We start from the raw sequence: 55,061 nt of genomic DNA on the forward strand, positions 1-55,061 counted from the left end.
GATCCTCGGCCACTGCCGCGAGGTACTGCCGCCCGGCGGCCGCGTCCTGATCGTGGAGCCGGTGCTTCCGGAGGTCGTCGGTACCGGAGCCGCTGCGCACGCCGCGGACGGCGGGATCACCTACCTCAGCGACCTCAACATGCTGGTGAACCTGGGCGGGAGGGAACGTACCCGCACGGACTTCGAGGAGGTGTGCCACCGTGCGGGACTGTCCGTCGTGTCGGTGACCCCGCTGGTGGAGGCGGCCCCCTACTACCTGATCGAGACCATGGCCGCCTGACGGCGAGCAGGCAACGGCGGCCTCCCGGGGCGGGGTGGTGACGAGTCGGCCACCCTGGGGTGACAACGGCCGAACCGGCGAGGGCCGCAGAGGCCGACGCCGGTTCGGCCGCTGGGTCGATCAGCAGACCGCACAGCACGTGGTGGACTACGCCGTTGCCGGCAACAAGCCCGGCGGCTACCACCTGTCCACCGCCTACTCCGTCTGATGCAGGAGCATCCCTTGCACGACTCAGCCCTCACTCCCGACGACCTGACGTTCGACTTCGGCATCACCGGCTTGGGCGGCTCCTTCCACGGCGACTGGATTCTGGACGCCGAAAGCGAGCAGCAGCACATCGCAACGATGACGGGCCATACCGAGCACGGGATCGTGAGCCAGTTGCTGCTGATCGAGGACGTGCTACGGCTGAGGGATTCGGCACTGACCGACGCCGAGATCGCCACCCTCTGGGAGCTCACGAACAGCAACGCCCTCGATGGCAGTCCGTCGATCAAGGGCCGGGAGCGTCTATGGCTCGATGAGGTCCTGGCGGTGGTCGTGCCTGTCATGAAGCGGTTCGGTGCGCCGAGGTCCTCCTGGACATCGATCGCTCCCTGCCTGCCACATCACGATCACCAGGCTCTTGTCGGTGAGGTCAAGGCCGTACCCGATCTCGTACGTCCGCACCAGCACGCCGGCGTCACGCTGCCCGAGGCACGAGCGGCGGTGAACCGGTGTGCCGACATGGTGTGCCCCGAGCTCGCCTTCCGTTTCGCACTCCATGCGCTCACGGCCTTCCGCTCGCCGATCTCGCCACGAGTGTTCGACCGGCTAGGGAACCTGGGATCCCGGTTCGGCTACGGGGAGTACGTCGTCGGGCGCATCGACTATCTGGTGGATTAGAGGCGCGCGGTACGTTCCGATCAGGTATCACGATCTAGCCGTATCCGACGTCGAGTCATCGCGGTCGCCCGGACATCCCGAGGCCGTAAGCGCGGGCAAGTATCCCTACGGTGGCGGCCATGGCCTGGCGGAGTTCGGCCGGTGCGACGACCTCGACGTCTCCTCCGAGCCTCAACAGCTCGCCGCAGGCGTGCTCGGTGCCCTCGATCGGGATGACCGCCTCGACCCATCCGTCGTCGCCGACGGCGGTCGCGGTGGAGTCGACGGCCCGCACCACCTCCGGGGGGACGTTGTCGGGCAGGCGCCGGCGGCCCCGGGGAGACAGGCGGACGGTGGCTGTGCCGGTGTAGCGGCGGGCCTGGAAGTCGTCGAGGTACGAGGCCCAGTACGCGCCCAGGTCGAAGTCCCGCGGCCGGTCGAACCGCTCGTCGCCCAGCGCCGCCTCGAGGATGTGGGTGACGCGGTAGGTCGCGGCCCCCTTCTCCGTAGCAGCCACGAGGTACCAGGTACCGGACTTGAGCACCAGGCCGTAGGGGTGGAGGCGGCGATCCACCTCCTGCGGGGCGCGCCAGCGGCGGTAACGAACGTGCACCGCGCGCCTGTTGAGCACGGCGTCGACCAACAAGGGGAGGTACGGCGTCTGTTCGGGTTCCCGGTACCAGCCGGGGGCGTCCAGGTGGAACAGCGCCGCGGCCCGTGCCGCCTCCTCGCGCAATCCGGCCGGCAGCGCGGCCAGGAGCTTCAACCGGGCTGCCGACATCTCGGCCGTGAATCCGAGGTCGGCGGCCGGCCCGGGCAGTCCGGCGAAGAACAGTGCCCGCGCCTCGCCCTCGCTCATCCCGGTGAGGCGGGTGCGGTAGCCATCGAGCAGCCGGTAGCCGCCCCCGCGGCCGGGCTCCGCGTAGACCGGCACCCCTGCGGCCTGCAGGCGCGCCACGTCACGGTAGGCGGTGCGCACGGACACGTTGAGCTCGTCGGCGATTCCCTGCGCGGACACACGGCCCCGCGATTGCAGCAACAGCAGCAGCGAAAGCAGTCGACTGGCAGACATGCGCCGCATTCTCCTCGGAAACCCTGACAGCACCTGTCACACGGCCTCCCTACCGTCGACCCGTACCCCCGGCCCCCGCCGAACAGGAGCCTTGCCGTGCCACCCACCGAACTCGTCGGCCCGCCCGCCGTGATCGAGCTTCGCCAGTACACGCTGCGTCCCCACCGGCGCGACGATCTCATCGAGCTGTTCGACCGGGAGCTCCTGGAAACCCAGGAAGACGTGGGGATGAGTGTGCTCGGTCAGTTCCGGGACCTGGACGATCCGAACCGCTTCGTCTGGTTGCGCGGCTTCCGGGACATGGCGGCGCGCCATCGCGCGCTCACGGACTTCTACGGTGGACCCGTCTGGGCCGAGCACGGTCCGCGGGCGAACGACACCATGATCGATTCCGACGATGTCCTCCTCCTGCGCCCGGCGTCGGCCGGGAGCGGCTTCCCCGGCTCGGTTGCCAGGCGGCCCCCGGTCGGCGCTCCCGCGCCGGACCGGTTCGTGTCCGCCACCGTGTGGTCCTTCCCTCCCGGGCGGCAGGACGGCGTCGAGCGGATCCGGGACCGGCTCCTCCCCGTCCTCCAGGAGACGGGGCCCGCGCCGCTCGCCTTCTTGACCACCGAACCGGCGCACAACACCTTCGCCAGGCTGCCGGTCCGCACCGGCGAGAACGTCGCCGCGATCTTCACCTCGTACCCCGATGAGAGTGCGCACCGTCGGCACCTCGCCGCCGTGGAAGCCCATCCTCTCGCCCAGGACGAGGCCCTGCCGGGTATCGAACGGGAACAGACAGCGGCGCCCCGGATACTGCGGCTCAGGCCCACCGGTCGCTCGCTGCTCTGACACCGCTCCGGCGCCTTGCGAGCCCCTCGATACACACCCACTCACCACCTCCTCCCGGCGTCGGCAAGCCCCGCTAGGGGCGAGCGCACCGTCGCCCACGAGAGTGCATGTACGGGTCCGCAGGGCGCGCCCGGCAGCTCCGCACGTGGCGGGCTGCGGGCCTACCAGGCGGTTCCTACACTTGAGGGGTGAACGTCGATGCGACGGGCGCCATCCACGCGGGCACGGCGGAAGTCGACTACCGGGCACTGTTCTCCGTCACTCCGAGTCCATGCCTGGTGCTGACCCGCGATCTGGTGATCGCGGACGTGAACGAGGCGTTCTGCCAGACCACCGGCCACGCGGGCCAGGACCTGGTCGGCAGGTTGTTCTTCGACGCCTTTCCCGGCCGGCCCGGCGACGACACGGCGCAGAGCGTGGCCGCCGCCTTGAGGCGTGCGGTCGAATCCGGCCGACGCCAGACCATGGCCGTGCTGCACTACGAAATCCCCGACCCCGATCGCCCCGGGCACGTCCACGACCGCTGGTGGTCGCCCATCCACACCCCGGTCACGGGACCCGACGGCGAGGTGGCCTGGGTCCTCACCCGCATCGAAGACGTCACCGAGTTCGTACGCGCACGCCACAGCGTCCACCGGGCGCACGACTCCATGAGCCCGCTCGAACAGGAGATGGAAGCGGAGCTCTACGCCCGCGCCAAAGAACTCCAGCGGTTGAACGACGAACTGCGCGAAGCACACGCCAAGGAACGCAAAGTCGCCCTCACCCTCCAGGAGGCGATGCTGCACTCCCCGGACCTGGCCCGTCACAGCAACGTGGCCGTCCGTTACCTGCCCGCCGTCGGCTCCCTGAACATCTGCGGCGACTGGTACGACACCGTCGACCTCCCCGAAGACCGCTTCAGCGTCGCCGTCGGCGACGTCGTCGGCCACGGCCTGGACGCCGCCACCGTCATGGGGATGCTCCGCAGCGCCCTGTCGGCCGCCAGCCGCACCGTCACCTCCCCCGCCCACGCCCTGGAAGTACTGGGCATGTACGCCCGGGCGGTGGAAGGAGCCCTGGCCACCACCGCCGTCAGCGTGCTGATCGACAGCCGCTCCCGCCTGATCGTCTACAGCAGCGCCGGCCATCTGCCGCCCGTGCTCCTCCACATCGACGGCACCCACGAATTCCTCGACCGGGCGACCGACCCGCCCCTGGGCGCCCGGCCCGAGCACGTCCCCCGCCCGCAGGCCAGCACCGCCTACCGCCCCGGCGACACCCTCGTGCTCTACACCGACGGGCTCGTCGAACGCCGCGACGAAGACATCGACGCCAGCCTGGCCCGCCTCACCGACGCCCTCGTCCCCCACCGCGAACTCAGCTCAGCCGACCTCGCCGACACCCTGCTCGATCACCTCGACGTCGCCCACGGCGCCCGCGACGACATCGCCCTCCTCATCGTCCGCCTCTGACTCCCGCCTCCAGGCGGGATCGCCGCACCTCCCCGGTCACGTCGCGACCCCGGCGTAGTCGGCGGTGTACGCCGGGACGGGTGAGGAGCGGGGTCGGGCCGGCGGAGGCTACCGTGTCCTCCCTCACAGGGGGGACGACGGTGTGACCAGAGGCAGGTGGGCGCCGTCTGGAAGGGCATGAACGACCTGACCGATGAAGAGATCGTCCGTGCGGTGCGCGGCATCGTCGCCCTGGAGGCTTCGCGCGACGCGTTGGCCGCCCGGGTGACAGCGCTACGCACCGCCACGGCCGCCGAGGACCTGGCCGAACGCGACCGCTGCGGCAACGCCATGGCCGACGCCGACGCCCGGATCCTGCTGGAGTCCATCGAGGTGCTCGACCGGCTCGGTATGGCGGCCGCGGCCATGGCCTGCTCGCACGTCGCCCAGGAAGAGGGCATCCTGCCGGCTTCCTGACTCCGCGCGGACGGCGAGGCCGCCCACGAGCCACGCGGTCGGTCGGGCCGCCTGTCTTCAGGTGTGCAGGCGGCCATCCGCCATCACCAGCCGGACGCGCCGGAGCGCCTGGAGATCGCGCAGCGGATCCCCTTCCACGACCAGGATGTCGGCACGCAGGCCGGGGAGGATCCGGCCCGTGACCTCGCGCAGCCCGAGAGCGTCCGCCGCCTCGCAGGTGGCCAGGTCGACGATCTCCGCCGGCGTGTATCCCAGGTAGGCGAAGAACTTCAGACTGGACACGAAATCGTCGAAGACAGCCCGGCTCACGCCCGCGTCCGTGCCGGTGAGCAGTCGCACCCCGCGCTCGCGCATCCGGCGGATCCCGCCGAACATCTCCTCCGCGCGCTCGGCACCGAAACGCTCGGCGAAGCCGCGCCAGTCGGGGCTCGCCGCCGGACAGACGCGGATGCCCCGGGCGGCGATCTCGTCGACGACGTCATCGAGGAGCCGGAACCCGTCCCGATCGATCCACGTGCAGTGCTCGATCGTGCTCACCCCGGCCGCCACCGCCGCGACGATGCCCTCGGTGCCGTGCGCGTGCGCTGCCACCGGCAGCCCGGCGCGCGCCGCCTCCTCCACGACGACCCGCAGCTCTGCGGCCGTGAACTGGGGTGCCCAGATCGGCGGACCACCCCGGGTGATCCCGCCGCCGGTGGCCATCACCTTGACCAGGTCGACGCCCCGCTCCACGTTACGGCGGACCAGTTCCCGAATGGCGTCCTCGCCGGAGACCTCCCCACCCATGAACCAGCAGTGTCCGCCCGGTCCCGTCAGCGGGGTGCCGGCCGCCAGGACGCGGGGACCGGGCAGCCGGCCGGCCGCGACGGCGTCACGGAACGCGGTCACCAGTCCGTTGCGGTCCCCCAGGTCACGCACGGTGGTGACGCCCGCGTCCAGCAGGCCGAGCGCCCGCTGTGCGATGCCTTTGGCCACGCTCGCGTCGTCCGCCTCGCACAGCGCGGTGACCGGGTCGGGCCCCGCGTCCAGGGCGAGGTGGACATGCGCGTCCACGAGCCCCGGCAGCAGCGTGCCGTCCGGGTGATGGTGGCGGGCGACGCCCGCGGGGGCGCGGTTCTCCACCTCGCTGCGCGGCCCGACGTCCGTGATGACGCCGCCACGGACCAGCACCGCGCCGTCCGCCAGCAGGCGGCCGTGCGGCCCGGTCACCACGCGCCCGGCCGAGATCAGGGTGTCCATCGATACTCCTCGTTCAAGAATGCGCGGCCAAGGCTCGGGAGAGCCGGGTCAACTGCCGTACGTCGTCTTCCAGTCCGCCGCCCCCCTCGGGCAGGGCGACCGGGACCGCCTGCGACGGCGCGTCCTCACCCGAGGCGTACGCCCGCAGCGCAGTCCTCAGATGGCGCGCCGCGACCTCGGGCGAAAGGGGCGCTTCGGCGTCGGCCGTGGCCGCCTCCAGCGCCAGGTAGGGACTGATCCGTACGAGACCGTCACGGCACTCGATGACACGCCGGTAGTAGCGCCGGTGGACGCTCCGCGGACTCGGCAAGCCCCAGCGGCGACCGACCCGCGGGCGTTCGAGCGCGTCCTGCGGGAACGCGGTGTGCAGCGCCGTCCACAGGGGGGCCAGCTCGCGGTAGACGCGCCCGTGGTGCCACCACAAGCGGATACTGGCCCAGCGCGTCACGAGCCCGGGATACACCACGCCGGCCACGAACAGCGGGATCGCCAGGTCCAGCAGGAGCTTCGCCCCCATGATCACCGGTTGGGGAACGGCCCCGCCGAGCAGCCGTACGAGCGTGAGGCACTCCCGTACCGCCGAGGCCAGCACTATGCCGGTCAGGGCGGCCGCCACCATCCACAACCCGGTCACCAGCGGTCGGCTCGCCAGCCTGGCGTACCGCACCGTCCAGAACAGCGCCATGGCCAGGGCGTACGTGAGATAGGCGCCTGCCGAGATGTAGAAGACGGCGACTCCGGGCACCCGCATGTCCGCCGTGGCGTACGTATGGCTCCGTTCGACGTGCGGCGTCATGGCCATGGCCACGCAGACGGTCACCGCGGTCAACGCGAACGGCACCGCTTCCCCTCGCACCCGCGCCCGAGCGGCCGCCGGGTCCGACGCCGAATGGATGAAGAAGCACCCCAGGAAGTACACGGTGCCGAGCAGACAGAGGTTCTGCAACAACTTGGCGATGCCGTCCCCGGTGAAGCCGTCGACGAGCCGGACACCGGCGGGGAGACCGAACGGGAAGGAGAGTCCCGCGCACAGCAGGCAGAGGAACACCGCGCGCAGCAGACGGTCGGACGGATCACGCAGCACCTGCCGCCCCGTCCACAGCAGCGAGCCGTACAGGACGACGGCGAGCACCAGGGACAGCACGGTCACAACCACCCCTGGCGGTCCGCCAGCGCCGTGTGCACCCGGCGGGCCGACACGTCACCGGGCGCGCGGGGCGTGACCCGGTCGAGTACGGAGGCCCACTCGAGGATGATGGTGGCGACGAGTTCGGCCTCCCGCTCCCGGTCCTCGGTGTAGGAGGTACGTCTCAGCGCACGGTTGATCACCTCGGCCGAGAGGTCCGGCAACAGCTCCTGCCAGACGGCGTCGTCCGCCTCGTCCCCTCGGTGGTCCGCCAGGATGTGCCCGACCTCGTGCAGGATGATGTGGTCCTGGTGCGCCTTGCTGGTTTCCCTCTGGTGGAAGATGTAGTCCGCGTGGGGGCCCGCGATCCACAGCCCGTACGGGCCGGGGACAGGCAGGGGGTACGGGACCAGCCGGATCGGCCGCCCCCGGTGCTCACCGAGGAGCCGGCACAGCTCGGCGACCCGGAGGGGCGGGGTGATGCCCAGTTCTCTGAGGATGTTCCGGCATCGCCTGCGTAACGTGCGTTCGTTCACGAGCTGACTCCGCTGGTGGATATCCCCGTTCCGGGATGCCATTCAACGGTGCCCGACCGTCATGATCCAGGACGGTTTCGGTCATCGTCCTGGCCGGTCCCGCACTGCTCCCGCACTGCGCTTGCTCCAGGCGGTATCCGCGCTCCAGCCGGCCATCACCTGTTTGCCGTGCTTCTGCGTCTACCGACCCGCTCGCATGGCCGTCGGCTTCACTCACCGCCGTGAGAGGCCTCGTGCAGCCGGGCCTGCCCGGCGAGGGCCGGTGTTCGTGTGTGCGACGATCACAGGATGCGGCGGCAATGAGGCTGATGATCTTTTCCCGAGAGGAGTCAGGTGGAGGACGACGAGATACGCTCGCACTTCGACGGCCGTGCCCGAGTCGAGCTGCTGCCCGGCCAGTTCACCGCCGCGAGGCAGCGCCGGGCCGACGACATAGCCCACGCGCTCGGCTACCGGCTGCTCACCGTCCACAACGTCTGGCCCAGCGGTGTCCGGCTCGTCTACGAGCGCGACGACGCGCCCCAGGCACGCCGCCGCAGGGAGCTGACCATCGCCCGGCTACGCGCTGGTGGCCCGCTGTTGTCGGACATCGAGCCGCCCCCGCCACCACCGCCGGGCCCGCCGCCTCCGGCACCCACCGGGCCTCCCCGGCAGCCGCGCCGCCCGCCCACGGAGCCCCCGCCGCCCCCTGCCAGCGCGCCACCAGCGGGGCCCCGGATTCCGCCACGGCCTCCCTTCCCGCCTCCCCCGCCTCCACCTCCACCCCCGAACGCCCCAGCCGCCTGACGGACTTGTCCCGTGCCGACGTGATGCCCCGCGTGGCTCGCCCACGCGGCTGCGACAACGCAGCTGCGAGCGGCACGGGATGCCGGAGCGACGACGAAGGTGACGGTCCTACGACGCCGCCCCGACGTCCGCCTGCCTCGGATTGGGGTTCTTGGCAGCGGTCTCGGGCAGCAGATCCCCGGACAGCGTCACGGGCACGACGCGGCTGCGTGCGCCCTCCGAGCCGTACATCAGGGTCCTGCCGTCGAGGGTGAACGTGACGGACTCACCCTGGCGTTGCAGCGGTACGGCGGGCCGGCCGATCTCGGTGGGCCGGCCGTCGCGCCAGCGGTAGGCGCGGGCTTCGAAGTAGCCGCGTACGACGAGCCGGGTGCCGTCGGGCGAGAAGGCGCCGTCGGTGGCCCAGACGTTGATGTCGGCGACGCGCTGGAAGGTATTGACGCCGGAGGGCGAAAGAGCGGTGGGCGACTCGTAGAGTGCGCCCTTGCCGGACCTCTTCTTGCTGACGATGTAGGCCCGCCCGGTCTTCGGGTGGACCATCAGCGATTCGGCGTCGCGGGGCCCGTCCTCGTAGCGCACGGTGTAGCGGACGGCGGGGAGGGTGGCGTCCTTGAGCTGCGTGGGCTCGGGGAAGCGGTAGATCCACACCTCTGACCAGCCGCTGCGATTGTCCCCGATGTCGCCGAGGTAGAGGTTGCCGTCGGGCCCGAGCGAGACGGCTTCGACGTCGCGCGGGTCGACCCCGGCAAGGGTGAGGGTGGCGACCGTCCGCCCGGTGCGGCTGTCGACGGCGTACACGTGGGCGCCGTCACCGCTGTCGTTGTGCGTCCAGTAGACACCGGGATGCAAACGGCTGGCGGCGAGACCGCTGGACTCCTTGATGCGGGGGTCCTCGATGGTGAACGCGGAGGGCGCTCGTTCCTCGGCGCCGGCGGGGGGCGACCGTGGCCATGGCGGCACACAGAGCGGCGGCGAGCACGGTCGTGATGCGTCGACTGATCATGCCCGGTGAACGATCGAGTACCGGCCCTGTCACACGGTCAGCGCCCCGGCCCGGTCTGGATCAAGATCGATTGTCAGTGGTGGGTGAGAGGATCTGAGCATCACGTCGGAAGAGGGGGAACATTCATGTCGGGACGTCAGAACTACATCAATCACGTTGCTCTTGTGCTGGATGCCAGTTCGTCCATGTCACACCTGAGCCGTAAGGTCATCGAGGTCGCCGACCAGCAAATCGCCTATCTGGCGCGCCGGTCGGAGGAGTTGGACCAGGAAACCCGCGTCACCGTGTACGTCTTCGCGGGAGAGGTGGAGTGCGTCATATACGACAAGGACGTGCTGCGCATGCCGTCCTTGAAGCAGTTGTACCGGGTCGGTGGAATGACGGCGCTGCTGGCGGCCACGCTGAAGTCACAGAGTGAGCTCGCGCAGACGGCGCAGCTGTACGGGGACCACAGCTTCCTGACGTTCGTCCTGACCGACGGTCAGGAGAACGCGAGTCATCGGTGCCCGGATGCCTTTTCCCGTGATCAGGGGGAGTTGGTGCAGGCCGTGGCCAAGATGATCGAGACCCAGGAGGACAACTGGACGCTCGCCGTGCTCGTGCCGGACCAGATGGGCAAGCGCGAGGCCATGCAGTACGGGTTCCCCAAGGACAACATCGCCATCTGGGACGCCACGAGCACACAGGGTCTGGAGGAGGCCGGGCAGGTCATCCAGGAGGCCACCGAGAAGTTCATGGTGGGCCGCACCAAGGGCATCCGGGGATCGCGGGCGGTGTTCTCCACCGGCGCGGACGCGGTCAACAAGGACACCATCAAGGCAGCCGGTCTCACGCCGGTGGATCCGTCCCAGTACCAGCTCATTCCGGTGACCCGCGCGGCGGCCATCCGGGAGTGGGTCACCGAAAACGGGCACACCTACCGCACCGGAGGTGCTTTCTACCAGCTGAGCAAGACGGAAAAGATCCAGGCCCGAAAGCAGATCGCGGTGCTGGAGAAGAAGACGGACCGCGTGTACACGGGGCCGGAAGCGCGAGCCCTGCTCGGCCTGCCGGACATGGAAGTGCGCATCAAGCCGGACCACAACGACGACTTCACGATATTCGTGCAGAGCACGAGCGTGAATCGGAAGCTTGTGCCGAACACGCGGCTTCTGCTCATGAACTGATATCGCGAAATCGCACCCGTCAGCCCAAGCCGGCTCCCGTTCGCGGTGTGCGCGCGCTTTATACCCGGTCCATCGGTGTCAGGAAAGCCGAACAGCTGCTCGCCGTCTTCCGCGCCACACAGTCCTGTCGACCGGCAGGACTAGCTTCCGGCGCGGGTCAGTTCGCACCTCCCCTCCGCGCAGGAGCGGCGTAGCCGGCCGGCCGAGACCGTCTCCACGAGGCCGATCGCCCAGCACATCGGGCAGCCGCGCAGCGCGACCAGGCCGGCCGGGGCGAGCAGGAGGCTCGCCGGGCCGGCGACCGGAAGCAGGGCCAGGGACGCGGCGAGCGCGCCGAAGCCGACGGCGCCGCGGGCCAGATGGCGCGGGACGGTGGCGCTCGCGAAGCCCCTGCGCGCCGGTGCGTCACGCGCGCCGGCGGCACCGGGGGTGGCGTGAGGTGTCGTCGTGGTCGGATCAGGTGCCATGGTCGGTGCCCTTCGTTCCGGCCGGTTCGTCGCGCAGTGCTTCCCTTACCGCCGAACGGGCGCGGTGGAGGCGGGATTTCATCGCGGCGGTGCTGAGCCCGAGCCGGTCGGCGACGGTGCGGCCGGGCAGGCCCTGGATGTCCCGCATGACCAGCACCTGCCGCTGGTCGTCGGGCAGGGCCGCCACGGCGGCGGCGACGCGTTCGGCCTCCAGACGCAGCAGGACGTCCTCCTCGGCGGAGCGTGCCGTGTCGCCGGACGCGTCGGACCGGCCCGGCGTGCCGAGCCCGCCCGGCACGTCGGCCCCTTTGCGAGGGAGCAGGGCACGGGTACGCCGCAGGCACTCGTTGCGGACGATCCGGAACATCCACGACGCCAGCGCCCCGGAGGCGCGCAGCATGCCGATCTTGCGGTAGAGGATGATCAGCGCTTCCTGGGCGGCGTCCTCCGCGTCTTGGGGTGTGGCGCACAGCGAGTGCGCGAACCGGTGCACGTGCGGGTAGGAGCCGTACACCAGCGCGGTGAGCGCCTCGGCGTCGCCGCGTTGCGCCGCGGCGACCAGGGTCGCGCCGGGCCAGGTGGGGTCAGCCACGCTGACGCCTCCGGCGGCGCAGCAGTGCGGCGGTGCACGCGCACAGCAGCAGCACGGCGGCCGCGGCGGCGATGACGGCGGTGGTCATGGGGTCCTCCTGGTAGGGGTGCGCGGCGGACACGGTCGTCCGCACACTTATGAGAGGCGCGACGGGCGCGGAAGGATTCACGCTGTCCGCACTCCGGTGGTGCAGGACCCTCCGCGCGTGCGAGTCCCCCGGGCGGTGGCGGGCGGACGAGGGCCCGGTCATCGTCCGTTCGCCCACTCCTCCGCCCGTTCCTCACCGGGTGGCGGCACCGGTCGTCGGCCTGTCCCGCCGTCGACGTCGGGCGCCGGTGGTGTACGAAGTCCTTCGTGAACGAACAGATTCCGGCCGCGAGCATCCGCGTCTTCATAGCCCTCGCACCGCCCGACGACGCCAAGGAGGAACTGGCGCAGGCGATGCGTCCCGCCTACGACGCCTATCCGCGCCTGCGGTGGAACCGCATCGAGGACTGGCACATCACCCTGGCGTTCCTCGGTGAGCTGCCGAGGTCCGCCGTCTCGCTCCTGCAGCCGCCCCTCGCGGAACTGGCGGCCCGGCACCGGCCCCTGCACCTGGCCCTGCGCGGCAGCGGACACTTCGACGAGCGTGTGCTGTGGAGCGGAATCGGCGGCGACCTCGAAGGTCTGCGACTGCTCGCCGGCGAGGTGCGGACGCTGGTCAAGGAGCACGGTGTCGCCTTCGCCGACCGGCCGCTGAACCCGCACCTGACCCTCGCCCGGGCCCGCCGCGACGACACCTCCAGCGTGGTGCAGGCCGCCGCGGGGCTCTCCGCGTTCACCGGCCGTACATGGCGGGCCGAGCGGCTGCACCTGGTCGGCAGCAACTACGGCCGCGGCCCGGGCCCGATCCAGTACCGCGACGTCGACTCCTGGCTCTTCAGCGGCAGGTAAGGAAAGCGGACCGATTCTGTCCGCTACGGATGTCAGGGTGGCCCTCTGTACCGAGACGAAGCCGTCGAGACGAAGCCATGACGAACGGAGCGACCCCGATGAGCCGCCACATCCAGATCACGTTCGACGCCCGCGACCCGCGGGCGCTGTCATCCTTCTGGCGCGACGCGCTGGGCTACGTTTACCCGGGCCCGCCCGGGGCCGACCTGCCCGAGGGCGCCGACCCGCTGGCCGCGTGGGACGACTTCCTCGCGCGGATCGGCGTACCGGAGGAGGAGCGCACCACGCGGTCGGCCCTCGAGGACCCGGACGGGCATGGCCCGCGGCTGTTCTTCCAGCAGGTCCCCGAGGGCAAGATCGCCAAGAACCGCGTGCACCTCGACGTCCGTGCGGCTCCGGGACTGCAGGGGGAGGAGCGGATGGCGGCGCTGGAGGCCGAATGCGACCGGCTCGTCGCGCTCGGAGCGACGCGCGTACGTCGCTTCGAGCCCGCTCCCCCGATGAGCGCGGGGTTCATCGTGATGACCGACCCCGAGGGCAACGAGTTCTGCCTGGACTGACCCGGGCATCGGCCGAGCCCATCAGGCCCGGCCGTCACGCCCCGCCGTCACGCTGGCCCTGCGGGAAGGCGGCCAGCACGCCTTCCCCTTCGTGCCACACGATGAGCCATCCGGCCGCCTCCACCGCCGAGGAAACCGAGGTGAGCCAGGCCGGGGCCGCGCGAACGTGTGGGCGCCTGCGGCTGCGGCTGCGGCTGCGGCTGCCAGGAGGCGACCGGTCCATGGCCTGGGTGCGGGGCCGTGGGACCGTAGGTGACCGGCTGCCCCGGCGGTCCGTACCCCGGCGCCGGCGAGAACCCGGAGGGCGAGGGACCGGCAGCCGCGGGCGCGGCGGGTGCGGACTGCGGTACGGAGCGCGGCGCCGGTTGGGGCGCCGGCTGGGGGCCGCCCCGCATGCCGAGCTCCGCCTTCCCCAAGCAGCTTCACCGCACCGAGGGCGATCAGCACGACCGCACCGCCGACAACCGGGAGTTGCCGTTCGCGCCCCAGCCGACGCCCTCGAACAGCAGTCGGCCGGCCGCCGAGCACGAGGAGCACCAGCAGCCCGTTGAGGTAGGCCGCGAGCGTGGCGGCGCTGCGCGCGCTCGCCAGGTAGGCGACGGGCGAGCGCCACGCGTCGGGGGTGAGCTCGCGCAGGCTTCGCCGCAGACGCGACACCCGGAGGAAGGCACCGCCTCCGATGGCGAGGGCGAGCAGCCCGCCCAGCGCCGCGACGAACCCGGACGGTCGCTGGGTGAGACCGAAGTGCAGCCCACCGGCGGTGAACGGGACCCCGGCGAAGAGCGTCAGAACGAGCAACCGGGTGGTGTTCTGTATGCGGCTCATCAGCCGCCGCGTCTCCGCCTCGGCGGGCGGCACCTCGTGGGACGGCGGCTGGCGCGGCATCGGTGCGGCGCCCTGCTGACCATGCGGCAGGCCGGACTGCAGGGAATCCCCCGTTCTGTACGGTCTCGACGGTCGGCGCGGCGGCGATCGCGCCGGCGCGCCGCCGAGCATGCTATGCCGTCCCCTGCCTGGCGGAATCCACCGCGGGACCAGCCACTTTGCTCACCGGCCGCCGTGGCAGCCGCCCCCCGGCGCGCGCTGTGCGCCGCCGCCTCCGCGGAGAACGGTACGGAGGTCGATGACGCGGTATCCCCGGGCGTTGAACGCGTCGAGGATGAGCGGCAGGGCCTGGGCGTCGATCACCTCGCCGCCGCCGTCGCGGGCGCCGACGTGCATCTGCAGGATGGCTCCCGGGCGCAGGGCGTCCAGCGCTCTGCGCACCGCGCGGTCCACGGTCATGCCGCCCTCGGTGCCCTTCCATCCGTTGGTGTCGGTGGTGAACTCCACGTCCGCGAGCCCGAGTGCGTTGACCTCCTCGATGTGAGCGGGGCTGGTCTCGCTGTAGGGGAAGCGGAAGAACGGCGTGCGGGCCGCTCCCGCGCCGGCCGCGCGCAGGGCCCGGTCCGCCGCGAGGACCTCGCGGACTCTGCCGGCCACCGTCAGGTCCTTGAAGTAGGGGTGGCTGTAGGAGTGGTTGCCCAGGCCATGCCCGGCGGCCGCGATCCGCCGGACCACCTGGGGGTTGCGGTCGGCGAACTCGCCCGTGAGGAAGAACGCGGCAGGCGTCCGGCGGCGGGCCAGGTCGTCGAGGACGCGGTCCAGGCCGGCGTCGTTCCACGCCGCGTTGAACGTCACCGCGACGGCCCTCTCGCAGGTGCGGATCACGCGGTTCTCCGAACCGAACAAGGACCGCAGGCCCTCCTCGTCGTCGCCCACGGCCGCCGCAAGGCGGGGAGACCCCGTCCGGGCAAGCGCGCCCGCGGCCGAAGCCGAAGCCGGGGCAGGGGCCGCGGCCGGCGGGGCAGCGCCGTACGAGACGGCGAACAGGGCGGCTGCTGCCACGAGCAGGCGGCGGGACAGGTAACCGTGTGCGGTGAACAGACCACGCGTCGTCATACCGGCCTCATCGGCCGGCCGTTGCCCGCTCTTGAGCGCGGACGGCCCCTGTCGCGTACGACAGCGTGTCGCGTACGTCTGTACGTACACCGCCTTCCGAAGCGTGTCGGCGGCCATCTCTCCGATACGACTTGTACGCGCGAGCGGGTGATACGCGGGCCGTTGTGCTGCGGTGCGGAAGCCCGCCCTTCTACGAATCGGCGTGATGAAGCACACCGCCGCCTCCCCGTTGGGAAGACCATGAACAAGCATGTCGCCGCCGCCCTCGCCGCAGCCGCCCTCGCGATTCTGGCCGCCGCCGGCTACGTCACCCACCGGCACGTCACCGCTCCCTCCGCGCGGAGCGAGACCGTCACCGTCCACGCCCCCGAAAGCGCCCGGAGGGTCGCCGGCAGCGCCGACGACGTCTTCCACGCCACCGTCGTCCGCCACGCCGGGCGGCGTACCATCGCCGAGATCCCCTCGGACCTGTACGAGGTGCGCGTCGGGCACGTCTTCAAGGGCGGGGTGCGCGGCACGATCACGCTGACACAGCCCGCGGACAAACCACGCCTGGCCATCGGCGGGAAGTACGTCTTCGCCACCGCGTCGTGGCACGACGCGAGCGACGAGCACGCCGTTCTGGCGGACGCCCGCCCCGCCCCGGCAGCCGACCTCGGCGCGCCCGTGCGGGGAGCGGGTGGCGGCTCGGCGCCGACCGTCGCCGAGTACTGGCGGGACGCGGTCGATCACCAGATCGGCGCCGCCCGCTCGTCGTGACAGGGGCCGGCGGCCCGCCGCTGCGGGTCAGCCGAGCTGGTCCTCAGGGTGCGCCTGGGTCTTCAGCGTCCAGTACTCGCCCAAGCAGCCGGTCGGCAGCGGCGGGAAGCGGTGGCCCTTCACGTCCGTACTCCAGTGGTGCTCGCCGCCGCAGTCGCACTCGTAGATCCCGCTGGCCGGCACGATCTCGCCGGGGTGCCACGACGTCTTCTCCTCGCCCATGCACCCAGGTCTACGACGCCGGCCGCGAGGCCGCCACCCGGGCGTCCGAACGGCCCTGGGGGCCGGGTCGGCGGCCGTGCGGTGAGATCTCCCCCGCCGGCCTGGTGGCGGAGCGGCGGTCAGTTCAGGTTCTTCTCCAGGGCGGAGACGTACCGGTGCATGAGGTGGTCCCGAACTCCGTCGCTCGCCGGTGCGAGGAGGTCGGCGGTCGCGCCCTTGACGCGGTCGGTCAGGATGCCGAGCACCGGCATGGAGGTGCGGATCCTGCCGTGGGAGTCGATGTAGCGCAGCGTGTCGACATGGGTGTACGCGGGCTCCGGGGGGAGCTGCGGGACGATGTCGTTGTTGTTGACGAAGCGGTGCAGCCGGTCCTTGAAGCCCTTGTTGCAGGCGGCTGCGAGCAGCCGGTCGCAGGTGCGGGGCTGGCCGTAGGTGTAGATGCCGTCGGCCTGGAGGCGTGGCTCATCCAGGTACATGCGGCAGCCGGCGAGCATCGCGAGGGCGCCGCCGAGGCTGTGTCCGGTGAACCAGACGGTCTGGTCGCCGTCGCGGAGTTCGGCGAGGGCGTCCCTGACGGCGGGGAAGACGGAGTCGAGGGCCTCGCCGAAGCCGTAGTGGATGTAGCCGGTGCCTGCGGGGCCGGGCCAGGGCGGGGTGGTGGCGTCGGAGAGCCAGTCGCGGATCTGCGCGGGCTCGGTGCCCCGGAACCCGGTGATGATCATGTGGTCGCTGGCCATCGTGTACGCCTGGGTGTCCTGGAGGGGGAACGGCGGCGTGAACCGGGTGTGGTGGTGGCGTACCTCGTCGAAGCCCCACTCGCGGGCCTTGCGTGCGATGGTCGCCTCGTCCTTGTACGCCAGGTCGGCGGCCTGGGCCATCCAGTAGGCGAGCTGAACGCTGTAGCCCCTGGCGTGGTGGTCGATGGTGGAGGGCACGGTCATGGCGGGTTCCTTCGTGTCGCGGCGTCGCCCGAGAGGGGCGGAAGGCACAGGGTCCGTATCCCCGTCGGCCGCGGCCGAGCCCTGTGCCCCCTGCCGTTGTTCACCCGAAAGGCCTTCGCCCCCCTCCGGGCCCTCCCCCAGCCGTCACGCCGTGAGGTCCCGCACCCGGCGCGCTATCGGGCCGAACAGGTCGGCGATGGTGGCCAGGGCGGCGTTGTGGAGGGCCTCGGCGGGCAGGGCGGTGCCGTCTGGGGCGGGCAACGCGCGGGTGGCGGTGGCCTCGGCGACGACGGTGGGACGGTAGCCGAGGTTGAAGGCGCCCTGTGCGGTGAAGGTGACGCACATGTGGGTCATGAATCCGGCCAGCACCAGTTCCGGACCCGCGCCGAGCTCGCCCAGCGTCTTCTCCAGCTCGGTGTCGTGGAAGGCGTTCGGGACCCGCTTGACCACCACCGGCTCCCCCTCGACCGGGGCGACTTCGGGGCTGATGGCGCCGATCTCGGCGCGGATGTCGTACGGGGTGCCCTCGCCGCCGTCGTTGACGACGTGCACCACGCGCGCGCCCTGCGCCCGGGCGGCGGACAGCAGCCGCGCGGCGGCGGCCAGGGCCTCCTCGGCTCCCTCCAGGGCCATGACGCCGGTGCGGTAGGTGTTCTGGAAGTCGATCAAGACGAGGGTGGCGTCGGCGAGGTTCGGCAGCTCGTTGTGCAGACCGATCACGTCGCGCAGTGTCGCGGACACGGGCGTGGGCGTGGGCATGGTGGTCTTCCTCTCGAAGGGGGGTGAAGCCGGGCCGGTACTGATCCGGGCCGGGCTGTCGGCCCGTCAGGCCGTGGTCGTACGGAACCGGCGCCGGTACGCGGCGGGGCTCGTGGCGATCTGCCGCCGGAAGGCGCGGTGGAGGGTCTCCACCGAGCGGAGCCCGGTGGCCCGGGCGATCTCCTCCAGGGGCTGGTCGGTGGTTTCCAGCAGGCGGCGGGCGGCCTCCGCCCGCAGGGCCTCGACGTACGCGGCGGGGGTCGTCCCGGTCTCCTGGGTGAAGACGCGGGCGAAGTGACGCTCGCTCAGGCACATGCGGGCCGCCAGCGCGGCCGCCGACAGGTCCGCGGTGAGGTGGTCGGCGACGTACAGGCGCAGCTCGTCGATGTCCCTGCGGGACGCCGGCGGCCGGCTGATCGGAACGCTGAACTGGCTCTGGCCGCCCTGTCGTTTGAGGTACACCACCAGGTGCCGGGCGACCGCGAGCGCGAGGTCCTCGCCGTGGTCCTCCGCGACCAGGGCGAGCGCCAGGTCCAGGCAGGCGCTGATGCCCGCCCCGGTCCACACCCGGCCGGAGCGGATGAAGATCGGGTCGGGGTCGACGGTGACCCGGGGGTGGTCGGCGGCGAGCCGGTCGGCCGTGGACCAGTGGGTGGTCGCGGCCTTGCCGTCCAGCAGGCCGGCCGCCGCCAGCAGGTGCGCACCCACGCACACGGAGGCGATCCGCCGCGCGTGGGGAGCGGTGTCCCTGATCCAGTCCACGACGTGGCGGTCGATCCGGGGCCGGGGGCCGTCGGCGTGCGCCTCGACCGCGCCGGGGACGAGGAGCGTGTCCACCGCGGCGCCGACGTCGGCGAAGCCGATGTCGGTGACGAGGCGTACGCCCGCCGCAGTGGCGACCGCCTCCCCGGCCTGGCCGGGCCCGGCCAGGCGCACTTGGTAGCGGGCGCGGCCGCGCGACTCCCGGTTGGCCAGCGTGAAGACCTCGGCCGGCCCGGTGACGTCGAGGAGGTCGACGTCGGGGAAGACCGCGATCACGACGCGGTGACTGATCTTGGACATGTCCACATCGTCGGCGCCAGGCCGGTACGGCCGCAATGACGAGCTTGTGTCACATCCGGACGCCCCCCGAGGCGGGCGGGAGGGCCGTCTACGGCTCCCTCACAGGGACTCGACTGATCCCGCTCGGCCCGGGCCGGACCCGCTCGGCACCGACCGGTCCCGACCGGTTCCGACCGGTTCCGACCGGTTCCGGTCGCCCGCCCGGGACTGGGACCGGGGCCGGGCGACCGGGACGCGGCGCGTGTGTCAGGGGCGCGGGCCGACGGTGCGGTGGCCCTCGCGCACGACGATGGCCAGCGCCGGGCAGGAGTCGGCCGCGTCCAGGGCGCGTTCGTCGGGAGCGAGGAGCTCCTCGCAGACCGGCTCCGCCCGCTCGCCCTCCAGGCGGAACAGGTCCGGGGCCAGGCCCGCGCACATGCCGGAACCCATGCACTGGTCCTGGGCCACCTCCAGGGTCCAGGTCACCGCGGTCACCACCCCACCGGCATCACGCGCGGCCCGCGGACCAGCATCTCGTTCTTCCAGGCGACATCACCCGCGAGGTGGATCCGGGGGAAGCGGGTGATCAGCGCCTGGAGCGCCTCCTGGAGTTCGAGGCGGGCCAGCGGCGCGCCCAGGCAGTGGTGGACGCCGTGGCCGAAGCCGAGGTGCTGCACCCCGGTGCGGGTGACGTCCAGCCGGCCCGGCGCGTCGAACTTGAGCGCGTCGCGGTTGGCCGCGCCGACCGCCACCAGCACCGGCTCCCCCGCGCGTACCAGGGTGCCGCCCACCTCGATGTCCTCCTTGGCGTAGCGGGGGAACGCCGCCGCGCTGCCGAGGGGGACGAAGCGCAGCAGTTCCTCGACCGCGCCCGCGATGAGCTCCGGCCGCTCGCGGAGCAGCTGGAGCTGGTCGGGGTGTTCGAGGAGCGCGTAGAGGAAGTTCGGGATCTGGCTGGCCGTGGTCTCGTGGCCGGCCACGAGGATGCCGACGCACAGGTCGACCAGTTCCAGCTCGGTGAGCCGGTCCCCGGTGTCGCGGGCCTCGATCAGCCCCGTCATCAGGTCGGGGCGGGGCCTGACGCGGTGGTCCTCGATCAACGCGGCCATGTAGGCGCGCAGGTCCTCGCGGTGGCGCAGGAACTCCTCGGCGGTCAGCGAGCTCGTGGACAGGGCCGCGTCGCTCCACACCCGGAACTTGGGCCGGTCCTCCTCCGGGACGCCCAGCATCCGGCAGATCACGGCGACCGGGATGGGCAGCGCGTACGACTCGACGAGGTCGGCGGGCGGTCCGGCGGCCTCCATCTCGTCGAGGAAACCGTGCGCCAGGTCCCGTACCTGCGGGCGCAGCTTCTCCACCTGGTGGACCGTGAAGGCCTTCGCCACCAGCGTGCGCAGCCGGGTGTGCTCGGGCGGGTCCATGCTGAGGATGCCGGCGTCCTGCCGCCCCTGGGACTGGCGGGGCTCGTCGTGCTGCAGTGCGTCCGCCCGGCTGAAGCGCCGGTCTCCGAGGACCAGGCGGGCGTCGGCGTACCGGGTGGCCAGCCAGGCGGGCTCGCCGTAAGCCATCCGTACGCGTAACAGGCCGGGGCGTTCGAGCGCCTCGGTGTACGCCTCGGCCAGGCCGAGCCCTTCGGGTTCGTTGAACGGGTAGACGAGCGGGGCCTGCTCGTCAGTGGTCGTCATCGGGGGTGACCTCCCTGGTGTAAGCAGCTGCTTACGAACCTATGGTGGGGCGGTTGGACAGTCAACGGCGCCCGGGGCGAGGGGCCTTGGACGATGCGCCGGACGAGGGAGGGGTGGCGGAAAATGGCGGTTGCGAAGGCTGTGGGGGAGGCGGTGGGTAAGCCTGCGGCGGAGGCCCGGCCGGCGGTCGACGGGGCGGGGGCGGAGCCTGCGCAGACGGGCACGACGACCCGGGAACGGTTGCTCACGGCCGCGTCGGCCCTGTTCGCCGAGCGGGGTTACGACCGGGCGACGGTACGGGACATCGCCGCCCGCGCGGGGGTCAATCAGGCGCTGCTGTTCCGCCATTTCGGCTCGAAGCAGGCCCTCTTCGGTGAGGTGGTCACGCAGGGCGGGCACGAGCAGCTGCGCAGCACGCCGCCGGAGCGGTTGGTCGAGGTCGTGTTGCGGAGCCTGCTGCATCCCACCTCCGAGGGCGGGCACGCGGGGACGGACCGGTCGCTGGAGACCCTGCTGCGTTCGGTGGGCGGCGACGACGAGGTGGGGGCGGTGGTGACCGCGCTGGGTGACGAGTACGCCCGCGCCCTGGCCACCCTCAGCACCGCGGACGACCGGGGGCTTCGCGCCGATCTCGCGCTGTCGTGGCTCCTGGGCATCGGCCTGATGCGGGTGGTGGTCGGCAGGCAGCCCCTGGCCGACGCCGACGCCGACGACGTGTGCCGTCTCGTCGGGGGCGCCTTGGGCCACCTGCTGGAGGGGCTGCCCGCGCCGGCCGGGCGCGGTGGCGCCGACGAGTCGTTCACCGGTGAGACCGCGCGGTGACATGTGCCGGCCACGGTGGGGGGACACGGTCCGGGATACTCGCGGATCATCCGGACATCAGCGGGCCCCGCTGCGGCTTCCCGCGAGGTCAGGGCCGTAATCTGGTCCCATGACTCCTGCCCAGACGTTGACGCCCCGTGAAGCCTTCGAGGTGCTGCTGGCCGGCAACAAGCGATTCGTCGCTGGTTCGCCGGAGCATCCCAACCAGGACGCCGCCCGCCGGGCCGAGACCGCGCCGGCCCAGTACCCGTTCGCCGTGCTGTTCGGCTGCTCAGACTCCCGGCTGGCCGCCGAGATCGTCTTCGACCGCGGACTCGGCGATCTCTTCGTCGTACGGACCGCCGGTCACGTGGTCGGATCCGAAGTGCTGGGGAGCATCGAGTACGCGGTCAGCGTGCTCGGCAGCCCCTTGGTCGTGGTCCTCGGCCATGACGCCTGCGGCGCGGTCGCGGCCACCCGCGCGGCCGTCGAGGAGGGCACGGCCGTCGGCGGGTACGTGCGGGACGTGATCGAGAGGGTGACTCCCAGCGTGCTGGCTGCCCGCGCCGCCGGGCACACCGAGGACGCGGACTTCATCACCGGGCACATCCGGCACACCGTCGATCTGCTGCTGGACCGCTCCAAGGTCCTGGCCGAGGCCGTCGCGGGCGGCCGGGCCGCCGTCGTGGGCCTGTCCTACCGGCTCGCCGACGGCACGGCCCATCTGATCACCACCCGAGGCCTCGACCCGGAAACCGCCTCCGTCTCCTGACCTCCTGGCCCCTGCCCCCTGACCTCCTGGCCGCCGGCCCCTCTCCGCGGGTCGGCGGCCCATTCGTCGTGTTCACGGGCCCGATGGCCGATCGCAAGGGCTACCGCGCCGGTCGGCGGTGTTCCCGCTCGAAGGTCAGGAGCAGGTCGGCCGCGACGCTCACCGCGATCGTGGCGGGTTCCTTGCCGGTGATCCCGGTGATGCCGATCGGGGTTCTGATCCGGTCGATGGTGGCGGCGTCGTGGCCGCCCTCGGTGGCCAGACGGTGCCGGAACCGCGTCCACTTGGCGGCCGAGCCGATCAGTCCGATCGAGCCGAGACCGGTGGTACGCAGGGCGGCGTCGCACAGCGCCGCGTCCTCGGCGTGATCGTGCGTCATGATCAGGACGTGGGTGCCGGGCGCCAGCTCGCCGAGCACCTCCTCCGGTAGCAGCGGTGTGTGGTGCACGTGGACCTGCGCCACCGCGTCCGCGAGCACGCCGAGCCGTTCGTCGGTGAGCATGCCGGAGCGGGTGTCCACCAGGTGCAGGTCGAGGTCGTGGCGCGCCAGGATGCGGGCCAGCTCCAGCCCGACGTGCCCGACGCCGAAGACCGCCACCGCGGGGACCACCGGCAGCGGTTCGAGCAGGACGGTGACGGCGCCGCCGCAGCACTGCACGCCGTGCCGGCTGGTCACCTTGTCGTTGAGGGCGAACTCCATGAGCTCCGGCTCCGCGTCGGGCGTGGCGATCAGCTCGCGGGCCCGGTCGATCGCGACCGCCTCGATGTTGCCGCCGCCGATCGAACCCCAGGTGTCGGTCCGTCCCACGACGAGTTTGGCGCCGGCCTTGCGGGGTGCGTGGCCGCGCACGGTCGCGACGGTCACGAGCACGCCGGACTCCCGGCGGGCTCGCAACCGCGCGACCGCGGACACCCAGGTCATGTCAGGCATTGCTGAGAGCGGTCGCGTGGGCCGGGGCCTCGCCGCCCTTGCCGCCACCGCGGGCCGCTTCGATCGCCCAGTACACGGCCTCCGGTGTCGCCGGGGAGGCCAGTTCCACGCTGACCCCGTCGGGCCCGAACGCCGCGGCGGCCTGCCGCAACGCCTCACGCACCGAGAAGGCCAGCATGAGCGGGGGCTCCCCCACCGCCTTGGACCCGTACACCGCGCCCTCTTCGGTGGCGTTCTCGAGCAGCGTGACGTGGAACTCCTCGGGCATCTCCGAGAAGCTCGGCAGCTTGTACGTGCTCGCCGCCTGCGTCAGCAGCCGCCCGCGGTTCGGTCCGTCGCCGGTGTCCCAGCGCATGTCCTCGAGCGTCAGCCAGCCCGCGCCCTGCACGAAACCGCCCTCGACCTGGCCGATGTCGATCATCGGAGAGAGGCTGTCGCCCACGTCGTGCACGATGTCCACCCGCCGGATGCGGTACGCGCCGGTGAAGCCGTCCACCTCCACCTCGGTCGCGGCGGCGCCGTGGGCGAAGTACTTGAACGGCGAGCCCCGGAAGGTCTTGGCGTCCCAGTGCAGGCCCTCGGTCCGGTAGAAGCCGGCCGCCGACAGCTGGACGCGCTGGAAGTACGCGGTGCGCACCAGGTCGTCCCAGGCCAACTCCTTGTCGCTGCCGAGCGCCCGTGCGACGCCCTGGACGATGCGTACGTCCGAGGCGTTCGCCCCCAGCTGGGTGGCGGCCACCTGGAGCAGGCGCTCGCGCAGCTGCTCGCAGGCGTTCTTCACCGCCGCGCCGTTGAGGTCCGCTCCGGCGCTGGCGGCGGTGGCGGAGGTGTTGGGCACCTTGTCGGTACGGGTGGGTGCCAGCCGCACCTTGTGCAGCGGGATGCCGAGCGAGGTCGCGGCGACCTGCAGCATCTTGGTGTGCAGGCCCTGGCCCATCTCGGTGCCGCCGTGGTTGATCAGGACGGAGCCGTCCTTGTAGATCAGCACCAGCGCGCCGCCCTGGTTGAAGGCGGTCAGGTTGAACGAGATGCCGAACTTCAGGCCGGTGATCGCGAGCGCCCGCTTGGTGTGCGGGTGCGCGGCGTTGAAGGCCGCGATCTCGCGCCGGCGGTCGGCGATACCGGCGTTCTCCTTCACCTGCCGCCAGACGGCGGAGATCCGTTCGGGGCGGGTGACCGGCTGTCCGTACGGCGTCGTCTGGCCCTGCCCCGGCCGGTAGAAGTTGCGCTCGCGCAGCTCCGTCGGGTCCAGGCCGAGCAGCGGCGCGCACCGGCCCATGATGTCCTCGATCACCAGCATGCCCTGGGGGCCGCCGAAGCCGCGGAAGGCGGTGTTGGAGACCTTGTTGGTCTTGGCGATGCGACCGGCGACGCGGGCGTTGGGGATCCAGTACGTGTTGTCGATGTGGCACAGCGCGCGGGCCACCACCGGCTCGGACAGGTCCAGGCTCCAGCCGCCGTCCGCGGTCAGGGTGGCGTCCAGGGCCTGGATGCGGCCGTCGGCGTCGAAGCCGATCCGCCACGTGGCGTGGAACCCGTGCCGCTTGCCGGACATGGTCAGGTCCTGGGTGCGGTTGAGCCGCAGCCGCACCGGGCGGCCGGTCAGCTTGGCGCCGAGCGCGGCGACGGCCGCGAAGCCGTGCGGCTGCATCTCCTTGCCGCCGAAGCCGCCGCCCATGCGCAGGCACTGCACGGTCACCTCGTGGCTGTGCAGGCCGAGGACGTGCGCGACGATCTCCTGCGTCTCGGACGGGTGCTGGGTGCTGCTCTGGACGACCATCTGCCCGGCCTCGTCGACATGGGCGAGCGCCGCGTGCGTCTCGAGGTAGAAGTGCTCCTGCTCGGAGAACTGGAACTCGCCGGTGAAGACGTGCGCGGAGTCGGCGAAGCCGGCGTCCACGTCGCCCGTCACCATCATGGGCCGGGCGCCGTGGAAGCTGCCCGCCTCGATGGCGTCCCGCAGCGTGACGATGGAGGGCAGTTCGTCGAGCTCCACCTCGACGGCCGCCGCACCGAGCCGGGCCGCCTCCAGGGTTTCGCCGAGCACCCAGGCCACGGCGTGGCCGTGGAACATGACCTCGTCGGGGAAGAGCGGTTCGTCGTGCTTCATTCCGGCGTCGTTGACGCCGGGCACGTCGGCACCGGTGAGCACGCGGACCACACCGGGCACGGCGAGTGCGGGTTCGGTGCGCAGCGCGGTGATCCTGCCGTGGGCCTTCATGACCTGGACCGGGTAGGCGTGCAGCACGTCCTTGGTGCGGTGGACCAGGTCGTCGGTGTAGAGCGCGGCGCCGGTGACGTGCAGGTGGGCGCTCTCGTGCGGCATCGACACGCCGACGGCGGGGTTTTCGGGACGCTCGGACAACTGGCTCATGACGACACCGCCTCGGTGGTTTGCGCGTACAGCTTCCGCAGGCTCTGGCCGAGCATCGCGGAGCGATATCCGGCGCTGGCGCGGTGATCGTCCATCGGCGTGCCCTGGGCCCGCAGCACCTGGGCCGCGGCCTCGACGGTCTCCGCCGCCCACGGCTCGCCCTCCAGGGCCGCCTCGGTGGCGAGGGCGCGGATCGGGGTGGCGGCCACGCCGCCCAGGCCGATGCGTGCCGTGCGGACGACGCCGTCCTGGATGTCGAGCGCGAAGGCGACGGCCACGCTGGAGATGTCGTCGAAACGCCGCTTGGCGATCTTGTGGAAGGCGACGACCGGCGAGAGCGGCAGCGGGACGCGTACCGCGCGGATCAGCTCATCGGGACGGCGAACGCTCTGCCGGTAGCCGGTGAAGTAGTCGGAGAGGGGGACCTCGCGCTCTCCGTCGGCGTCGGCGAGCACCACCGACGCATCCAGCGCGAGCAGCACCGGCGGGCTGTCGCCGATCGGGGAGCCGGTACCCAGGTTGCCGCCGAGGGTCGCGCTGTTGCGGATGAGCCGGGAGGCGAACTGCGGGAACAGTTCCGCCAGCAGCGGGACGCTGCCGTCGAGGCGGCGTTCGATCTCGGTGAGCGTCAGCGCCGCCCCGATCTCGATGTGGCCGGCTTCGAAGCGCAGCTCCCGCAGTTCGGGCAGCCGGTCGATGGCGACCACGCAACTCGCCCGGCGGGAGCGGATGTTCACCTCCACGCCCCAGTCGGTGGATCCGGCCACCACCACCGCGTCGGGCCGCTCGCGCAGCAGCCGCAGCGCTTCGGCCAGGGTGCCGGGCCGCAGGAACGTGCTGTCGCCCTGGGCGTACGCGGTGGCGACCGGTGCGGGCGGGGACTGCTCGCGGCGCTGGGCCAGCGGGTCGTCCTCGGCGGGCTCACCGACGGCGAACGCGGCGTCGCGGATCGGGCGGTAACCGGTGCAGCGGCACAGGTTTCCGCTCAGTGCGTGCAGGTCGAAGCCGTTCGGCCCGTGCTCGGGGTCGGTGTCGGTCTCGGTGTCGGTGTCGGTGTCGGTGTCGGCCGGTTCGGCGTGCGCACAGCGGCCGGGCCGGTAGTACTCGGCGGCCATGCTGCAGATGAAGCCCGGTGTGCAGTAACCGCACTGGGAACCGCCGCGGACCGCCATCTCCTCCTGCACCGGGTGCAGCACGGCGGGCTCGCCGGCTTCGCCGGTGGTGGCGAGACCCTCGGAGGTGACGATCTCCTGACCGTCGAGGGCCGCGACCGGGACGAGGCAGGCGTTGACCGCCACCCAGTCGGTGGGCTTGTCCGTCCCGGGACGGGCCACCAGGACGGAACAGGCACCGCATTCCCCCTCGGCGCAGCCCTCCTTCGTGCCGGTGAGACCGCGCTCGCGCAGGAAATCCAGCACCGTGGTGTGGGGTGCTGCCGGGGAAATCGGTGCTTCTTTCCCATTGACCGTGATCCGCGCCGCTACCATGGCACGTCCTCATTTCCGGGCGCGGTCGATCTGATGGTCCAAGTCGCCATGTGAAAGCCTTCTATTTCGGTGGCGCAGCTCAAGAACCCGCGCAAACCGGCACGTAACGACGTGCCGCAGGCGGTGAAGGAAACCAAAAGGATGGCAAGATACCGGGCCCGCGTGGGGGCAGACCGGAAAAGGGCTGCTTAGCAGCCGTGTGCTACACGACCCGGAACCCAGGCGGCCTGGTGGGCGAGGCGATGCAGGTCGGAGAAGATTGACATCCGACTTCGCCTCCTTTCCAGCGCTCACGGGTCGGTGCGCTGAAATTACGTCCCCGCACGTCCATCGGTCAAGCTCCGGGTGGGCTCTGCTGACCTGACAGGCCGTCAGCGGTGCGGTTGGCGCCCCTGTTACCCGAGTTGGCCGAAATGAGCTTCAGACTGGGGGGCCGGCAGCGAGCCCGCAGCACCGGCTCGCCGGGACGGGTTCGCGGACTTACCAGGCCAGATCGAGGCATGGCGGTCAGTCCGCCCCCGCTTCCCGCCACCACGGGGCCACGGCGCCCGAGTGGCTGAAAATCGATATCGAATCGCAGGTTTGGAAGGCGTTTCGCGTGCTCGGGCCTGGCAAGCAGGCAGGGCATGAACAGTCCCCATGATCCAGTCCCCGCGCACGACACGTACGCCCCTTATGGCCCGGACGGACATACCCGGCGCCACCGGGACGGCACCGGAGCCGACCGCGCCGCGTTGGTCATCCACACGATCGCGGACGTAGCCGCGACCTTCCTCGGCCTGTGGATCCTGCTGTATCTCCTGGAGGCGAACCAGGGGAACTCCTTCGTCGGCTTCGTGCACGACGTGGCGGGCTGGCTCGCCGGCTGGTCCCAGGACATCTTCACCATGGAGAGCGAGATTCTGCGGGTGATCCTGCATTACGGTCTGCCCGCCGCGATCTACCTTCTGATCGGCCATGGGATAGCTGCACGGGTACGCCGCCTCTGACCGGATTCGCCCCGAGTCGGCTCGGTACGGAGCCGGGGCCCGCGGAAGCGCAGAAGGAGAATGCCGCGGGCCTCGGTGAATCTTCACAGCAGCATGACAAGGACTGCGCACCGCCTTCAGGGAACGCGGTTAGCGTTACGGCCGCCCAAGCCGCGTCCCCTGGCGGCGCAGTCAGCACGGAAAGATCGCGGATGGACTACTGCACCTCATGCCGCCGGATTCTCAACGGGGCACTCGTGTGCCCGGGGTGCGGTGCCTACGCCCCCGACATCGCCCCGCCCACCCATCGCCATCCCGCAGCGGTCACCTCGACGGCCACGACTCTGGAGGTCCCGGTCGCCGAGGAGGCCCCCGCTCCGGAGTCCCCGCCCGGCGGCCCCGAGGGCGCCTCCGCCACGGGGCGGGGCCGCGCGGCGCGGCGCCGGCAGCTGGCGCGCTGGAGGAAGCACCGTCGCCGGGCCGTGGCCGCGACGGCCGTCGCGCTCTTCGGTGGTGGTCTGACCGTCGCCGCGCTGCAGACGAACCGGCCCTCCAACAGCCACGCACAGGCCGCGTCGCCGCCGGATCCGGTGACTCCGGCGGCGCCCGGTCGGGTCGTCGTGGACACGGGAACGGCCGGTACGGGCACGGCCGGTGAGGCGAAACCTCGTCCGGCAACGCCCCGCGCGGCGTCGACCGCCACGCCGCCTCGGCAGCCGGGCGCCTCGGTCACGGGGCAGGAGGACGCGAACCCGGAGCGCCGTACCGTCCCCAGCACGGTCCAGCGCACCACGCCGGCGCAGGCTCCGGAGCGGACGTCTGGCCAGGCCCCTCCCCCGGCCGCGGCCCCCGCTCCGGTCCCTGCCCCTGCCCCTGCCCCTGCTGACGGCGGAACCGGCCCGTATGCGAGCACCCCGGAGCCCGGGAGCCCGGAGGGGGCCCGGGGAGCCGAGGCCACCACGCTGGGCGGCCTGCTGCCGGCCCCGGCAACGCCCGACCCGACGTCGCCCGCGTCGCTGTGTCTGATCGGTGTGTGCCTCGGCTAGGTCTCGTGGCAGCAGGTCCCCCACGGCCTCATCGCAGGCCGTGGGCGAGCCGGTCCCCAGGGGCCGGAGAGCCCGCGAGATCTCCGTCCACCGCGGCGTCGTGTCCGGTGCTTCGGCATTCCGCGGTCAGCAGCTCCTCGATCGTGCCGAGCTCCGGGCGCCGCGGATCGCAACCCGCCAGTCGGTGGTACAGCCGATGCCAGGCGGCTTCGTCCGTCACCGGCAGGTGCGTACGGACCAGGGCCGTGAGCTGCTCCACCGCTTCGCCGATCTGCGGCGGGGCGTCCGATCGGTGCCGGGCGTCGCCGAGGTGGCGCAGTACGCACGGGCCCCGGCCCACCCGCCGCAGCAGGTCCTCGGGGGTGACGAGCCCCTCCGTGAGCAACTCCTCGAGGGGGCCCGTCTCCTTCTCCTGATCGCTGCTGTAGCCCAGTCCGGCCCACAGCGTGCCCCCGTCCGCGAGCCAGTTCGCGGTGTAGGAGCGGTGCCTGCGGTAGTCGCCGCGTATCGCGTCGATGTGGCGGGCCGCCACGTCGGGCGGTGTGCCGGGACGGTTCACCATCTGTGGCCAGTACCGGAACGGCTCGCGGGCGTGCTCCGCCTCCAGGTAATCCCAGTCGGGGTCCGCGATGAGCTCCATCAGCCGGTCCGCGGCGCGCGCGCCGGCCCGCGGGCCGAGGCGGCGCAGGCGCGAGGCGAGCTTCGGCGTGGTCAGCTCCTTGTCCGCCCGGGCGCGGAGGGCCGCGAGCGGGTCGGCGGTGGCCAGCGCCTTCTCGCAGATGCGGGTGACCGCCGGGCCCACGAATCCGGTGGCGAGCAGGGCCGACAGCCGGGCCGGTCCCCCGTGCCGCAGCACGTTGAGGCAGCCCGTCAATTGCTCCGGCATTTTGAACGACGCCCGGTGCGTGCTCGCGAACGCCGCCTCGACGAGTTCCGGCTCGATGGCGTGGAGGCAGTCGGGAAGCGCGCCCCACGGGATGCGGTCGACGTACGGTGCGAGCGGCACCGCCGGGTCGGTGAGGGCCTGGCGGCGCTCCTCGGCGCAGACGTAGAAGTGATTGTCCAGGACGGCGAGGTGGATCTTCGGATCGCCGTACTCCAGGAGCCGTAGCGCGGTGCCCCGGGTCAGGTCGATCCCGCGGGCGATCACCAGCAGGGCTTCACGGTCCCCCCTGCGCAGGAAGTGCTCCAGGACCGCCCTGGGCGTGCCGTGGCGGAGAGCGACGACGTACTGGGCCAGCGAAGTGCCCGCACCGGGTGGCAGTTCGGGCATCAGGGCGTCCAGGACGTCGGCGCCGCACCGCAGCAGTACCTCGCCCGTCGGCCACCACCACTGACCGTGGAACAGCTGGTCCTCGGTCTTGCGGCCCGTGGGCCGGCGGTCGGGCAGCAGGCGGGCGGGGTCGACCGCCTCCGTGTCCTGGGACCGCTGTACCAGGGCGGGCCAGCTGAGCCGGGTGCCGGGGCCTGCGCCACCGGGCCGGCACGCGTCGTCGACGGTGGTGAGCAGCTTGAGCCAGGCGGTCGGCTCGGTTCCCAGGGTGGTCGTCAGGTACCTCCGCACCTCCCGTTCGAAGGCGCGACGGGCCCGGCTGAGGTCGGACTCCATGGGGACCGGCATCGTCCAGCGCGCCGGGTACGCCTCGACGACGTCGCCCGGCGTGAGCGTCCCGGCCTCGTACGCCGTCGCCAGCCGGTAATCGAGGGCGGAGCGGCGGCCGGCGGTGAGCGGGAATTCCGCCACGTCATGCCGCAGGCGCTCGAGTGCCTCGCGCCCGTCGGCCGGAGGCGTCGGGTGGAGCACCTGGGCGTCCGCCGGCAGGTCGCAGCGGCGCCATGCCTCGGCCAGCCACTCGGGGCGGCCCACCGACCGGGGGTACCGGTTGCGAGGCGTACCCCCCAGACGGTGCACCACCTCGGCATCAGCGGGCAGCGGAGGGGCGACGCCCCCGTTCTGTTCGGCGGCCAGGCGACGCAGGAGGTCGATGGCGGCCACCGCCGCCCGGTGGACCTCCACGTACCGTGCGTCGTACGAACGGGTTCCCATGATGTGTCTCCCCCGATGGTTGTTCTCCGATCAAGGACAGTGGACCACGGAGGTCTGACAGTGGGACAGGAAGGGATCGGACCGCGAAGCCCCTTCCCCGACCCTCCCCCGACCTTGCGAGGGCGGGAGGAGGCCCTCGCTCCCCGGGCTCCCGCCTTAATCGGTGGTGGGCGGCTCGGCGGCCCTTGTAGGGTTGGCGTCGCGACCGCGCCTGACGATGCGCTCGGCTGCGGCTACTTCTTTCGACAACCAAGTGACGCCGCCGCCCCTTTGATCTCGGCAGGCGCGGGCGTCTTCGCCCGCCGGGCCCTGTGGCCGGGGCCGTACCATTCTTTGGATCCGGGGGGATTCGCTGCCTCGTTACACCCGACGCGTCTCGAAGATGTGGTCCGAGATGCTCGTGGCGCCGCATGTCGCGGCGGCCGCGCGCTCCATGCCCGCCCCGACACCGCACCTCCACAGGCCCCCGGAGCCGGAGTTCCGCACGTACCCGGGCGGTCCGGCCTTGGTCCGGGAGCCCCGCGAGGAGCTCTTCCTCCTCGCGGTCGGCAACTTCGTGTCCCAGGAGACCTTTTACGAGAGCGGCCGGGAACGCGACGACCGGTACGCCCGGCTCGTCGGTGAACTCGCCGTCGAGGATCCCGTCTGGACGGCCGGCCTGCTGCGCTGGCTGCGCGGCGAGGGCAACATGCGTACCGCGTCCCTGGTGGGAGCCGCCGCGTACGTACGGGCCCGGCTCGAGGCCGGGGCGACCGGAGGCCCGTCCAACCGGTCCGTGATCGACTCGGTGCTCCAGCGCGCCGACGAGCCCGGCAAGCTGCTCGCCCACTGGTTCACGGCGTACGGGCGGAACGTGCCGCAGCCCGTGAAGCGGGGCATCGCCGACGCCGTACGCCGGCTGTACACGTCGCGGTCCCTGCTCAAGTACGACACCGCGTCCAAGTGGTTCCGCTTCGGCGACGTGCTCAACCTGGTGCACGCCTCGCCCGACCCGGGCAAGCCCTGGCAGGGAGCGCTCTTCCGGTACGCCCTGGACCGCCGCCACCACCCGGAGCGGGCGGTGCCGCCGGCCTCCGATCAACTGCTGACCGCGCACCGGGCGCTGATGGAGATGCCGGTGGAGGAGCGCCGGGCGGTGGTGACCGGGCCGGACGGCGCCGAGCGGCTGGCCGAGGCGGGCATGACGTGGGAGGCCCTGGCGGGCTGGCTCCACGGGCCGATGGACGCCGCCGTCTGGGAGGCCGTGATCCCCGCGATGGGCCCGATGGCACTCCTGCGGAACCTGCGCAACTTCGACGAGGCGGGAGTACCGGACGAGGTCGCGGCGCGGGTCGCCGCGCGGCTCGCGGACCCCGCCGAGGTCGCCCGGTCCCGGCAGTTCCCCTTCCGCTACCTCGCCGCGCACCGGCACGCGCCGTCGCCGCGCTGGGCGGACGCGCTGGAACGGGCGCTGGGCCACTCGCTTGCCAACGTGCCGTCGCTGCCGGGGCGGACGCTGATCCTGGTGGACCGGTCCGACTCGATGTTCTGGGACACGGTCTCCGAGCGGTCCACGCTGACCCGGGCGGACGCGGCGGCCGTCTTCGGCGCCGCGCTGGCGATGCGGGCCGAGCAGGCGGATCTGGTGGAGTTCGGCTGGGGCAGCGCGGCGGTGCCGTTCGAGCGCGGTGAGCCGGTGCTGGATGTGATGAAACGGTTCCGCAGCATGGGGGGCACCTACACCGCGAAGGCGTTGCGCAAGCACTACCGGGAGCACGACCGGGTCCTGATCGTCACCGACGAGCAGACCGCCGCCTACGACCCGGGCGGGCCGACCGAACCGGTCCCGGCGGACATCCCGGTCTACACGTGGAACCTGGCCGGCTACCGGCCCGCCCACGGACTCAAGGGCCCGCACCGCCACACCTTCGGCGGCCTCACGGACGCCGCGTTCCGGATGGCGGGCCTCATCGAGGCGGGCCGCGAGGCCGCTTGGCCGTGGACCGCTGATGCGGCCTGATCCGGACTGATCCGGACTGATCCGAGTTTGCCGGGCGCGGGGCGCGGGGCCCTGGGCCCTGGACCCGGGCGCGTACCGCCGATCGGGCGAGAGCCGCGAGACGGGCGTCCTCACCCGCCTTGTGGCGTTCCCTGACCGTCCGGTTCACGTGCCTAGGGTGACCGGTATGACCGGTACGTCCTCTCGGACCGCGCGCAGCTCCCCCCGCAACCGGCGACGACGCCTCGGCTACCCGGCGGCCGCCGCCGTCTTCGCCATCGGCATGGCGGGGACGACCCTGCCCACACCCCTGTACGGGCTGTACCGCAGGGAACTGGGCTTCTCCGAGCTGATGGTGACGGTCGTCTTCGCCGTCTACGCGGTGGGCGTGATCGCCACCCTCCTGCTCGCCGGCAACCACTCCGACCGGGCCGGGCGCCGCCCCGTCCTGCTGTACGCCCTGGGGCTCGCCGCGGCGAGCGCCGTGTGCTTCCTGCTCGAAGGCGGGCTACCGCTGCTCTTCGCCGGCAGGCTGCTGTCCGGTTTCTCGGCCGGGCTGCTGAGCGGTGTCGGCACGGTGACCGTCATGGAGCTGGCCGCGGCGGGGCGGAAGTCCCGCGCCGGATTCGCCGCGACGGCCGCGAACATGGGCGGCCTCGGCTGCGGCCCCCTGCTGGCCGGGCTGCTGGCCGAGTACGCCCCGCTGCCGCTCCGGCTGCCGTTCGTCGCCCACCTGGTGCTGGTGGCGGTCGCCTGCGTCCTCGTGCTGCTGCTGCCGGAGACGGTGGCCGATCCGCGCCGCCGGACCCCCCTCAGACCGCAGGGCCTGTACGTACCGCCCGAGACGCGCGGGGTGTTCGTGCCGTCGGCGCTCGCCGCGTTCGCGGGCTTCTCGCTCCTCGGTCTGTTCACGGCGGTCGCGCCGAGCTTCGTGGCGCAGACCCTGGGCGTGACCAATCTGGCCGTCGCGGGTCTGGTGGTGTTCACCGTGTTCCTCTCCTCGACCGTGGGGCAGTCGCTGACGGGTCGGCTGACCCTGGCCACCGCCGCGCCGCTCGGCTGTTTGGTGCTGGTGGTGGGGCTGCTCCTCGTCGGCGCGTCCCTGTGGGTGAAGGCCATGCCGCTGCTGGTGGCGGGCGCGGTCTGCGGCGGGTTCGGGCAGGGCCTCGCGTTCCGGGCGGCGGTGACCGCGGTCGGGAACGCCGCGCCCGCCGCGCGGCGGGCCGGCACGATCTCGTCGTTCTTCGTCGTGGCGTACGCCGGGATCTCGCTGCCCGTGGTGGGCGTGGGCGCGCTGACGATGTGGCGCGGGCTCGAGCAGGCCGGACTGATCTTCACCGCGTGCGTGACGGTGCTGGTCGCCGTCGTCGGACTGCACCTGGCGCGGCACCCGGCCGGGCCCCGCCGCGTGGACTCCGCGCGGTGAGGCGGCGTCGTGAAGCGGCCGCGGCACAGCGTCGTACGGCGCGACGACGGCGTACCGCGTGGGGTGTCTCCCTCGCCGTGTGTCTCGCGCTGATGCCGGTGGCCGCCTGGGCGTCGGTACGGACCGCCCGCCCGGCCGACCGGGCGCGGGACCACGAGGCGCCGTCGGCCCCGGCGCCGGCTTCGGCGCCGCGGGCTGAGGTCGTGGCCCTGGTGGCGGGCCAGGGGGACGGGGACGTCAACCGGACCCGCGACCGGTTCGCCGTGCACGCCACCGACCTGGGCGTGCTGTGGCGGGACAGCCTCGGCCGGGTGGCGGTCGCCTTCGGCGACACCTACGGAGAGGGCTGGGGAGGCAAGGGCGCCGGGCCGGCCACCGCCGACTGGCGCTTCAACACGCTGGCGCACTCCACCGACAGCCGACTGGACGACGGCATGCTCATCGACTCCATGGTGACCGACCGGCCCGGCCACGCGGCCCCGTTCCTGCCCGGTGACCCCGCCGTCGGCGAGGTCACCGTGATCCCCACGGCCGGTGTCAGCGCGCTGGGCCGGGACTACGTGCACTACATGTCCGTACGGTCCTGGGGGCCGCCCGGCAGGTGGGTGACGCACCACGCGGGCATGGCCTGGTCCGACGACGGCGGCCGGACCTGGACCAGGCCCTCCACGGCACGGTGGGACAACGCGGGCGGCACCAGCGCCTTCCAGATGGGGGCGCTGGTCCCGTGGGGCGAGCACGTCTACCTCTTCGGCACGCCCAACGGCCGGTTCGGGGACGCCCGTCTGGCCCGGACCACGGCGGCGGGCCTGCTGGAGCCGGCGGCGTACGAGTACTGGACCGCCACCGGCTGGCGGGTGGGCGCGCAGGCCGACGCCGTACCGGTCATGCGGGGTCCCGTGGGTGAGCTGTCGGTGCAGTACAACACCCATCTGGGCCAGTGGCTGGCGCTCCACCTGGACGAGTCCCGTGCCGCGATCGTGGCGCGTACCGCCCCGCACCCGACGGGCCCCTGGAGCGAGGGGCGGGTGGTCGTCGACGGCCGGGACCACCCGGGCCTCTACGGCGGGTTCCTCCACCCGGCGACCACCGGGGCGGAGGTGTACTTCACGATGTCCCGCTGGGACCCCTACCACGTGCTGCTGATGCGCCTGCCCGTGGACGGGCTCGCCTGACGGGACCGATGTGCGCGTGGAACCGCCGCGTGTGGTCCACGTACCGGGCGGCCCCGGTGAGGCGGACCCTCGCCACCAGGCGGGGGTCGGAGCTGGAGGCGGCCAGGCGCAGCTCCAGCTCGCCCGGCTCGACGACGCGCCGTCCGTCGCGGCCGGTGAAGGAGGCCAGGTCGGCCGGGACCGTCACCTCCAGCCGGCGCGACTCCCCCGGCCGCAGCGGTACGCGCGCGTACCCGATGAGGCGCTGCACCGGCTGGACGACCGACGCGACCGGGTCGTGCAGATACAGCTGGACGACCTCGGTGCCCTCGCGCTCACCCGCGTTGCGGACCGTGAAGGCGAGCGCGAACTCACCGTCCGTCTCCGTCTCCTCGTGCACGACCGTGAGGCCGCTCCAGGAGAAGGCGGTGTACGACAGGCCGTGGCCGAAGGCGAAGGCGGCGGTCGGGTCGATGCTGGACACCTCGGTGGCCTGGGCCAGGCGGGCGGCGAGGTAGGTGGAGGGCTGGGCGCCGGGCGTGCGGGGGACGCTGACGGGCAGTCGGCCCGACGGGTTGGTCCGGCCGCTGAGCACTCCCGCCACCGCTGTCGCACCGGCCACGCCGGGGAAGAAGGACTGCACGATCGCGGCCGATTCCGCCACGGCGCGGCCCAGCGCGTACGGCCGCCCGGCCAGCAGCGTGGTGATGACCGGCGTCCCGGTGTCGAGGAGGGCGTCGAGGAGCACCTGCTGTACGCCGGGCAGGGCGAGCGAGTCGGCGTCGCAGCCCTCGCCGCTGGTGCCACGGCCGAAGAGCCCGGCGCGGTCGCCGAGCGCCGCGACGACGACGTCGGCGTCCCGGGCGAGGCGTACCGCCTCCGCGATGCCGGAGGTGTCGTCGCCGTCGACGTCCGCACCGCGGGCGGTGACGATCCGTGCGGCGGGGAACTCGCGCTCCAGCGCCTCGCGCAGGGTGGGCAGCTCGATACCGGCCGGGGTGCCGGGGTGCTGCGTACCGACGTGGACGGGGAAGGAGTAGCAGCCGAGGACGGCCGTCGGCTCGTCGGCGTTGGGGCCCACGAGGGCGATGGTGCGCGGCCGGGACGGGGACGGGGTCAGCGGCAGGGTGCCGTCGTTGGCGAGGAGGACGATCGCCTGGTCGGCGATCCGCGCCGCCAGCTCCCGGTTGGCGGGCGAGTCGAGGTCGACCGTGCCGCGCAGTGCGGCCGGGTCGTCGAGGTCGGCGCCCTCCAGCGCGGGTGGGACGGGGCTCCAGTCGGCGTCGAGCAGGCCGAGTTGCGCCTTCTGGGTGAGCACCCGGCGCAGGGCCCGGTCGACCAGCTCCTCGGGCACCCGTCCGGTGGCGACTGCGTCGCGGAGGGGTGCGCCGAAGGTCTTCACGGTGGGCAGTTCGACGTCGACACCGGCGCGCAGGGCGGTGGCCGCCGCGTCGGCCCAGCTGCCGGCGACCCCGTGGAGGGTCTTGAGGAAGGCGATGCCGAAGTAGTCGGCGACGACGGTGCCGTCGAAGCCCCAGGTGTCGCGCAGCAGCCCGGTGAGCAGCGCTTCGTCGGCCGCGGAGGGGACGCCGTCGGTGTCGGTGTAGGCGTGCATGACCGAGCGCGCCCCGCTCTCCCGTACGGCCATCTCGAACGGTGGGAGTACGACGTCGGCGCGCTCGCGCGGGCCCATGGCGACGGGCGCGAGGTTGCGTCCGGCGCGTGAGGCGGAGTAGCCGGCGAAGTGCTTGAGGGTGGCGACGATCCCGGCGGACTCCAGGCCCTGGACGTACGCGGTGGCGAGGGTGCCGACGAGGTACGGGTCCTCGCCGATGGTCTCCTCGACGCGGCCCCAGCGGGCGTCCCGTACGACGTCGAGGACGGGGGCGAGGCCCTGGTGGACGCCGACGGAGCGCATGTCGGCGCCGATGGCGGCCGCCATGCGGCGGATCAGGCCGGGGTCGAAGGTGGCTCCCCAGGACAGGGGGACGGGGTAGGCGGTGGCCTGCCAGGCGGCGAATCCGGCGAGGCACTCCTCGTGGGCGAGGGCGGGGATGCCGAAGCGGTTCGCGGAGGCGATGCGCTGCTGGGTGCGCATCAGGGAGAGGGCGCCGAGGGCGGGGTCGACGGGGGCGGTCCCGAAGGGGCGGGTGAGCTGTCCGAGACCGGCGGGCAGGAGGGTGTCGAGGTCGGCGGGCTCCTCCATGTCGTGCTGGTGGGGGGCGACTTCGCCGCCCTGGTCCGAGGCCCCGACCCATACCCCGAAGAGCTGGGCGGTCTTCTCCTCAAGGGTCATCGCGGAGATGAGGGCGGAGACGCGGGTGTCGATGTCCTGGGCGGGGCCGGACGGGGCAGGGCCGGACAGGGCAGGGCCGGACGGGGCAGGGCCGGACGGGGCAGAGGCGTTCGGAACGGGGGCGTCCGGAACGGGGGCCGCGGACGGCAGCTGGGCTTCGGCCGTGTCGGCCGGGTTGGTGGTCACTTTCCTCCCACACCCATCAGGCCCTGCACCAGGGCGCGACGGGCGAACAGGTAGACGAGCAGGACGGGCAGCATGGACAGGACCACGGCGGCCAGCAGTCCGGGGATGTCGACGCCGTGCTCGGTCTGGAAGTCGTACAGACCGAGTGTGATCAGCTTGGTGGAGTCGGACTGGGTCAGGACGAGCGGGAACAGGAAGCCGTTCCACGCCTGGAGGGCGGAGAACACCACGATCGTGGACAGGCCGCCCTTGGAGAGGGGCAGCACGAGCCGGAAGAACATCCGGCGCGGCGAGGCACCGTCCACGGCCATGGCCTCGTACAGCTCGGGCGGGATGTCCCGCATGGCGCCGCTGAGGACGAGCGCGGAGACCGGCAGGCAGAACGCCGCGGTGGGCAGGACGACGCCGACGAGGTTGTCGTACAGACCGGCCTGGCTGATGAGGTAGAACATCGGGACGATCACGGCCTGTGCCGGGATGGCCAGGCCGAGCAGGAAGAGCCGGAAGGCGCCGGAGGTGATCCGGCCACCGCCGCGCACGATCGCGTACGCCAGCGGCGGCACGAGCAGCAGCACCAGGCCGACCACGGCGGCGGTGACGAGGAGCGTGTTGAGGAAGTACTGCCCGAAGCCGCCGGTGAGGGCGCCGCGGTAGTTGTCGAGGGTGAGGGTCTCGGGAAGGGCCAGTGGGCCGTTGCGGGCGTAGTCGGATCGGGAGCGGACCGTGGCCGTGAGCATCACGTACAGCGGGAGGCCGACGAGGAACAGCCAGAGCAGGGAGCCCGCGCCCGCGAGGTAATGGGGTCGTGGCTTCATCAGAGGCCCTCCGTGGAGCTGCGCATCCTGTCGTAGCCGGAAGCCCGCACCACGACCAGCGAGACGGCGGTCGCCGCGGCGACGAGGACCAGGGCGACGGCCGATCCGGCGCCGAAGTCGAAGCCCTTGAACGCCTTTTGGTACATGTAGTAGGCGCTGATGGTGGTGTCGGTGCCGGGACCGCCCTGGGTCAGGATGAGGACGGTCTCGAAGGTGGTGAGGCCGCCGACGACCATGAGGACCACCGAGGTGATCATCGCGTTGCGCAGCTGGGGCAGGGTGATGTGGAAGAACCGGCGGTAGCGCCCGGCGCCGTCGATGAGCGCGGCCTGGTAGAGGACGGGCGGGATGGCCCGGGCGGCGCCCTGGTAGATCAGGGTGTGGAACGGCGTGAACTGCCAGGTGGAGACGAACGCCAGGACGCCGATGGCGGTGGCCTGCCCTCCGAAGAGGTTGCCGTCGCCGAAGAGCCAGGTGGCGCGCGAGGGCACCCCGAAGTTCGGGTCGAGCACCGCGCGCCACAGCACCGAGACGGCGGTGGTGGAGAGCAGCAGCGGGACGAAGTAGACGGCCGACAGCACCGCGCGGTTGCGCTGGTGTCCCGCGGCCCAGACGCCGAGCAGGATGCTCAGCGGGGTCTGGACCGCCATGCCGAGCGCGGTGAGCAGGAGGCTGAGCCAGATGCTCTCGATCATGACGGGGTCGTCGAAGACCCTGGTCCAGTTCGCCGTGCCGGCGAACTCGGGCGGTCCGAGGCCGTTCCAGGTCGTGAAGGACAGGACGGCGACCATGAGGAGGGGGACGAGCGCGAAGAGGGCGAAGAACACGGTGGCGGGGAGCGCCCAGCCGAAGCCGGGGCGGCCCGTCCGGGTCGCCTGGGGCCGTGGGGTCATGTCGGTTCGGGGTCAGACCGTCGGGAGGGCCTGCATGGCCTTGATGAAGCCGTCCGCGTCGATCCGGCCGTTGAGGAAGCTCTGCACGGCCTGGTGGATGGGCGTGATGGCGGCCGGCGGGTAGGCCTGGTCCCAGGACAGCTGGAACGAGGGCGCCTTCTTGACCAGGTCGAACTGGTAGCGGGAGTACGCCGGGTTGGCGGCGGTGCCGAGGAACTTCTCGGTGTTGGTGGTGGTGGGCAGGTTTCCGACGGCGAGCTGTTCCTTGACGAAGGTGTCGGAGTGCATCAGCTTCAGGAACTCCGCTATGGCCTCGGGGTGCTTGGTCTTCTTCAGCACCGAGTAGAAGTTGTTGGTGTTGCCGACGAGGTTGGCCTGGTCGCCCTTGCCGCCCGGGACGGCGGGGAAGGCGGTGTAGCCGAGGTGCTTCTCGGCGAACTCCTTGTCGGTGTCCTGGTGGGTCGCGTACGCCCACGAGCCCATCAGCTCGAAGCCCGCCTTGCCACTCGCCAGGAGGGCGGGGGAACCGCCGTCGGTGAACTTCACCGAGTCGGCGTTGGAGCCGAAGGCGCCGGCGTCGACGAGCTCCTGGAGCGTGCGCAGGGCCTTCCTGCTGTCGGCGCTCTCCCAGACGCTCTTGTCGCCCTCCAGCGCCTTCTGGAACAGCTCGGGGCCCGCGATGCGGTCGTAGAGGTACTCGAACCACATGAGGGTCGGCCACTTGTCGCCGCCGCCGAGCGCGATCGGCGTGACGCCCCGCGCCTTCAGGGTCTTCACCGCGGCGAGCAGCTCGTCCCAGGTGCGGGGCGGCTGGATGCCTGCGTCGGCCAGCACCTGCTTGTTGTGGAACAGCAGGACCGGCTGTGTACCGCGCATGGGGATGCCGTACGGCGTGCCGTCGATGACGGCGGTGTTGAAGACGGACGGCAGGAACCGGGACAGCAGGCGCGGGTCGTTCTCGGTGAACTCGTCCAGGGGCAGCAGCAGGTCGGCCTTGACGTACGGTGCGATGCTGCCGCCGCCCCAGTGGAAGAAGACGTCCGGGGCCTGCGGAGTGCTGATGACGGTCTGCAGCTTCTGCTGGTAGTCGGCGCCCGGGATGGTGTCCAGGACGGCCTTGACCTTCGACGTCTTGTTGAACTCGTCGACCAGCCGCTTCTCGACCTTGTTGGTGGCGTCTCCGTAGACCAGGACGTGGAACTCGCCCTCGCCGGACGACGCCTCGCCGGCGCCGCCCCCGCAGGCCGCGAGGCTCAGGGCCATGGCCAGGGTCACGCCGGCCGCGAGCATACGGGGGGAGTGTCGCGCACGTGTCTTCATCGCCTGGCCTCTCGAAAGTTTCTGGCATATGAGCGAAAGTCGCTGCGAGTCCTGGACAGTAGGGCAGCCTCCCGCGGCCGTCAACGGGGGCGACGGCAGGGCCGAACCACCGGCCGGCGGAGGTGCCCTATCCTTCGGGCATGCGTGATGACGACGGTGCGGACGGCCGGGTCACCCTGGCGGAGGTGGCCGAGCAGGCCAGTGTCTCTCTCTCGACGGTTTCGAAAGTCCTCAACGGCCGCTCGGACGTCTCCCTCCCAACCCGCACCAAGGTCGAGCGGCTCCTGGTCACCCACGGCTACCGGCGGCGCGCGCAGGGCACACCCCACGCGCCGCTGATCGAGCTGGTCTTCCACGAGCTGGAGAGCATCTGGGCGATGGAGCTCATCCGCGGGGTCGAGAACGTCGCGAAACAGCACAACGCCGGAGTCGTCCTCACCGAGAGCGGCACCCGTCACTCCCCCGGGCCCGACTGGGTCGAGGGAGTCCTGCGGCGCCGCCCGCTCGGCGTCGTGCTCGTCTTCTCGACCTTGCCCGACGCCGTCAAGAAGCAGCTCAGGTCCCGTGCGATCCCGTTCGTCATCATCGATCCGGCCGGTGATCCCGAGCCGGACGTGCCCTCCGTCGGCTCCGCCAACTGGTCGGGCGGCATGGCCGCGACCCGGCACCTCATCGACCAGGGGCACGAGCGCATCGCCATCATCACAGGGCCCGAGGACATGATGTGCTCGCTGGCGCGGCTCGACGGCTTCCGCTCCGCCATGACGGTGGCCGGCCTGGCGGTCGACCCGCGCCACGTGCGGTTCGGCGACTTCCACGTCCAAGGCGGCTTCTCGCACGCCATGGAGTTGCTCGACGGGCCGGACCGGCCCACCGCGATCTTCGCCGGCAGCGATCTCCAGGCGCTGGGGGTGCTGGAGGCGGCACGCATGAAGGGCCTGAGCGTCCCGGGGGACCTGTCGGTCGTCGGGTACGACGACGTCCCGCTCGCCCAGTGGTCGAGCCCGGCCCTGACGACGGTCCATCAGCCGCTGCGGCAGATGGCCGAGGAGGCGGCGCAGATGCTGCTGCGTCCGCGCGACCCCGGGAAGGCCGCGCTGCGGATGGAGCTGGCCACCAAGCTGGTGGTGCGCAAGAGCACCGCGCCGCCGACGCCCGGAGGGGCCTCGGCCTGAGGCGAGGCACTCTCGTCCCGGCGGTTGACCGTCCGGAGCGGCGGCCGTATGGTCTGGCCAACCTTCGGAAGAAGTTCCGAAAGTTTCGAAGCCGGAATGCCGCTTCGAAACAGGGAGTGCATGCCGACGCACGCGCCATTCGGCGGGGCGCCCTGCACGGCATGTCTGTCGACGAACGGCAGCCGCCCCATCAGCCGTCCGGACGGCCCTCCGGTCGTCCGGCACCGCCAGAAGAGGACCACGACATGGTCATGCGTACCTCCGTGAGCCCCGAACCCGCCTCGACACCCGTATCCGCACCCGTATCCGCATCCGCGCGCCCGGGCCGGCGCTTCCGGGCGCGCCGCTTACTCACCGCCGGTACGGCCTTCCTGCTCGCCGCGGCGGGCGTGACCGCCCTGTCCGGCACGGCCGAGGCCGCGAGCACCCTCGCGTCGGCGGCGTCCGCCAAGGGCCGCTACTTCGGGGCCGCCGTGTCGGCGCAGTACCTGGGAGAAACGCCGTACGTCTCCACGCTCAACACCGAGTTCAACTCGGTCACGCCCGAGAACGAGATGAAGTGGGACGCCCTGGAGGGCACCCGCAACTCGTTCACGTTCACCTCCGCCGACCGGATCGTCAACCACGCCCTGGGCAGGGGCATGACGGTCCGCGGCCACACCCTGGTGTGGCACTCGCAGCTGCCCGGCTGGGTCGGCGGTCTGGGCACCGCCGACCTGCGGTCGGCGATGAACAACCACATCACCCGCGTCATGCAGCACTACAAGGGCAAGGTCGTCGCCTGGGACGTGGTCAACGAGGCGTTCCAGGACGGCAGCAGCGGCGCCCGGCGGAGCTCGCCCTTCCAGGACAAGCTCGGCAACGGGTACATCGAGGAGGCGTTCCGCACGGCCCGTGCCGCCGACCCCGGCGCCAAGCTCTGCTACAACGACTACAACACCGACGGCGTCAACGCGAAGAGCAACGCGGTCTACGCCATGGTCAGGGACTTCAAGGCGCGTGGCGTACCGATCGACTGCGTGGGCTTCCAGTCGCACTTCAACAGTGCGTCGCCGGTGCCCGCCGATTACCAGGCGAACCTCCAGCGCTTCGCCGACCTCGGCGTCGACGTCCAGATCACGGAGCTCGACATCGAGGGTTCGGGCACCGCCCAGGCCACGAGCTACGGCAACGTCGTCAAGGCGTGCCTGGCCGTCTCGCGCTGCACCGGCATCACCGTCTGGGGCGTCACCGACAAGTACTCCTGGCGCAGCAGCGGCACGCCGCTGCTCTTCGACGGCAACTACGCCAAGAAGCCCGCGTACCACGCCGTGCTGGCCGCGCTCGGAGGCAGCGGCGGAGGCGGCGGAGGCGGAGGCGCCACCTGCTCCGTGTCGTACACCAGGACGGCGCAGTGGAACGGCGGCTTCAACGGCCAGGTGACCGTGACCGCGGGCGCCGCACCGATCACCGGCTGGACCACCACGGTCACGGTGACGCCGCCGCAGAAGGTCTCCGCCACCTGGAACGGCACCCCCAGTTGGGACAGTAGCGGCAACGTCATGACGATGAGGCCGAACGGCAACGGCAGCCTGGCGGCCGGAGCCTCGACCAGCTTCGGCTTCACCGTCATGACCAACGGCAACACCTCGGCCCCGGTCCTCGGCGGGTGTAGCGCTGCCTGACGCACCGCCACTCCGCCGCTCCAGCACGGGGCTACCGCTCCCCGGCCTCCTCCTCGTAGGGGAACCGGGCGAGCGGGGCCTCATGCTGGAAGAAGGTCTTGGCGCGTATCAGCGCCCGCTCGTCGTTCCGCACCTGTCCGGGCCGGGAACCGTTGCCGAACAGCACCCCGCCGAACCGCATCCCCATGTAGGCGGCCGAGTTGTGGAGGCTGGTCACGAGGCCGTCGGCGACGACCTCCTCCCGGTGCGCCATGACCGTCACTCCCCACAGGGTCCGGCCGGCCATCCGCTCCTTGAAGTCGGAGCCGGGCGCCACCAGCCAGCCCGACCAGTAGTCCAGGTACCTCTTGGTGTGCGCGGAGAGGGTGTACCAGTACAGGGGCGAGGCGATGACGATGTCGGTGGCCTCCAGCGTGGCCTGCCGCAGCATCTCCTCGGTCTCTCCGGTCGACCAGCCGGCGGACTCGTGCCGTCCGTCCTGGAAGTCGGGCAACGGCAGTTGGGACAGGTCCACCCAGCGCTGGGGAGTGCGGGCGGGCAGTTGCTCGGCGGCGGCTCTCGCGAGGATCTCGGTGTTGCCGTCCGGGCGGGAGCTGCCGAGGACGAAGAGGAACGAGCGGTCCGTATCGTGCGTCGTGTCGGTGGTCATGTCGTCTTACAACCGCGTCACTCCGCGGGTATTCCGCCGGCGGACCGGTGCGGCGGCTCCGTCCCCCACGGGACGACCACGACCTGTACGTCGTCTTCGTAGACGATCCGCCCCGGGGACGACGACTCCACGCGCTCGCACGCCACTCCGTGGGCCGCCAGGAGGTCCAGGTAACCGGCCACCCGGTCGATGAGGTGCACGGCCGTGGTCTTGAACCAGGCGACGGCACCGGGGTTCACGTCCTGGTCGTAGACGCCGGGGTCGGTGGCGGACGGGTCGGGGTAGGCGGCGTCGTACCAGTCGTTGCCCGCCCGCCAGAACCGGTACTCCTCCTCGGAGAGCCTGCCGTCCCTGGCGAGTCCGTTGGCCAGCGCGAACACACCCGGGAAGTGGCCCCGTTGGCTGCGGCTCGTTCCCTGGAACCTCACGTACAACGCGTTCCCGCCCTCTCCCACCGGTCCGCCCTCCGCCCGTCTCCGCCATCCGTCGCTGCCGCGATCTTGACAGCGTAGGTTGACGGCATGTGAGCCCGCAGCCTGATCCCCGTACGTGTGGACAAGGCAACAGCCGGGGAGCGGAAGGTTTCTGAGGAGGCGTTATGAGTACGACCGTCAACGCGACCATGAGGGCCGTCGTGCTGGACGGGCCCGGGCCGGTCGAGAACCTGCGGCTGTGCCGGCTGCCCGTCCCCGAGCCCGGCCCCGGGTGGGTGCGCATCAAGGTCGAGGCGTTCGGGCTCAACCGCTCCGAGCTGCACACCCGTCTCGGGCTGGCGGAGGGCGTCACCTTCCCGCGCGTACCGGGTATCGAGGCCACCGGCACCATCGATGCCGACCCGGACGGCGTGCTGGAGCCCGGGCAGCGGGTCGCCGCCATGATGGGCGGCATGGGCCGCACCTTCGACGGCGGCTACGCCGAATACACCGTGGTGCCGCGCTCCCAGGTGATCCCGTTCGCCTCGGACCTGCCCTGGGAGACCCTCGGCGCCGTCCCCGAGACCCTCCAGACCGCCTACGGCTCCCTCACCGTGGGCCTGGACCTGAAGCCCGGTCAGACGCTGCTGATCCGCGGCGGAACCTCGGCCCTGGGCCTGGCCGTGACGGCTCTGGCGAAGGACATGGGCGCCACCGTCCTGGCCACGACCCGCGATGCCGGGCGCACCGCGGCCCTCACCGCCCACGGTGTCGATCACGCCCTGGTGGACGACGGCACGGTCGCCGACCGGGTACGCGCGCTCGTCCCCGCCGGTGTGGACGCCGCCCTCGAACTGGTCGGCACCCCCACCCTGCCGGACACGCTGGCGGCCACCCGCGTCCACGGCACGGTGTGCTTCACCGGGATGCTGTCCAACCAGTGGACCGTGCGCGACTTCTATCCGATCGCCTATCTGCCCACAGGGGTGCGGCTGACCGCCTACTCCGGCGACGCCGTCGACCTGCCCGCCGCCGTCCTGCAGGGCTATCTCGACCGCATCGCCACCGGCGAGATCGGGCTCGGACCCGTTCACGTCTACTCCCTCGACGAGATAACCACCGCCCACCGGGACCTGGAGGAGGGCCGTAAGGTCGGAAAGCTGGTCGGCCTCACCGCGTGACGCGGTCGTCCGCCGCCACCAGCATCCGCCGCTGGAGCACCGCCACCTGGTGGGGGTGGCGCGTGTGCGCGTGCCGGAGGAGCAGGTCGCGGGCGGTCGCGCCGACGCGGCGCTTCTTGGGGTGGCGGGTGGTGAAGTGCTCGCTCGCGAAGAAGGTCACCGCCCCGTCCAGCCCCGCGGCGTCCGTACGCCGGACGGCCCAGGCGAGGTCGGCCGTCGACGCCTGCGTCAGCAGGGCGAGGGGTGCCAGGCGTGCGAGCACATGGGCGGCGTCGGCGGCGCGCGGGACCCCCAGCCAGCTGAACACGGCCTCCAGCGGCACGGTCCGTGCCGTCGCGGGGTCCGGTACCTCTCCCCCGGCCCAGGCCCGGGCGTAGCGGCGCAGTGGTTCGGGGGCGGCCGCGGCCCAGGTATCGCGGTGGCGCCTCGGGATGGCCCCGGCTGTCGTCGGCTGGAGCAGGTCTGTCAGGGGTTCGTCGATCGTGCGGATGCGCTGGCCCCCGGCGTCGTAGAAGGTCAGCCGGGGGTGGTCGTGGCACATGCAGGCGAACGTGTGCCGCCCGGGCCCGGCCGTCGTCACCGCCTCGGCGGCCTCGGCGGCGGCCACCACCTCCCCTACCTCCGCCGGATCGGTGATCTCGTACGACGCGGGATGGCCCGGCAGGGCGGGGACGGGCGCACGGTCCGACACGACCACGCGCACGGCACGGGACAGCGGCTTCATCGTGTGATCGTAAGACGGATCGTGCGGAGCACTGCATGACGCGGAAATGGTCAGCGCGACGGCGACCGTACTGATGGTCACGGGCTGCGGGGCCGCCGACGACGGCAAGAGCGCGCCCCGAGGGCCTGCGCCGCCCTACTCGCGGCCCGACGCGCGGTCCTTCTCCCGGTCCTTCTCGCGGCGTACCGACTCCTGGGCCGTGGGGCTCGGCGTCAGGGTGTCGGCCGCCTCGCCGTTCTTCCGCCTGCGGTCCCGCTTCTGCTTCTTCTCGTCGATGTCGAGTTCGGCCTCCTCGAACTCGTGCAGGACCTCTTCCGTCGCCGTCTCGGGCGTGTGCTTCCGGTCGTTCATGGTCTCCGTGTTCCTCGGCTCGCGCCGGACTAACCCAGGCGGTGCAGTTCGGCCTCGGTGAGGCGGCCGCCGGTCACCAGGGCCGTCATGTACGTGCGGTACGGCTGGCGGCGCCGGTCCGTCGGGGAGCCCGGGTTGAGCAGCCGCAGGCCGCCCGGGGCCGTGGTGTCCCACGGGATGTGGCTGTGTCCGAAGACGAGGACGTCGAGGCCGGGGAACCGCTCCTCGCAGCGCCGTTCGCGGCCCTGGGCCGGGCCGGTGTCGTGGACGACGGCGAAGCGCAGGCCGCCGAGGTCGGCGTGGGCCACCTCGGGAAGGCGGGCGCGCAGGTCGGGGCCGTCGTTGTTGCCGTACACGGCGATCAGGCGCCGGGCGCGGCTCTCGAGCAGGTCCAGTGTGGCGGCGTCCACCCAGTCCCCCGCGTGCAGCACCACATCGGCCCGGTCGACGGCGTCGAGCAGCTCGACGGGCAGCTGACGGGCGCGTCTGGGCACGTGGGTGTCGGAGGTGAGGAGCAGCCGCAGGGCGTCGCCGTCGCTCATCGCCGGTGGTGGTGGACGGCCGCGCCCAGCCGGGCGCGCCACGATCCGGGCGAGGGGTGGGCCCGCCAGCCGCGGTCCCACTCGGCCCTGCGCGGGGCGGCCGTGGGTCCGGCCGCCGTGTGCTCGGTGGCGTACCGGGAGGCGAGTGCGGTCAGCACGGCGGTGAGCGCCGCGAGCTCGGTGGCGGTCGGGCGGCCGTGGACGATGCGGAGGTGGTGCGGCATTCACTCATGCTGCGCCGACGCCCTCGGCCGGGGCATGCCGTGCTCGGCCGCACGGGTGAGACGTGGGCACGCCACGCCGTCGCTGTTGTTGCGCGCGCCGCGCACGCCACTCCTCCGTGCCGTGCTCCACGGCCGCCGCTGCGGCGGGGCCTGACATCGTGATGCGGCCCATGAGCGGCTCCCCGGGCGGGGAACGGCCGCCGGGCGCCCCGGGCCGCGGCGGCGGTTCACCGGTCCTGGAGAGGGCCGCGCTCACCAGATCGGCTCAACGGGGCCGGAATTCCTCGACGCGCGCCCTCGCCGCGGGTCCGTGATTCTTTGAGCAAACGCGACGAAAGGGCTTACGTCATGGCCACGTTGTGCAGACCCGCGGTGGCGGTCCCCGAGCATGTGATCACCATGCAGCAGACGCTCGATCTGGCGCGCTCCATCCACGCGGACCACCCGCAGCTGGCGCTGGCGCTGCGACTGATGGAGAACACCGGCGTACGTAAACGGCATCTCCTGCGGCCGATCGAGGAGACGCTCAAGCACCCCGGTTTCGAGGCCCGCAACGCCGTGTACGAGGCGGAGTCGAAGGCCCGTGTGCCCGCCGTCATCCGCCAGGCCCTCGAAGACGCCGAGCTGCGTGCCCAGGACATCGACGTGATCATCTACGTCTCCTGCACCGGCTTCATGATGCCGTCCCTGACGGCCTGGCTCATCAACACCATGGGTTTCCGAACCGACACCCGTCAGGTGCCCATCGCACAGCTGGGCTGTGCCGCCGGCGGCGCGGCGATCAACCGCGCCCACGACTTCTGCACCGCCTACCCCGAGGCCAACGCCCTCATCGTGGCCTGCGAGTTCTGCTCGCTCTGCTACCAGCCCACCGACCTGGAGGTCGGCAACCTGCTGTCCAACGGGCTCTTCGGCGACGGCCTCGCCGCGGCGGTGATGCGCGGGCGCGGCGGGACCGGGATCTCGCTGGAGCGCAACGGCTCGTACCTGGTGCCGCAGACGGAGGAGTGGATCGCGTACGACATCAAGGACACCGGGTTCCACTTCAAGCTGGACAAGCGGGTGCCGGGCACCATGGAGCCACTGGCTCCGGCGCTCAAGGAGCTGGCGGGGCAGCACGGTTGGGACGCGTCCGACCTGGACTTCTACATCATCCACGCGGGCGGGCCACGCATCCTGGACGACCTCAGCAAGTTCCTGGGCGTGGAGCCGGAGGCGTTCCGTTTCAGCCGGGCGACGCTGACCGAGTACGGCAACATCGCCAGCGCCGTCGTCCTGGACGCGCTGCGCCGGCTGTTCGACGAGGGCAGCGCGGAGCATGAGGCGCGCGGCCTGTTGGCCGGGTTCGGCCCCGGCATCACGGCCGAGATGTCCCTCGGCCGCTGGACCATCTCCGATCAACCCTGACCGGGCCCCGGACACCGTTCCCGACCGCGTCTTCAACAGAGGATTCGCACCGTGCTGGATGAGACGACCACGGCCACCACGGCCGAAACGGCCGACACGGCCACGCTGCCGCCCGTACGCCCCTGGCCCGCGCTCGACCTGTTCGGGGTCGACTTCGACCCGGTGCTCGCCGAGCTGATGCGGGAGGGGCCGGTCACGCGGATCAAGCTGCCCAACGGCGACGGCTGGGCCTGGCTGGTGACGCGCTACGACGACGTGCGGATGGTGACCAACGATCCGCGCTTCAGTCGCAAGCTGGTGGCCCAGCACAACGTCACCCGGCTCGCCCCGCACTTCATCCCCGTCGACGGGGCGGTCGGCTTCGAGGACCCGCCCGACCACACCCGGCTGCGCCGGGCGGTGGCGCCGGCGTTCACCACGCGCGGTGTGGAGCGGGTCCGGGAACGGGCCCGGGAGAGCCTCGACGAGCTCGTCGAGGAGGTGCTGCGGGACGGGCCGCCGGCCGATTTCACCGAGCGGCTGCTGGAGCCGTTCCCGCTGGCCGTGGTCTGCGAGCTGATGGGTGTGCCCCAGGCCGACCGGCCGCAGATGCACGAGTGGACGTCGCTGATCCTGTCCTCGGCCAAGGGTGCCCAGCGCAGCCAGCGGGCCAAGGACGAGATGTGCGCGTACTTCGCGGAGGTGCTGCGCGAGCGGGGTGCGGGCGGCGGCGAGGACGTCATCGGCCTGCTGGGGGCGGCGGTCGAGGCGGGCGAGATCACCGCCTCGGAGGCGGTGGGGCTGGCGCTGCTGATCCAGATCGGCGGGGAGGCGGTCACCAACAACGTCGGCAACATGGTCTTCATCCTGCTCACGCACCCCGAGCACCTCGCCCGGCTGCGCGCCGAACCGGGGATCCGCCCGCGCGCCATCGACGAGCTGCTGCGCTACATCCCGCACCGCAGCGCCGTCGGCCTGTCCCGGATCGCGCTGGAGGACGTGACGGTCGCCGGCGTACGCATCCGGGCGGGCGAGCCGGTCTACGTGTCGTACCTGGCGGCCAACCGGGACCCGGACGTGTTCGCCGACCCGGAGACGATCGACTTCGACCGGAGCCCCAACCCCCATGTGGCGTTCGGGTACGGGCCGCACTACTGCGTCGGCGCCATGCTGGCGCGGCTGGAGACGGAGCTGCTCGTCGACGCCCTGGCGGATCGTTTCCCCGGGCTCCGGTTCGCGGTCCCGGTGGAGCGGCTCCGGTTCCGCCGGGGCGCGCTGATCCGTGGGCCCGAGTCCCTCCCGGTGACCTGGTGACCGCGCACCACGGGACGCCGGCGGCCCTGCTCGCCGGCGCGCCCGACGGGCTGCTGGTACCGACGGGGCACGGCCGGACGCTGCGTACGCCCGCCCAGCAGGTGACGTTCAAGGTGACGGGCGAGCACTCGCGGGCGGCGTCCAGCTTCGAGGTGGTGGTGCCGCCGGGCTTCGACGTGGGGGCCCACCTCCACACACGGAGCGAGGAGCTCTTCTACGTACTGGAGGGAGAGCTGGACGTCCTGGCGTTCGAGCCGCGTGTACGAACGCCGGACGACTGGCGGCACTGGGAGTCGGCGTCCGGGAAGCGGACGGTGCGGGCCACGCCGGGCACGGTCATCGTGGTGCCGCCGGGCTGCCCGCACGCGTTCGCCAACCGCACGGACACCCCGGCCAAGATGTTCTTCCAGGCGTCGCCGCCGCCGGACCACGAACGCTACTTCGAGGAGCTGCTGGAGATCCTGGACCAGGGCGGCCCGCCGGACCACGACGCGATCGCGGCGCTGCGGGCGCGGTACGACATCGAACAGCTGACGCCGTTGCGGCACGACGCGACGTAGGCGTCGGGTCCGGAGGAGGCGGGGTTCAGCGTTCCAGCTCCTTGTGGGCGCTCTCCGGCAGCCGCAGGTAGACGAGGGCGGACAGCAGGCAGAGGGCGGAGACGTACCAGGGGAACAGCCCGGGGCGGTCGAGGTCCTTGAAGAGGGTGCCCACATAGGGGGCCGTCCCGCCGAAGAGCGCGACGGTGAGGGAGTACGGGAAGCCGATGCCGGCCGCCCGCACCCGGGCCGGGAAGATCTCGGCGTTGACGGCCGCCGAGATCGACGTGAAGCCGGTCAGGAGCACCATGCCCGCGCACTGGACCAGCAGGAGCGTGCCGAAGCCGCTGATGGAGCGCAGGAGCGGCACGCTGAGGACCGCGAAGCCGACGCCGAAGAAGAGCAGCAGCGGTTTGCGGCCGTACCGGTCGGACAGCAGGCCGCCGAGCGGCTGCAGCAACGCGAAGAAGCCGAGGGAGAGGGTGCCCGCGAGCAGCGCGTCGGCCTTGGCGACACCGGCGTTGAGCTCGGCGTACGTGGGGAGGTACGAGGTCCACGTGTAGTACGCGATGGTGCCGCCGGCCGTGATGCCGCAGATCAGCAGGGACGCGCGCGGATGGTGGCGCAGGGCGTCGAACAGGCCGGGGCGGGGGCGGCTGTCCTCGCCGTCGGCGCCGGGGGTGAGCGTCTCGTGCGCACCGCGCCGGATCCAGAACCCGACCAGGCTGAGGGCCGCGCCGAGGAGGAAGGGGACGCGCCAGCCCCAGCTCTCCATCGCACCGGCGCTGAGAGTGCCGACCAGCACGGCCGCGATGCCGGAGGCGGCGAGCTGGCCGACGGTCGTCGAGACGTACTGGAAGCTGGAGAACAGTCCGCGGCGTCCCGGGCCGGCCGACTCGACGAGGAAGGTGGTGGAGGCGGCGAACTCGCCGCCCACCGACAGTCCCTGGAGGAGCCGAGCGGCGACGAGGATCACGGGGGCGGTAAGGCCGGCCGTCGCGTACGTGGGGGTGAGCCCGACGAGCAGGCTGCTGCCGCCCATGAGGAGGATGGTGACGGTCAGGGCGGCCCGTCTGCCGTGCCGGTCGGCGACGGCGCCCATGAGGAGGCCGCCGACGGGGCGCATGAAGAAGCCCACGGCGAAGACGGCGAAGGTGGCGAGGAGGGGGACGAGGGAGGTCTCGGCCTCTTTGGGGAATATCTGGCCGGCGATGTACGTGGCCAGGAAGGTGTAGGCGTACCAGTCGTACCACTCGACGGCGTTGCCGACGGAGGCCGCGAGGAGCTGCCGGGCGGGGCGGTGGCCGGGCCCTGGGCGGGCCGGAGCGGAAGTCGATGTCATGATCACGGCCCTCCCCGCGCCGGGGTCGCCGCACACCTGTCCCGTGTTACGTGTTCGTGTGGTCGGTGCGCGGGGCCGGTGCCCGGGTTCCCGGCACGCGGCGGCCCCGGCGCCGTCGGTGGCGTCGGGGCCGTACGGGGGGCGCGTCGGTGCGCGTCACCTCATGTCGAGCGTGTCAGCTCCTCGTTCCGTTCCGTTCCTCACTCCATGGTCGGGCCGGGGCCTCCGCGGACGCGGGCGCGTCCGGAGCGGGCTTCGCTCTTGGCGGCTGCGGCCATGGCCGCGCCGAGCAGCAGAGCCACGACGCCGACGATGATGTTGTTGACCACACTGCGGGTCGTGTCGACGTTGCCGGCGACGACCCACGGGGAGACGATCGTCCATGCGCCGATGGCGCAGGCGCACCAGGCCATGGCGTGGGTCCGCTCGTACGCCGAGGTGAACCCGCCCATGCACAGCACGTAGGCGATACCGGTGATCAAGTTGGTCACGGCGAGAGCGGTGAGGCCGCTGAACCCGGCGATCCAGGGCGAGGCGGCCAGGTAGACACCCGTGAGGAGGCCGAGCGTCTCGACCGCCTGGCTACGGGGGTTGCTGGTCGCGCGCTCGAAGCGGGAGCGCATCTCGGCCAGATCGGGGTGTTGCTCGATGCTCGGATGAGTGGTCATTGCGGGCCCTGCCTCCTATGGAAGACTTTATCTGCCCTTTAACCCCATAAAACTCCTTTCGGACCTTTTGGTCAACAGGCGGAGATCCTCCCTCTCCGCCGCTTGCGTCACGACACCTGAGAAGCTGCCGGTCGTTGATCTCCGGCAGGACTCAGGACTGACGAAGTCGAGAGGGGAACCGTGAATATCCGTACCGCCGGCGCCGCCCGTACCGCCCGCACCGTGAATCTCCGCGCCGCCGCCGTGGCCGCGGTCGCCGGCGCGCTGCTCGGCGCCGGGACCGCGACGCAGGCCGCCGCGCAGCCCGTGGGGCAGCCCTCGGAACGACAGCCTTCGGGACAGGCCGGCGGGCACGAGCCGGACCAGGCCGTCGCGCTGGTCAAGAAGGACCGGCTGACGCCCTGGTCCGTCGTCGGCTACGCCCTCGACACGGCCGAGGGCTGACCCGCCGGATCCGCGGGAGCCGCCGGGGCCCCCGGGCCCACCGGGGCCGGGTGGAGCAGGCGGACCGGTTCGGTGCCGGCGTCGTTGTGGCGCAGCGCCCAGTTCTCCAGGGCGACCCGGCACGCGTGGTCGAGGTGGCGCACCCCGGACAGGTCCAGCTCGATGGGCCGGTCCTGGGGCAGGCTCTCCAGCTGCTCCAGGATCTTCGGCAGCCGCAGGAAGGTGGCGTTGCCGGTGATGGCGGCCACGAGCCGCCCCCCGGTGAGCTCCCGGATCTCGACGTGGAGGTGGGAGGTCTCCCACGCGGTCTTGCACACGGCGAGCAGCAGCCCGAGCATCACCCCTTCGAAGAGGTTGGTGAACAGGATGGCCAGGGCGGTGACGCCGAGGATGACCGCCTCGCCCCGGTGTTCGCGCCACAGCGGGCCGAGATCCTTGACCGGTACGAGCTTGCAGCCCGCGTGGACCAGGACGCCGGCGAGTGTGGCGAGCGGGATGGCGCCGATCGTCGCGGGCAGCAGGGCGGCGAACAACAGCAGCCACAGCCCGTGCAGGAAGCGTGAGAGCGATGTGCGGGCGCCCGCCTGCACGTTGGCGGCGCTGCGTACGATCACGGCGGTCATCGGCAGGGCGCCGAGCGCCCCGCAGATCGTGTTGCCGACGCCCTGCGCCATGAGCTCCTTGTCGTAGTCGGTGCGCGGACCGTCGTGCATGCGGTCCACCGCGGCCGCGCTGAACAGGCTCTCGGCGGAGGCGATCAGGGTGAAGGCGAGGATGGTCCCGATCGCCGCCACTCCGGCGAGGTCGCTGAAGTCGCCGAAGCCGGGCGGCTGGACGGCTTCCAGCAGCCCCTGCACCTCGACCTTGGCGACGGGCAGCTCGAACAGCGCGGCGACGGCCGTGGCCAGCCCCACCGCGGCCAGCGGACCGGGCACCACCCGGACCCGCGCGGGCAGCCGCGGCCACAGGACGAGGACGGCGACGGTGCCCGCGCCGAGGAGGAATGCGGTGAGCGCGGTGCCTCCGGAGACGACGGAGGCGGCCAGCGAGGGCAGTCCGGCGAGCTTGCCGAGGCCGCCGGAAGGCTGGGTGGTGTCGGCCATCGCGTACACCTGGCCCAGCACGATGACCAGGCCGATGCCCGCGAGCATGCCCTGGACGACGGCGACGGAGATGGCCCGGAACCAGCGGCCGAACCGCAGGGCTCCTAGGGCGAGTTGGAGCAGCCCCGA

At 72.0% G+C, this 55,061-nt stretch carries 56 protein-coding genes (2 of these 56 only partly in view); 25 read left to right on the forward strand and 31 right to left on the reverse strand.

Going from position 1 to position 55,061, the window contains the following annotated elements:
- The 3 genes in view from ACZ42X_RS00305 to ACZ42X_RS00315 are tightly spaced (at most 37 nt apart) and all read left to right on the forward strand, a layout consistent with a single transcriptional unit that may run on beyond the window.
- A protein-coding gene (locus tag ACZ42X_RS00305) for a methyltransferase (protein WP_468284065.1) crosses the window boundary here: on the forward strand, window positions 1–280 show its 3' end. Its footprint begins 782 nt before the window's first position; 280 of the gene's 1,062 nt are visible here — the last part of the coding sequence; its start codon lies beyond the left edge, outside the window; it ends in the stop codon at window positions 278–280.
- A gap of 37 nt (window positions 281–317) precedes the next feature.
- Window positions 318–488, forward strand: a complete 171-nt coding sequence (locus ACZ42X_RS00310; RefSeq protein ID WP_468282343.1) for a hypothetical protein — start codon at window positions 318–320, stop codon at window positions 486–488.
- Complete coding sequence (locus ACZ42X_RS00315) at window positions 488–1,165, forward strand: hypothetical protein (RefSeq protein ID WP_468282346.1); 678 nt, start codon at window positions 488–490, stop codon at window positions 1,163–1,165. The genes ACZ42X_RS00310 and ACZ42X_RS00315 overlap by 1 nt, the downstream gene beginning before the upstream one ends.
- A gap of 55 nt (window positions 1,166–1,220) precedes the next feature.
- Here the strand turns inward: ACZ42X_RS00315 and ACZ42X_RS00320 are convergent, their stop codons facing one another.
- Window positions 1,221–2,216, reverse strand: coding sequence for a helix-turn-helix transcriptional regulator (locus ACZ42X_RS00320; protein ID WP_468282349.1), 996 nt, complete (start codon window positions 2,214–2,216; stop codon window positions 1,221–1,223).
- Between the two features lie 96 nt (window positions 2,217–2,312).
- On the opposite strand from ACZ42X_RS00320, the gene ACZ42X_RS00325 reads away from it, so the two are divergent.
- The 3 genes from ACZ42X_RS00325 to ACZ42X_RS00335 all read left to right on the forward strand — a co-directional run bounded on the left by ACZ42X_RS00325 (window position 2,313) and on the right by ACZ42X_RS00335 (window position 4,960).
- The gene (locus tag ACZ42X_RS00325; protein ID WP_468282352.1) at window positions 2,313–3,050 is read left to right on the forward strand and encodes an NIPSNAP family protein; all 738 of its coding nucleotides are present in this window, start codon (window positions 2,313–2,315) and stop codon (window positions 3,048–3,050) included.
- Between the two features lie 188 nt (window positions 3,051–3,238).
- Window positions 3,239–4,504, forward strand: a complete 1,266-nt coding sequence (locus ACZ42X_RS00330) for a PP2C family protein-serine/threonine phosphatase (protein ID WP_468282355.1) — start codon at window positions 3,239–3,241, stop codon at window positions 4,502–4,504.
- Window positions 4,505–4,681: 177 nt separating this feature from the next.
- Complete coding sequence (locus tag ACZ42X_RS00335; RefSeq protein ID WP_468282358.1) at window positions 4,682–4,960, forward strand: hypothetical protein; 279 nt, start codon at window positions 4,682–4,684, stop codon at window positions 4,958–4,960.
- Between the two features lie 57 nt (window positions 4,961–5,017).
- Here the strand turns inward: ACZ42X_RS00335 and ACZ42X_RS00340 are convergent, their stop codons facing one another.
- Genes ACZ42X_RS00340 through ACZ42X_RS00350 form a run of 3 tightly spaced genes read right to left on the reverse strand, consistent with a single transcriptional unit; the run spans window position 5,018 to window position 7,861 of the window.
- Complete coding sequence (locus ACZ42X_RS00340; protein ID WP_468282361.1) at window positions 5,018–6,199, reverse strand: amidohydrolase family protein; 1,182 nt, start codon at window positions 6,197–6,199, stop codon at window positions 5,018–5,020.
- 13 nt (window positions 6,200–6,212) lie between these two features.
- Window positions 6,213–7,349, reverse strand: coding sequence for an MAB_1171c family putative transporter (locus tag ACZ42X_RS00345; RefSeq protein ID WP_468282363.1), 1,137 nt, complete (start codon window positions 7,347–7,349; stop codon window positions 6,213–6,215).
- Entirely contained in the window at window positions 7,346–7,861 is a 516-nt protein-coding gene (locus tag ACZ42X_RS00350) for a hypothetical protein (protein WP_468282366.1), read from the reverse strand. The genes ACZ42X_RS00345 and ACZ42X_RS00350 overlap by 4 nt, the downstream gene beginning before the upstream one ends.
- A gap of 333 nt (window positions 7,862–8,194) precedes the next feature.
- Here ACZ42X_RS00350 and ACZ42X_RS00355 point away from each other — a divergent pair, with 333 nt between their 5' ends.
- A complete protein-coding gene (locus ACZ42X_RS00355) occupies window positions 8,195–8,647 on the forward strand; it encodes a hypothetical protein (protein ID WP_468282369.1) in 453 nt (150 codons plus the stop codon).
- Window positions 8,648–8,755: 108 nt separating this feature from the next.
- Here ACZ42X_RS00355 and ACZ42X_RS00360 read toward each other — a convergent pair whose 3' ends face one another.
- On the reverse strand, window positions 8,756–9,607 hold the full coding sequence (locus ACZ42X_RS00360) for a hypothetical protein (RefSeq protein ID WP_468282372.1): 852 nt from the start codon (window positions 9,605–9,607) through the stop codon (window positions 8,756–8,758).
- A gap of 168 nt (window positions 9,608–9,775) precedes the next feature.
- Between ACZ42X_RS00360 and ACZ42X_RS00365 the strand changes: the two genes are divergently transcribed.
- Window positions 9,776–10,816 carry a vWA domain-containing protein gene (locus ACZ42X_RS00365; RefSeq protein WP_468282375.1) on the forward strand — a complete coding sequence of 347 codons (1,041 nt, stop codon included), beginning with the start codon at window positions 9,776–9,778 and terminating at the stop codon, window positions 10,814–10,816.
- A 140-nt stretch (window positions 10,817–10,956) separates the two neighbouring features.
- On the opposite strand, the gene ACZ42X_RS00370 is transcribed toward ACZ42X_RS00365, so the two are convergent.
- Both ACZ42X_RS00370 and ACZ42X_RS00375 read right to left on the reverse strand, forming a co-directional pair.
- On the reverse strand, window positions 10,957–11,283 hold the full coding sequence (locus ACZ42X_RS00370; RefSeq protein WP_468282378.1) for a hypothetical protein: 327 nt from the start codon (window positions 11,281–11,283) through the stop codon (window positions 10,957–10,959).
- Window positions 11,273–11,875 (reverse strand): RNA polymerase sigma factor, encoded by a 603-nt coding sequence (locus ACZ42X_RS00375; RefSeq protein WP_468282381.1) that lies wholly within the window; start codon window positions 11,873–11,875, stop codon window positions 11,273–11,275. Before ACZ42X_RS00375 ends, ACZ42X_RS00370 begins: the two co-directional genes overlap by 11 nt.
- Window positions 11,876–12,229: 354 nt before the next feature.
- On the opposite strand from ACZ42X_RS00375, the gene thpR reads away from it, so the two are divergent.
- Both thpR and ACZ42X_RS00385 read left to right on the forward strand, forming a co-directional pair.
- Window positions 12,230–12,811 carry an RNA 2',3'-cyclic phosphodiesterase gene (thpR, locus tag ACZ42X_RS00380; RefSeq protein ID WP_468282384.1) on the forward strand — a complete coding sequence of 194 codons (582 nt, stop codon included), beginning with the start codon at window positions 12,230–12,232 and terminating at the stop codon, window positions 12,809–12,811.
- 98 nt (window positions 12,812–12,909) lie between these two features.
- Window positions 12,910–13,371 (forward strand): VOC family protein, encoded by a 462-nt coding sequence (locus ACZ42X_RS00385; protein ID WP_468282387.1) that lies wholly within the window; start codon window positions 12,910–12,912, stop codon window positions 13,369–13,371.
- A 1,047-nt stretch (window positions 13,372–14,418) separates the two neighbouring features.
- On the opposite strand, the gene ACZ42X_RS00390 is transcribed toward ACZ42X_RS00385, so the two are convergent.
- Entirely contained in the window at window positions 14,419–15,312 is an 894-nt protein-coding gene (locus ACZ42X_RS00390) for a polysaccharide deacetylase family protein (protein WP_468282390.1), read from the reverse strand.
- 240 nt (window positions 15,313–15,552) lie between these two features.
- Here ACZ42X_RS00390 and ACZ42X_RS00395 point away from each other — a divergent pair, with 240 nt between their 5' ends.
- Entirely contained in the window at window positions 15,553–16,071 is a 519-nt protein-coding gene (locus tag ACZ42X_RS00395) for a hypothetical protein (protein WP_468282393.1), read from the forward strand.
- A gap of 27 nt (window positions 16,072–16,098) precedes the next feature.
- On the opposite strand, the gene ACZ42X_RS00400 is transcribed toward ACZ42X_RS00395, so the two are convergent.
- The 6 genes from ACZ42X_RS00400 to ACZ42X_RS00425 all read right to left on the reverse strand — a co-directional run bounded on the left by ACZ42X_RS00400 (window position 16,099) and on the right by ACZ42X_RS00425 (window position 20,719).
- Window positions 16,099–16,293, reverse strand: a complete 195-nt coding sequence (locus ACZ42X_RS00400; RefSeq protein WP_468282395.1) for a hypothetical protein — start codon at window positions 16,291–16,293, stop codon at window positions 16,099–16,101.
- Between the two features lie 119 nt (window positions 16,294–16,412).
- Window positions 16,413–17,234, reverse strand: a complete 822-nt coding sequence (locus tag ACZ42X_RS00405; protein WP_468282398.1) for a lipase family protein — start codon at window positions 17,232–17,234, stop codon at window positions 16,413–16,415.
- Between the two features lie 144 nt (window positions 17,235–17,378).
- A complete protein-coding gene (locus ACZ42X_RS00410) occupies window positions 17,379–17,993 on the reverse strand; it encodes an isochorismatase family protein (RefSeq protein ID WP_468282402.1) in 615 nt (204 codons plus the stop codon).
- A 66-nt stretch (window positions 17,994–18,059) separates the two neighbouring features.
- Window positions 18,060–19,055, reverse strand: coding sequence for a GlxA family transcriptional regulator (locus ACZ42X_RS00415; protein ID WP_468282405.1), 996 nt, complete (start codon window positions 19,053–19,055; stop codon window positions 18,060–18,062).
- Between the two features lie 246 nt (window positions 19,056–19,301).
- Window positions 19,302–19,529 carry a ferredoxin gene (locus ACZ42X_RS00420; RefSeq protein ID WP_468282408.1) on the reverse strand — a complete coding sequence of 76 codons (228 nt, stop codon included), beginning with the start codon at window positions 19,527–19,529 and terminating at the stop codon, window positions 19,302–19,304.
- Complete coding sequence (locus ACZ42X_RS00425; RefSeq protein ID WP_468282411.1) at window positions 19,526–20,719, reverse strand: cytochrome P450; 1,194 nt, start codon at window positions 20,717–20,719, stop codon at window positions 19,526–19,528. Before ACZ42X_RS00425 ends, ACZ42X_RS00420 begins: the two co-directional genes overlap by 4 nt.
- 153 nt (window positions 20,720–20,872) lie before the next feature.
- Between ACZ42X_RS00425 and ACZ42X_RS00430 the strand changes: the two genes are divergently transcribed.
- Together ACZ42X_RS00430 and ACZ42X_RS00435 are read left to right on the forward strand one after the other, a co-directional pair.
- Window positions 20,873–21,541 carry a TetR/AcrR family transcriptional regulator gene (locus ACZ42X_RS00430; protein ID WP_468282414.1) on the forward strand — a complete coding sequence of 223 codons (669 nt, stop codon included), beginning with the start codon at window positions 20,873–20,875 and terminating at the stop codon, window positions 21,539–21,541.
- Between the two features lie 109 nt (window positions 21,542–21,650).
- Window positions 21,651–22,292 (forward strand): carbonic anhydrase, encoded by a 642-nt coding sequence (locus ACZ42X_RS00435; RefSeq protein ID WP_468282417.1) that lies wholly within the window; start codon window positions 21,651–21,653, stop codon window positions 22,290–22,292.
- 100 nt (window positions 22,293–22,392) lie between these two features.
- Here ACZ42X_RS00435 and xdhC read toward each other — a convergent pair whose 3' ends face one another.
- From xdhC to ACZ42X_RS00450, 3 genes are read right to left on the reverse strand one after another with little or no spacing between them, the layout of a single operon-like run.
- The gene (gene xdhC, locus ACZ42X_RS00440; RefSeq protein ID WP_468282420.1) at window positions 22,393–23,214 is read right to left on the reverse strand and encodes a xanthine dehydrogenase accessory protein XdhC; all 822 of its coding nucleotides are present in this window, start codon (window positions 23,212–23,214) and stop codon (window positions 22,393–22,395) included.
- Between the two features lies 1 nt (window position 23,215).
- A complete protein-coding gene (gene xdhB, locus ACZ42X_RS00445) occupies window positions 23,216–25,597 on the reverse strand; it encodes a xanthine dehydrogenase molybdopterin binding subunit (RefSeq protein WP_468282423.1) in 2,382 nt (793 codons plus the stop codon).
- Window positions 25,594–27,084 carry a xanthine dehydrogenase small subunit gene (locus ACZ42X_RS00450; protein ID WP_468282426.1) on the reverse strand — a complete coding sequence of 497 codons (1,491 nt, stop codon included), beginning with the start codon at window positions 27,082–27,084 and terminating at the stop codon, window positions 25,594–25,596. The genes xdhB and ACZ42X_RS00450 overlap by 4 nt, the downstream gene beginning before the upstream one ends.
- Window positions 27,085–27,710: 626 nt before the next feature.
- Here ACZ42X_RS00450 and ACZ42X_RS00455 point away from each other — a divergent pair.
- Both ACZ42X_RS00455 and ACZ42X_RS00460 read left to right on the forward strand, forming a co-directional pair.
- Window positions 27,711–28,073 carry a hypothetical protein gene (locus ACZ42X_RS00455; protein ID WP_468282429.1) on the forward strand — a complete coding sequence of 121 codons (363 nt, stop codon included), beginning with the start codon at window positions 27,711–27,713 and terminating at the stop codon, window positions 28,071–28,073.
- Between the two features lie 191 nt (window positions 28,074–28,264).
- Window positions 28,265–29,098, forward strand: a complete 834-nt coding sequence (locus ACZ42X_RS00460) for an SCO2400 family protein (RefSeq protein WP_468282432.1) — start codon at window positions 28,265–28,267, stop codon at window positions 29,096–29,098.
- A 28-nt stretch (window positions 29,099–29,126) separates the two neighbouring features.
- Here ACZ42X_RS00460 and ACZ42X_RS00465 read toward each other — a convergent pair whose 3' ends face one another.
- Window positions 29,127–31,145, reverse strand: a complete 2,019-nt coding sequence (locus ACZ42X_RS00465; protein ID WP_468282435.1) for a hypothetical protein — start codon at window positions 31,143–31,145, stop codon at window positions 29,127–29,129.
- 433 nt (window positions 31,146–31,578) lie between these two features.
- Between ACZ42X_RS00465 and ACZ42X_RS00470 the strand changes: the two genes are divergently transcribed.
- The 3 genes from ACZ42X_RS00470 (at window position 31,579) to ACZ42X_RS00480 (ending at window position 35,724) form a co-directional block, all read left to right on the forward strand.
- A complete protein-coding gene (locus tag ACZ42X_RS00470) occupies window positions 31,579–33,144 on the forward strand; it encodes a TROVE domain-containing protein (RefSeq protein ID WP_468284067.1) in 1,566 nt (521 codons plus the stop codon).
- Window positions 33,145–33,310: 166 nt separating this feature from the next.
- Complete coding sequence (locus tag ACZ42X_RS00475) at window positions 33,311–34,549, forward strand: MFS transporter (RefSeq protein WP_468282438.1); 1,239 nt, start codon at window positions 33,311–33,313, stop codon at window positions 34,547–34,549.
- A gap of 77 nt (window positions 34,550–34,626) precedes the next feature.
- Window positions 34,627–35,724 carry a DUF4185 domain-containing protein gene (locus ACZ42X_RS00480; RefSeq protein ID WP_468282441.1) on the forward strand — a complete coding sequence of 366 codons (1,098 nt, stop codon included), beginning with the start codon at window positions 34,627–34,629 and terminating at the stop codon, window positions 35,722–35,724.
- Here the strand turns inward: ACZ42X_RS00480 and ACZ42X_RS00485 are convergent.
- The 4 genes from ACZ42X_RS00485 to ACZ42X_RS00500 form a co-directional block, all read right to left on the reverse strand.
- Window positions 35,657–38,068 (reverse strand): beta-xylosidase/alpha-l-arabinosidase, encoded by a 2,412-nt coding sequence (locus ACZ42X_RS00485; protein WP_468284069.1) that lies wholly within the window; start codon window positions 38,066–38,068, stop codon window positions 35,657–35,659. The two genes, ACZ42X_RS00480 and ACZ42X_RS00485, sit on opposite strands and share 68 nt — an antisense overlap.
- 113 nt (window positions 38,069–38,181) lie before the next feature.
- The gene (locus ACZ42X_RS00490; protein WP_468282444.1) at window positions 38,182–39,000 is read right to left on the reverse strand and encodes a carbohydrate ABC transporter permease; all 819 of its coding nucleotides are present in this window, start codon (window positions 38,998–39,000) and stop codon (window positions 38,182–38,184) included.
- Window positions 39,000–39,893: a carbohydrate ABC transporter permease gene (locus tag ACZ42X_RS00495; protein WP_468282447.1), complete on the reverse strand. Its 894-nt coding sequence runs from the start codon at window positions 39,891–39,893 to the stop codon at window positions 39,000–39,002. Before ACZ42X_RS00495 ends, ACZ42X_RS00490 begins: the two co-directional genes overlap by 1 nt.
- A 12-nt stretch (window positions 39,894–39,905) precedes the next feature.
- Entirely contained in the window at window positions 39,906–41,213 is a 1,308-nt protein-coding gene (locus ACZ42X_RS00500; RefSeq protein ID WP_468282451.1) for an ABC transporter substrate-binding protein, read from the reverse strand.
- 140 nt (window positions 41,214–41,353) lie between these two features.
- Here ACZ42X_RS00500 and ACZ42X_RS00505 point away from each other — a divergent pair, with 140 nt between their 5' ends.
- Together ACZ42X_RS00505 and ACZ42X_RS00510 are read left to right on the forward strand one after the other, a co-directional pair.
- Entirely contained in the window at window positions 41,354–42,388 is a 1,035-nt protein-coding gene (locus ACZ42X_RS00505) for a LacI family DNA-binding transcriptional regulator (protein WP_468282454.1), read from the forward strand.
- A 251-nt stretch (window positions 42,389–42,639) separates the two neighbouring features.
- Window positions 42,640–44,052, forward strand: coding sequence for a glycoside hydrolase family 10 protein (locus ACZ42X_RS00510; RefSeq protein ID WP_468282457.1), 1,413 nt, complete (start codon window positions 42,640–42,642; stop codon window positions 44,050–44,052).
- A 31-nt stretch (window positions 44,053–44,083) separates the two neighbouring features.
- Here ACZ42X_RS00510 and ACZ42X_RS00515 read toward each other — a convergent pair whose 3' ends face one another.
- Entirely contained in the window at window positions 44,084–44,701 is a 618-nt protein-coding gene (locus ACZ42X_RS00515) for a flavodoxin family protein (protein WP_468282460.1), read from the reverse strand.
- Between the two features lie 17 nt (window positions 44,702–44,718).
- Window positions 44,719–45,129: a hypothetical protein gene (locus ACZ42X_RS00520; RefSeq protein ID WP_468282463.1), complete on the reverse strand. Its 411-nt coding sequence runs from the start codon at window positions 45,127–45,129 to the stop codon at window positions 44,719–44,721.
- A 170-nt stretch (window positions 45,130–45,299) separates the two neighbouring features.
- Between ACZ42X_RS00520 and ACZ42X_RS00525 the strand changes: the two genes are divergently transcribed.
- Window positions 45,300–46,295 (forward strand): zinc-binding alcohol dehydrogenase family protein, encoded by a 996-nt coding sequence (locus tag ACZ42X_RS00525; protein WP_468282466.1) that lies wholly within the window; start codon window positions 45,300–45,302, stop codon window positions 46,293–46,295.
- Here the strand turns inward: ACZ42X_RS00525 and ACZ42X_RS00530 are convergent.
- The 4 genes from ACZ42X_RS00530 to ACZ42X_RS00545 all read right to left on the reverse strand — a co-directional run bounded on the left by ACZ42X_RS00530 (window position 46,285) and on the right by ACZ42X_RS00545 (window position 48,136).
- Window positions 46,285–47,019 (reverse strand): hypothetical protein, encoded by a 735-nt coding sequence (locus ACZ42X_RS00530; protein WP_468282468.1) that lies wholly within the window; start codon window positions 47,017–47,019, stop codon window positions 46,285–46,287. The two genes, ACZ42X_RS00525 and ACZ42X_RS00530, sit on opposite strands and share 11 nt — an antisense overlap.
- A 135-nt stretch (window positions 47,020–47,154) precedes the next feature.
- Window positions 47,155–47,370, reverse strand: a complete 216-nt coding sequence (locus tag ACZ42X_RS00535) for a hypothetical protein (protein ID WP_468282471.1) — start codon at window positions 47,368–47,370, stop codon at window positions 47,155–47,157.
- A 29-nt stretch (window positions 47,371–47,399) separates the two neighbouring features.
- Window positions 47,400–47,894 carry a metallophosphoesterase family protein gene (locus ACZ42X_RS00540; RefSeq protein WP_468284071.1) on the reverse strand — a complete coding sequence of 165 codons (495 nt, stop codon included), beginning with the start codon at window positions 47,892–47,894 and terminating at the stop codon, window positions 47,400–47,402.
- 14 nt (window positions 47,895–47,908) lie between these two features.
- Window positions 47,909–48,136 carry an acyl-CoA carboxylase subunit epsilon gene (locus ACZ42X_RS00545; protein ID WP_468282474.1) on the reverse strand — a complete coding sequence of 76 codons (228 nt, stop codon included), beginning with the start codon at window positions 48,134–48,136 and terminating at the stop codon, window positions 47,909–47,911.
- A gap of 318 nt (window positions 48,137–48,454) precedes the next feature.
- Between ACZ42X_RS00545 and ACZ42X_RS00550 the strand changes: the two genes are divergently transcribed.
- Genes ACZ42X_RS00550 through ACZ42X_RS00560 form a run of 3 tightly spaced genes read left to right on the forward strand, consistent with a single transcriptional unit; the run spans window position 48,455 to window position 51,396 of the window.
- Entirely contained in the window at window positions 48,455–49,543 is a 1,089-nt protein-coding gene (locus ACZ42X_RS00550; protein ID WP_468282477.1) for a type III polyketide synthase, read from the forward strand.
- A 51-nt stretch (window positions 49,544–49,594) separates the two neighbouring features.
- Window positions 49,595–50,836 carry a cytochrome P450 gene (locus tag ACZ42X_RS00555; protein ID WP_468282480.1) on the forward strand — a complete coding sequence of 414 codons (1,242 nt, stop codon included), beginning with the start codon at window positions 49,595–49,597 and terminating at the stop codon, window positions 50,834–50,836.
- A complete protein-coding gene (locus ACZ42X_RS00560) occupies window positions 50,833–51,396 on the forward strand; it encodes a cupin domain-containing protein (protein WP_361427322.1) in 564 nt (187 codons plus the stop codon). The genes ACZ42X_RS00555 and ACZ42X_RS00560 overlap by 4 nt, the downstream gene beginning before the upstream one ends.
- Before the next feature lie 25 nt (window positions 51,397–51,421).
- On the opposite strand, the gene ACZ42X_RS00565 is transcribed toward ACZ42X_RS00560, so the two are convergent.
- Both ACZ42X_RS00565 and ACZ42X_RS00570 read right to left on the reverse strand, forming a co-directional pair.
- A complete protein-coding gene (locus ACZ42X_RS00565) occupies window positions 51,422–52,717 on the reverse strand; it encodes an MFS transporter (RefSeq protein WP_468282484.1) in 1,296 nt (431 codons plus the stop codon).
- A gap of 200 nt (window positions 52,718–52,917) precedes the next feature.
- Window positions 52,918–53,385, reverse strand: a complete 468-nt coding sequence (locus tag ACZ42X_RS00570) for an SPW repeat protein (protein ID WP_468282487.1) — start codon at window positions 53,383–53,385, stop codon at window positions 52,918–52,920.
- Between the two features lie 180 nt (window positions 53,386–53,565).
- Here ACZ42X_RS00570 and ACZ42X_RS00575 point away from each other — a divergent pair, with 180 nt between their 5' ends.
- Entirely contained in the window at window positions 53,566–53,829 is a 264-nt protein-coding gene (locus ACZ42X_RS00575) for a hypothetical protein (RefSeq protein WP_468282490.1), read from the forward strand.
- Here the strand turns inward: ACZ42X_RS00575 and ACZ42X_RS00580 are convergent.
- On the reverse strand, window positions 53,802–55,061 hold the 3' portion of the coding sequence (locus ACZ42X_RS00580; protein ID WP_468282493.1) for a SulP family inorganic anion transporter. The gene runs 279 nt beyond the window's last position; only the last 1,260 of its 1,539 coding nucleotides appear in the window; the start codon falls outside the window, past its right edge; its stop codon occupies window positions 53,802–53,804. The two genes, ACZ42X_RS00575 and ACZ42X_RS00580, sit on opposite strands and share 28 nt — an antisense overlap.

The organism is Streptomyces sp. NPDC030862, assembly GCF_055571835.1.

Coding starts and splice junctions, on each gene's coding strand:
- ACZ42X_RS00315 (WP_468282346.1), top strand. CDS start 488: ATGCAGGAGCATCCCTTGCACGACTCAGCCCTCACTCCCGACGACCTG.
- ACZ42X_RS00320 (WP_468282349.1), bottom strand. CDS start 2,216: ATGTCTGCCAGTCGACTGCTTTCGCTGCTGCTGTTGCTGCAATCGCGG.
- ACZ42X_RS00335 (WP_468282358.1), top strand. CDS start 4,682: ATGAACGACCTGACCGATGAAGAGATCGTCCGTGCGGTGCGCGGCATC.
- ACZ42X_RS00340 (WP_468282361.1), bottom strand. CDS start 6,199: ATGGACACCCTGATCTCGGCCGGGCGCGTGGTGACCGGGCCGCACGGC.
- ACZ42X_RS00365 (WP_468282375.1), top strand. CDS start 9,776: ATGTCGGGACGTCAGAACTACATCAATCACGTTGCTCTTGTGCTGGAT.
- ACZ42X_RS00370 (WP_468282378.1), bottom strand. CDS start 11,283: ATGGCACCTGATCCGACCACGACGACACCTCACGCCACCCCCGGTGCC.
- ACZ42X_RS00385 (WP_468282387.1), top strand. CDS start 12,910: ATGAGCCGCCACATCCAGATCACGTTCGACGCCCGCGACCCGCGGGCG.
- ACZ42X_RS00390 (WP_468282390.1), bottom strand. CDS start 15,312: ATGACGACGCGTGGTCTGTTCACCGCACACGGTTACCTGTCCCGCCGC.
- ACZ42X_RS00395 (WP_468282393.1), top strand. CDS start 15,553: ATGAACAAGCATGTCGCCGCCGCCCTCGCCGCAGCCGCCCTCGCGATT.
- ACZ42X_RS00400 (WP_468282395.1), bottom strand. CDS start 16,293: ATGGGCGAGGAGAAGACGTCGTGGCACCCCGGCGAGATCGTGCCGGCC.
- ACZ42X_RS00405 (WP_468282398.1), bottom strand. CDS start 17,234: ATGACCGTGCCCTCCACCATCGACCACCACGCCAGGGGCTACAGCGTT.
- ACZ42X_RS00410 (WP_468282402.1), bottom strand. CDS start 17,993: ATGCCCACGCCCACGCCCGTGTCCGCGACACTGCGCGACGTGATCGGT.
- ACZ42X_RS00415 (WP_468282405.1), bottom strand. CDS start 19,055: ATGTCCAAGATCAGTCACCGCGTCGTGATCGCGGTCTTCCCCGACGTC.
- ACZ42X_RS00425 (WP_468282411.1), bottom strand. CDS start 20,719: ATGACGACCACTGACGAGCAGGCCCCGCTCGTCTACCCGTTCAACGAA.
- ACZ42X_RS00435 (WP_468282417.1), top strand. CDS start 21,651: ATGACTCCTGCCCAGACGTTGACGCCCCGTGAAGCCTTCGAGGTGCTG.
- xdhC (WP_468282420.1), bottom strand. CDS start 23,214: ATGACCTGGGTGTCCGCGGTCGCGCGGTTGCGAGCCCGCCGGGAGTCC.
- xdhB (WP_468282423.1), bottom strand. CDS start 25,597: ATGAGCCAGTTGTCCGAGCGTCCCGAAAACCCCGCCGTCGGCGTGTCG.
- ACZ42X_RS00450 (WP_468282426.1), bottom strand. CDS start 27,084: ATGGTAGCGGCGCGGATCACGGTCAATGGGAAAGAAGCACCGATTTCC.
- ACZ42X_RS00455 (WP_468282429.1), top strand. CDS start 27,711: ATGAACAGTCCCCATGATCCAGTCCCCGCGCACGACACGTACGCCCCT.
- ACZ42X_RS00460 (WP_468282432.1), top strand. CDS start 28,265: ATGGACTACTGCACCTCATGCCGCCGGATTCTCAACGGGGCACTCGTG.
- ACZ42X_RS00465 (WP_468282435.1), bottom strand. CDS start 31,145: ATGGGAACCCGTTCGTACGACGCACGGTACGTGGAGGTCCACCGGGCG.
- ACZ42X_RS00470 (WP_468284067.1), top strand. CDS start 31,579: ATGCCCGCCCCGACACCGCACCTCCACAGGCCCCCGGAGCCGGAGTTC.
- ACZ42X_RS00475 (WP_468282438.1), top strand. CDS start 33,311: ATGACCGGTACGTCCTCTCGGACCGCGCGCAGCTCCCCCCGCAACCGG.
- ACZ42X_RS00490 (WP_468282444.1), bottom strand. CDS start 39,000: ATGAAGCCACGACCCCATTACCTCGCGGGCGCGGGCTCCCTGCTCTGG.
- ACZ42X_RS00495 (WP_468282447.1), bottom strand. CDS start 39,893: ATGACCCCACGGCCCCAGGCGACCCGGACGGGCCGCCCCGGCTTCGGC.
- ACZ42X_RS00500 (WP_468282451.1), bottom strand. CDS start 41,213: ATGAAGACACGTGCGCGACACTCCCCCCGTATGCTCGCGGCCGGCGTG.
- ACZ42X_RS00505 (WP_468282454.1), top strand. CDS start 41,354: ATGCGTGATGACGACGGTGCGGACGGCCGGGTCACCCTGGCGGAGGTG.
- ACZ42X_RS00510 (WP_468282457.1), top strand. CDS start 42,640: ATGCGTACCTCCGTGAGCCCCGAACCCGCCTCGACACCCGTATCCGCA.
- ACZ42X_RS00515 (WP_468282460.1), bottom strand. CDS start 44,701: ATGACCACCGACACGACGCACGATACGGACCGCTCGTTCCTCTTCGTC.
- ACZ42X_RS00525 (WP_468282466.1), top strand. CDS start 45,300: ATGAGTACGACCGTCAACGCGACCATGAGGGCCGTCGTGCTGGACGGG.
- ACZ42X_RS00530 (WP_468282468.1), bottom strand. CDS start 47,019: ATGAAGCCGCTGTCCCGTGCCGTGCGCGTGGTCGTGTCGGACCGTGCG.
- ACZ42X_RS00535 (WP_468282471.1), bottom strand. CDS start 47,370: ATGAACGACCGGAAGCACACGCCCGAGACGGCGACGGAAGAGGTCCTG.
- ACZ42X_RS00545 (WP_468282474.1), bottom strand. CDS start 48,136: ATGCCGCACCACCTCCGCATCGTCCACGGCCGCCCGACCGCCACCGAG.
- ACZ42X_RS00565 (WP_468282484.1), bottom strand. CDS start 52,717: ATGACATCGACTTCCGCTCCGGCCCGCCCAGGGCCCGGCCACCGCCCC.
- ACZ42X_RS00570 (WP_468282487.1), bottom strand. CDS start 53,385: ATGACCACTCATCCGAGCATCGAGCAACACCCCGATCTGGCCGAGATG.